At 63.1% G+C, this 56,162-nt stretch carries 55 protein-coding genes, 1 tRNA gene and 3 pseudogenes (1 of these 59 running past the window's edge); 32 read left to right on the top strand and 27 right to left on the bottom strand.

The window, feature by feature from the left end:
- A protein-coding gene (locus F6X42_RS27360) for a bifunctional riboflavin kinase/FAD synthetase (RefSeq protein WP_187637184.1) crosses the window boundary here: on the bottom strand, positions 1–425 show its 5' end (the start). Its footprint begins 571 nt before the window's first position; the window shows 425 of its 996 coding nt (coding positions 1–425); the start codon lies at positions 423–425; its stop codon lies off the left edge, out of view.
- Between the two features lie 138 nt (positions 426–563).
- Between F6X42_RS27360 and purN the strand changes: the two genes are divergently transcribed.
- The 6 genes from purN (at position 564) to nadC (ending at position 7,524) form a co-directional block, all read left to right on the top strand.
- Positions 564–1,217 carry a phosphoribosylglycinamide formyltransferase gene (gene purN, locus F6X42_RS27355; RefSeq protein ID WP_187637183.1) on the top strand — a complete coding sequence of 218 codons (654 nt, stop codon included), beginning with the start codon at positions 564–566 and terminating at the stop codon, positions 1,215–1,217.
- The gene (locus tag F6X42_RS27350; RefSeq protein ID WP_187637182.1) at positions 1,214–2,473 is read left to right on the top strand and encodes an RsmB/NOP family class I SAM-dependent RNA methyltransferase; all 1,260 of its coding nucleotides are present in this window, start codon (positions 1,214–1,216) and stop codon (positions 2,471–2,473) included. The genes purN and F6X42_RS27350 overlap by 4 nt, the downstream gene beginning before the upstream one ends.
- Before the next feature lie 72 nt (positions 2,474–2,545).
- Positions 2,546–3,934 (top strand): mechanosensitive ion channel family protein, encoded by a 1,389-nt coding sequence (locus F6X42_RS27345; protein ID WP_246530234.1) that lies wholly within the window; start codon positions 2,546–2,548, stop codon positions 3,932–3,934.
- A 200-nt stretch (positions 3,935–4,134) separates the two neighbouring features.
- Positions 4,135–5,331 (top strand): DesA family fatty acid desaturase, encoded by a 1,197-nt coding sequence (locus tag F6X42_RS27340; RefSeq protein WP_184058173.1) that lies wholly within the window; start codon positions 4,135–4,137, stop codon positions 5,329–5,331.
- A 130-nt stretch (positions 5,332–5,461) separates the two neighbouring features.
- A complete protein-coding gene (nadA, locus tag F6X42_RS27335) occupies positions 5,462–6,601 on the top strand; it encodes a quinolinate synthase NadA (RefSeq protein WP_187637202.1) in 1,140 nt (379 codons plus the stop codon).
- The gene (nadC, locus tag F6X42_RS27330) at positions 6,601–7,524 is read left to right on the top strand and encodes a carboxylating nicotinate-nucleotide diphosphorylase (protein ID WP_187637181.1); all 924 of its coding nucleotides are present in this window, start codon (positions 6,601–6,603) and stop codon (positions 7,522–7,524) included. The genes nadA and nadC overlap by 1 nt, the downstream gene beginning before the upstream one ends.
- 124 nt (positions 7,525–7,648) lie before the next feature.
- On the opposite strand, the gene nadB is transcribed toward nadC, so the two are convergent.
- From nadB to radC, 4 genes are all read right to left on the bottom strand, one after another.
- A complete protein-coding gene (nadB, locus tag F6X42_RS27325; RefSeq protein WP_187637180.1) occupies positions 7,649–9,247 on the bottom strand; it encodes an L-aspartate oxidase in 1,599 nt (532 codons plus the stop codon).
- 227 nt (positions 9,248–9,474) lie between these two features.
- A complete protein-coding gene (rpmG, locus tag F6X42_RS27320) occupies positions 9,475–9,642 on the bottom strand; it encodes a 50S ribosomal protein L33 (RefSeq protein ID WP_008919555.1) in 168 nt (55 codons plus the stop codon).
- 10 nt (positions 9,643–9,652) lie between these two features.
- Positions 9,653–9,886 (bottom strand): 50S ribosomal protein L28, encoded by a 234-nt coding sequence (gene rpmB / locus F6X42_RS27315; RefSeq protein ID WP_187637179.1) that lies wholly within the window; start codon positions 9,884–9,886, stop codon positions 9,653–9,655.
- A gap of 206 nt (positions 9,887–10,092) precedes the next feature.
- Entirely contained in the window at positions 10,093–10,998 is a 906-nt protein-coding gene (radC, locus tag F6X42_RS27310; protein WP_187637178.1) for a RadC family protein, read from the bottom strand.
- 209 nt (positions 10,999–11,207) lie between these two features.
- Between radC and F6X42_RS27305 the strand changes: the two genes are divergently transcribed.
- The 7 genes from F6X42_RS27305 to F6X42_RS27275 all read left to right on the top strand — a co-directional run bounded on the left by F6X42_RS27305 (position 11,208) and on the right by F6X42_RS27275 (position 18,282).
- Positions 11,208–11,663, top strand: a complete 456-nt coding sequence (locus F6X42_RS27305; RefSeq protein WP_187637177.1) for an FKBP-type peptidyl-prolyl cis-trans isomerase — start codon at positions 11,208–11,210, stop codon at positions 11,661–11,663.
- Positions 11,664–11,665: 2 nt separating this feature from the next.
- Positions 11,666–12,625 (top strand): 4-hydroxy-3-methylbut-2-enyl diphosphate reductase, encoded by a 960-nt coding sequence (gene ispH / locus F6X42_RS27300; RefSeq protein WP_187637176.1) that lies wholly within the window; start codon positions 11,666–11,668, stop codon positions 12,623–12,625.
- A gap of 545 nt (positions 12,626–13,170) precedes the next feature.
- A complete protein-coding gene (locus F6X42_RS27295) occupies positions 13,171–14,373 on the top strand; it encodes a branched-chain amino acid ABC transporter substrate-binding protein (RefSeq protein WP_187637175.1) in 1,203 nt (400 codons plus the stop codon).
- 228 nt (positions 14,374–14,601) lie between these two features.
- Positions 14,602–15,552: a branched-chain amino acid ABC transporter permease gene (locus F6X42_RS27290; RefSeq protein WP_187637174.1), complete on the top strand. Its 951-nt coding sequence runs from the start codon at positions 14,602–14,604 to the stop codon at positions 15,550–15,552.
- Between the two features lie 26 nt (positions 15,553–15,578).
- Positions 15,579–16,748 (top strand): ABC transporter permease subunit, encoded by a 1,170-nt coding sequence (locus F6X42_RS27285; protein WP_187637173.1) that lies wholly within the window; start codon positions 15,579–15,581, stop codon positions 16,746–16,748.
- Between the two features lie 20 nt (positions 16,749–16,768).
- Positions 16,769–17,560: an ABC transporter ATP-binding protein gene (locus F6X42_RS27280; protein WP_187637172.1), complete on the top strand. Its 792-nt coding sequence runs from the start codon at positions 16,769–16,771 to the stop codon at positions 17,558–17,560.
- A gap of 17 nt (positions 17,561–17,577) precedes the next feature.
- On the top strand, positions 17,578–18,282 hold the full coding sequence (locus F6X42_RS27275; RefSeq protein ID WP_376776435.1) for an ABC transporter ATP-binding protein: 705 nt from the start codon (positions 17,578–17,580) through the stop codon (positions 18,280–18,282).
- A 120-nt stretch (positions 18,283–18,402) separates the two neighbouring features.
- Here the strand turns inward: F6X42_RS27275 and F6X42_RS27270 are convergent, their stop codons facing one another.
- From F6X42_RS27270 to F6X42_RS27255, 4 genes are all read right to left on the bottom strand, one after another.
- Positions 18,403–18,696, bottom strand: a complete 294-nt coding sequence (locus tag F6X42_RS27270; protein ID WP_187637170.1) for a GYD domain-containing protein — start codon at positions 18,694–18,696, stop codon at positions 18,403–18,405.
- Positions 18,697–18,951: 255 nt separating this feature from the next.
- Positions 18,952–19,425, bottom strand: coding sequence for a GNAT family acetyltransferase (locus F6X42_RS27265; protein ID WP_187637169.1), 474 nt, complete (start codon positions 19,423–19,425; stop codon positions 18,952–18,954).
- Between the two features lie 19 nt (positions 19,426–19,444).
- A complete protein-coding gene (locus F6X42_RS27260) occupies positions 19,445–20,629 on the bottom strand; it encodes an acetylornithine transaminase (protein ID WP_187637168.1) in 1,185 nt (394 codons plus the stop codon).
- Between the two features lie 392 nt (positions 20,630–21,021).
- Positions 21,022–22,053 carry a CDP-6-deoxy-delta-3,4-glucoseen reductase gene (locus F6X42_RS27255; RefSeq protein ID WP_187637167.1) on the bottom strand — a complete coding sequence of 344 codons (1,032 nt, stop codon included), beginning with the start codon at positions 22,051–22,053 and terminating at the stop codon, positions 21,022–21,024.
- Between the two features lie 94 nt (positions 22,054–22,147).
- Between F6X42_RS27255 and F6X42_RS27250 the strand changes: the two genes are divergently transcribed.
- Positions 22,148–23,194 carry an NAD-dependent epimerase/dehydratase family protein gene (locus tag F6X42_RS27250; RefSeq protein ID WP_187637166.1) on the top strand — a complete coding sequence of 349 codons (1,047 nt, stop codon included), beginning with the start codon at positions 22,148–22,150 and terminating at the stop codon, positions 23,192–23,194.
- Positions 23,195–23,231: 37 nt separating this feature from the next.
- Here the strand turns inward: F6X42_RS27250 and F6X42_RS27245 are convergent, their stop codons facing one another.
- Positions 23,232–23,420, bottom strand: coding sequence for a hypothetical protein (locus F6X42_RS27245; protein WP_187637165.1), 189 nt, complete (start codon positions 23,418–23,420; stop codon positions 23,232–23,234).
- Positions 23,421–23,588: 168 nt separating this feature from the next.
- A complete protein-coding gene (locus tag F6X42_RS27240; RefSeq protein WP_187637164.1) occupies positions 23,589–24,299 on the bottom strand; it encodes a pseudouridine synthase in 711 nt (236 codons plus the stop codon).
- Positions 24,300–24,392: 93 nt separating this feature from the next.
- On the opposite strand from F6X42_RS27240, the gene F6X42_RS27235 reads away from it, so the two are divergent.
- The 9 genes from F6X42_RS27235 (at position 24,393) to F6X42_RS27195 (ending at position 35,287) form a co-directional block, all read left to right on the top strand.
- Positions 24,393–25,661, top strand: a complete 1,269-nt coding sequence (locus F6X42_RS27235; RefSeq protein ID WP_187637163.1) for an MFS transporter — start codon at positions 24,393–24,395, stop codon at positions 25,659–25,661.
- A 108-nt stretch (positions 25,662–25,769) separates the two neighbouring features.
- Complete coding sequence (locus F6X42_RS27230; protein ID WP_187637162.1) at positions 25,770–26,801, top strand: MurR/RpiR family transcriptional regulator; 1,032 nt, start codon at positions 25,770–25,772, stop codon at positions 26,799–26,801.
- Complete coding sequence (locus F6X42_RS27225; RefSeq protein WP_187637161.1) at positions 26,798–27,787, top strand: isoaspartyl peptidase/L-asparaginase family protein; 990 nt, start codon at positions 26,798–26,800, stop codon at positions 27,785–27,787. The genes F6X42_RS27230 and F6X42_RS27225 overlap by 4 nt, the downstream gene beginning before the upstream one ends.
- An 80-nt stretch (positions 27,788–27,867) precedes the next feature.
- Positions 27,868–29,790, top strand: a complete 1,923-nt coding sequence (locus F6X42_RS27220; RefSeq protein ID WP_187637160.1) for a dipeptide ABC transporter ATP-binding protein — start codon at positions 27,868–27,870, stop codon at positions 29,788–29,790.
- Between the two features lie 60 nt (positions 29,791–29,850).
- Positions 29,851–31,413 (top strand): glutathione ABC transporter substrate-binding protein GsiB, encoded by a 1,563-nt coding sequence (gene gsiB / locus F6X42_RS27215; protein ID WP_187637159.1) that lies wholly within the window; start codon positions 29,851–29,853, stop codon positions 31,411–31,413.
- A 110-nt stretch (positions 31,414–31,523) separates the two neighbouring features.
- On the top strand, positions 31,524–32,444 hold the full coding sequence (gsiC, locus tag F6X42_RS27210) for a glutathione ABC transporter permease GsiC (RefSeq protein WP_187637158.1): 921 nt from the start codon (positions 31,524–31,526) through the stop codon (positions 32,442–32,444).
- 7 nt (positions 32,445–32,451) lie between these two features.
- Positions 32,452–33,357 (top strand): glutathione ABC transporter permease GsiD, encoded by a 906-nt coding sequence (gene gsiD / locus F6X42_RS27205; protein ID WP_187637157.1) that lies wholly within the window; start codon positions 32,452–32,454, stop codon positions 33,355–33,357.
- Positions 33,354–34,457 carry a DmpA family aminopeptidase gene (locus tag F6X42_RS27200; protein ID WP_187637156.1) on the top strand — a complete coding sequence of 368 codons (1,104 nt, stop codon included), beginning with the start codon at positions 33,354–33,356 and terminating at the stop codon, positions 34,455–34,457. The genes gsiD and F6X42_RS27200 overlap by 4 nt, the downstream gene beginning before the upstream one ends.
- A complete protein-coding gene (locus tag F6X42_RS27195; protein WP_187637155.1) occupies positions 34,454–35,287 on the top strand; it encodes a M55 family metallopeptidase in 834 nt (277 codons plus the stop codon). Before F6X42_RS27200 ends, F6X42_RS27195 begins: the two co-directional genes overlap by 4 nt.
- A 27-nt stretch (positions 35,288–35,314) precedes the next feature.
- Here the strand turns inward: F6X42_RS27195 and F6X42_RS27190 are convergent, their stop codons facing one another.
- Positions 35,315–36,184: an alpha/beta fold hydrolase gene (locus F6X42_RS27190; RefSeq protein WP_187637154.1), complete on the bottom strand. Its 870-nt coding sequence runs from the start codon at positions 36,182–36,184 to the stop codon at positions 35,315–35,317.
- A gap of 662 nt (positions 36,185–36,846) precedes the next feature.
- Between F6X42_RS27190 and F6X42_RS27185 the strand changes: the two genes are divergently transcribed.
- Entirely contained in the window at positions 36,847–38,115 is a 1,269-nt protein-coding gene (locus F6X42_RS27185; protein WP_187637153.1) for a glycosyltransferase family 87 protein, read from the top strand.
- A gap of 66 nt (positions 38,116–38,181) precedes the next feature.
- Here the strand turns inward: F6X42_RS27185 and F6X42_RS44245 are convergent, their stop codons facing one another.
- The 3 genes and pseudogenes from F6X42_RS44245 to F6X42_RS45625 form a co-directional block, all read right to left on the bottom strand.
- Positions 38,182–38,832, bottom strand: a complete 651-nt coding sequence (locus F6X42_RS44245) for a hypothetical protein (RefSeq protein WP_246530233.1) — start codon at positions 38,830–38,832, stop codon at positions 38,182–38,184.
- A complete protein-coding gene (locus F6X42_RS44240; RefSeq protein WP_246530232.1) occupies positions 38,826–39,185 on the bottom strand; it encodes a hypothetical protein in 360 nt (119 codons plus the stop codon). The genes F6X42_RS44245 and F6X42_RS44240 overlap by 7 nt, the downstream gene beginning before the upstream one ends.
- A gap of 327 nt (positions 39,186–39,512) precedes the next feature.
- A pseudogene (locus F6X42_RS45625) lies at positions 39,513–39,734 on the bottom strand (DUF1269 domain-containing protein); the annotation flags it as partial.
- 302 nt (positions 39,735–40,036) lie between these two features.
- Between F6X42_RS45625 and F6X42_RS27170 the strand changes: the two are divergent.
- From F6X42_RS27170 to F6X42_RS27150, 5 genes are read left to right on the top strand one after another with little or no spacing between them, the layout of a single operon-like run.
- Positions 40,037–41,185 carry a cytochrome c oxidase subunit II gene (locus F6X42_RS27170; RefSeq protein ID WP_187637152.1) on the top strand — a complete coding sequence of 383 codons (1,149 nt, stop codon included), beginning with the start codon at positions 40,037–40,039 and terminating at the stop codon, positions 41,183–41,185.
- A 13-nt stretch (positions 41,186–41,198) separates the two neighbouring features.
- Positions 41,199–42,956, top strand: coding sequence for a cytochrome c oxidase subunit I (gene ctaD / locus F6X42_RS27165; protein WP_187637151.1), 1,758 nt, complete (start codon positions 41,199–41,201; stop codon positions 42,954–42,956).
- Entirely contained in the window at positions 42,953–43,564 is a 612-nt protein-coding gene (locus tag F6X42_RS27160; protein WP_187637150.1) for a cytochrome c oxidase subunit 3, read from the top strand. Before ctaD ends, F6X42_RS27160 begins: the two co-directional genes overlap by 4 nt.
- Positions 43,561–44,268: a heme-copper oxidase subunit III family protein gene (locus F6X42_RS27155; RefSeq protein ID WP_128585146.1), complete on the top strand. Its 708-nt coding sequence runs from the start codon at positions 43,561–43,563 to the stop codon at positions 44,266–44,268. The genes F6X42_RS27160 and F6X42_RS27155 overlap by 4 nt, the downstream gene beginning before the upstream one ends.
- An 8-nt stretch (positions 44,269–44,276) precedes the next feature.
- Positions 44,277–44,618, top strand: a complete 342-nt coding sequence (locus F6X42_RS27150) for a cytochrome C oxidase subunit IV family protein (protein ID WP_184011180.1) — start codon at positions 44,277–44,279, stop codon at positions 44,616–44,618.
- 128 nt (positions 44,619–44,746) lie between these two features.
- Here F6X42_RS27150 and F6X42_RS27145 read toward each other — a convergent pair whose 3' ends face one another.
- Complete coding sequence (locus F6X42_RS27145; protein WP_187637149.1) at positions 44,747–45,304, bottom strand: hypothetical protein; 558 nt, start codon at positions 45,302–45,304, stop codon at positions 44,747–44,749.
- Between the two features lie 95 nt (positions 45,305–45,399).
- Positions 45,400–45,649, bottom strand: a pseudogene (locus F6X42_RS27140) (DUF1488 family protein).
- Positions 45,650–45,871: 222 nt separating this feature from the next.
- Here F6X42_RS27140 and F6X42_RS27135 point away from each other — a divergent pair.
- Positions 45,872–46,393 (top strand): hypothetical protein, encoded by a 522-nt coding sequence (locus F6X42_RS27135; RefSeq protein ID WP_222945735.1) that lies wholly within the window; start codon positions 45,872–45,874, stop codon positions 46,391–46,393.
- Between the two features lie 358 nt (positions 46,394–46,751).
- A complete protein-coding gene (locus tag F6X42_RS27130) occupies positions 46,752–47,195 on the top strand; it encodes a DUF2244 domain-containing protein (protein ID WP_187637147.1) in 444 nt (147 codons plus the stop codon).
- Positions 47,196–47,368: 173 nt separating this feature from the next.
- Here F6X42_RS27130 and F6X42_RS27125 read toward each other — a convergent pair whose 3' ends face one another.
- The 3 genes and pseudogenes from F6X42_RS27125 to F6X42_RS27115 all read right to left on the bottom strand — a co-directional run bounded on the left by F6X42_RS27125 (position 47,369) and on the right by F6X42_RS27115 (position 48,424).
- The gene (locus F6X42_RS27125; protein WP_187637146.1) at positions 47,369–47,512 is read right to left on the bottom strand and encodes a hypothetical protein; all 144 of its coding nucleotides are present in this window, start codon (positions 47,510–47,512) and stop codon (positions 47,369–47,371) included.
- A gap of 436 nt (positions 47,513–47,948) precedes the next feature.
- A pseudogene (locus F6X42_RS27120) lies at positions 47,949–48,131 on the bottom strand (phage integrase central domain-containing protein); the annotation flags it as partial.
- 172 nt (positions 48,132–48,303) lie between these two features.
- Positions 48,304–48,424 (bottom strand) — tRNA-Leu (locus F6X42_RS27115).
- Between the two features lie 90 nt (positions 48,425–48,514).
- On the opposite strand from F6X42_RS27115, the gene F6X42_RS45620 reads away from it, so the two are divergent.
- Complete coding sequence (locus F6X42_RS45620) at positions 48,515–49,963, top strand: tyrosine-type recombinase/integrase (RefSeq protein ID WP_187637145.1); 1,449 nt, start codon at positions 48,515–48,517, stop codon at positions 49,961–49,963.
- Positions 49,964–50,569: 606 nt separating this feature from the next.
- On the opposite strand, the gene F6X42_RS44230 is transcribed toward F6X42_RS45620, so the two are convergent.
- The 7 genes from F6X42_RS44230 to F6X42_RS27070 all read right to left on the bottom strand — a co-directional run bounded on the left by F6X42_RS44230 (position 50,570) and on the right by F6X42_RS27070 (position 55,597).
- Positions 50,570–51,151, bottom strand: coding sequence for a DUF2442 domain-containing protein (locus F6X42_RS44230; RefSeq protein ID WP_246530231.1), 582 nt, complete (start codon positions 51,149–51,151; stop codon positions 50,570–50,572).
- 933 nt (positions 51,152–52,084) lie between these two features.
- Complete coding sequence (locus F6X42_RS27095) at positions 52,085–52,378, bottom strand: hypothetical protein (protein ID WP_187637144.1); 294 nt, start codon at positions 52,376–52,378, stop codon at positions 52,085–52,087.
- The gene (locus tag F6X42_RS27090) at positions 52,375–52,809 is read right to left on the bottom strand and encodes a DUF6088 family protein (RefSeq protein ID WP_246530230.1); all 435 of its coding nucleotides are present in this window, start codon (positions 52,807–52,809) and stop codon (positions 52,375–52,377) included. The genes F6X42_RS27095 and F6X42_RS27090 overlap by 4 nt, the downstream gene beginning before the upstream one ends.
- A 164-nt stretch (positions 52,810–52,973) precedes the next feature.
- A complete protein-coding gene (locus tag F6X42_RS27085) occupies positions 52,974–53,300 on the bottom strand; it encodes a hypothetical protein (RefSeq protein WP_187637143.1) in 327 nt (108 codons plus the stop codon).
- Between the two features lie 389 nt (positions 53,301–53,689).
- Positions 53,690–54,241: an HAD domain-containing protein gene (locus tag F6X42_RS27080; RefSeq protein WP_187637142.1), complete on the bottom strand. Its 552-nt coding sequence runs from the start codon at positions 54,239–54,241 to the stop codon at positions 53,690–53,692.
- A 253-nt stretch (positions 54,242–54,494) separates the two neighbouring features.
- Positions 54,495–54,959 carry a hypothetical protein gene (locus F6X42_RS27075; RefSeq protein ID WP_187637141.1) on the bottom strand — a complete coding sequence of 155 codons (465 nt, stop codon included), beginning with the start codon at positions 54,957–54,959 and terminating at the stop codon, positions 54,495–54,497.
- Between the two features lie 326 nt (positions 54,960–55,285).
- Positions 55,286–55,597, bottom strand: a complete 312-nt coding sequence (locus F6X42_RS27070) for a hypothetical protein (protein WP_187637140.1) — start codon at positions 55,595–55,597, stop codon at positions 55,286–55,288.
- Between the last annotated feature and the right edge of the window lie 565 nt (positions 55,598–56,162).

Raw genomic sequence — 56,162 nt, 5'->3', positions numbered from 1 at the left:
CCGGCCGCCTGCAGCGACGCGAAGTCGCCGGCGCGTTTCGCGCCGTAGCGGAAGTCGTCGCCGATCATGACCCAGCGCGCGTGCAATCCGTTGACGATGATCCGCTCGACGAACGCGTCTGGCGACTGGCTCGCGAACGTGTGATTGAAATGCTCGACGACGACCCGGTCGACCCCATTGGTGCGCAGCGCCTCGAGCTTGTCGCGCAGCATCGCGATGCGTGGCGGCGCGCCGGCCGGGTTGAAGAACTCGCGCGGGTGCGGCTCGAAGGTCATCACGCAGACGGGCAGGCCACGCGCGTTCGCGGCCGCGCGCACGTGCGCGAGCAGAGCCTGGTGGCCGCGGTGGACACCGTCGAAATTGCCGATGGTCAGCGCGCACGGCGCGCGGCTCTCGGCATTGGGAAGACCGCGGAAGACTCTCACGATAGCGGGTTGCAGCGGTTGCTGCGGTTGCAATAGGGGCGCGGGCGGGGTGCCGCAAAACAATCGATTATAAACGCTTGGCGCAACAGACGGCTGCGCGGTCGCGGTCCGGCGACTGCCGAATGATAAAATCCGCGCATGAAAAAACTCGTCATCCTGATTTCCGGACGGGGCAGCAACATGGAAGCCATCGTGCGCGCCTGTGCCAGCGAGCACTGGCCGGCGCGGGTCGCTGCCGTGATTGCCAACCGTCCCGATGCCGCGGGGCTCGCATTCGCGGCGTCGCGTGGCGTCGCCACGGCAGTGGTGGATCATCGCCAGTTTCTGGATCGCGACAACTTCGACGCGGCACTCGCCGAGCAGATCGACGCGTTCGCCCCAGACCTCGTCGTACTCGCGGGCTTCATGCGCGTGCTGACCGAGCGCTTCGTCGACCATTACGCTGGGCGCATGCTGAACGTACACCCGTCGCTGCTGCCGAGCTTTCCGGGCCTGAAGACCCACCAGCAGGCGCTCGATGCCGGCGTACGGCTGCACGGCGCGTCGGTGCATTTTGTCACATCAAAGCTCGATCACGGGCCGATCGTCGCGCAGTCGGCCGTACCTGTCGAGGCGGGCGATACTGCGCAGACGCTCGCCGCACGCGTGCTCGCTACCGAGCACGTCATTTATCCACGCGCGGTGCGCTGGTTCGTCGAAGGGCGTCTCGCTCTGGACGGCTCGCGCGTCACGCTAACGCCGTCGGAGCCGCAATGGCTCTTTGCCGGTCACACCGCCGGAGAGGGCGTATGAGATTGCATGGTTTCCTGATTGGACAAACTGAAACGCTGCTGGCCGAAGTGCTGCGGCTGAACGGCCCCGCCGACGCCGCCACGAGCCGCTTTTTTCGCGCGCATCCGAAGCTCGGTCACGCCGAGCGCGGCGTGATCGCCGAGGCGGTGTTCGCGGTGCTGCGCCGCCGGATGGAGTTCGCGCATCTGGCCGAAAGCGGCACCGGTAGCCCGGCGCGCCGCATGGCGCTGCTGGGCCTGATGCAGACGGCCGGACGCTCGGCGCTGAAGCCGTTCGTCACCGAGGCGGAGGCGACGTGGCTCGAACACGTGGCGAAGATCGACCCGGAAAGCCTGCCACTGCGAATTCGCCTGAATCTGCCCGACTGGATCAGCCAGGCGCTCAGCACGCGCTTCGAGGCCGCCGAGCTCGCGCAACTGGCCGCCGCGCTGAACTACCCGGCGCCGCTCGATCTGCGCGCAAACCCGATCAAGGCGAGCCGCGACGACGTGCTCGGTGCGCTGTCGAAGGCCGGCATCGAGGCGGGCGCGACGCCGTTCGCGCCGCTCGGGGTGCGCGTGGTCGGCAAGCCGGCGCTGACCAGGCTCGACGCGTTCCAGCAGGGCTGGCTCGAAGTGCAGGACGAGGGTAGCCAGTTGCTGTGCTCGGTGGTCGCGCCGCGCCGCGGCGAGATGATCGTCGATTTTTGCGCGGGCGCGGGCGGCAAGACGCTGGCGCTCGGCGCGGCGATGCGCTCGACCGGCCGGCTCTACGCGTTCGACATCTCCGAGCGGCGTCTTGCGAAGCTGAAGCCGCGTCTCGCGCGCAGCGGCCTGTCGAACGTGAACCCGGTGCTGATCGACAGCGAACACGACGCGAAGATCAAACGCCTGGCTGGCAAGATCGACCGCGTGCTCGTCGATGCACCGTGCAGCGGCCTCGGCACGCTGCGCCGCAACCCGGACCTGAAGTGGCGCCAGTCGCCGGAGTCGATCGCCGAGCTGGCGCCGAAGCAGGCGTCGATTCTCGCGAGCGCGGCGCGTCTCGTGAAGAAGGGCGGGCGGCTCGTCTATGCTACGTGCTCGATTCTCGAAGCGGAAAACGAGGCGGTCGTGCAGCAGTTCCTCGCGGATCACCCTGATTTCGCGCTGGTGCCGGTGCGCGACGTCCTTGCCGAGCAGCGCATCGAGCTGGAGATGGGCGACTACCTGTCGCTGTGGCCGCACCGCCACGCGACCGACGGCTTTTTCGCCGCCGTGCTCGAGCGCCAGAGTTAGGCAACCGGCTGCAGACCGACGCGCGCGGATTGACTGACGAGTCCGCACGCGCCGGCGATTTCGGCGACATCCATGCATACGACTTTTCCACACATGTTCAGCGACATCGCGCGCGACTTCGGTCAGCCGGTGATGCTGTGGCAGGTCGCGATCCTGCTCGCGACGCTGGTCGTCGCGTGGCTACTCGCGCGGACGCTGCGCCGCCGGATCGCGCGGCCGCAGCTGCCGCGTTACCAGAGCCTGCGTTTCGGCATGGAAAGCCTCGACCGCGCGGCTTTTCCGCTGATCGGCGCGGCGCTCGTGTGGCTCGCGCGGGCGACCGCCGACGAGTTCATGGACACTGCGCTGCTCGATCTGGCGCTGGTGCCGCTCGCCGGCATCGGACTGATCTACATCGTGTTCTTCTTCGCGCGACGGGTGTTCAACCGCGACGGCGGTCAGCATCCGTGGCTGTTTCTCGTCGAGAAGATCGTGTCGGTGGTCGTGTGGATCGGCATGGTGCTCACGCTGTTGGGCATTCAGAACGCCGTGATCGCATGGATGGACAGCGTGAGCTTTCGCGTCGGCAATGCGCACATGACGATACTGTCGCTGATCACGGGGCTGTTGTGGGTCGGCGTCACGATGATCGTCGCAATGTGGCTCGGCTCGTCGTTCGAAGATCGTCTGATGCGCTCGAAGACGCTCGACGCGAACCTGAAGGTGGTGGTCGCACGCGTCGGCCGCGCCGCCTTCGTTCTGGCGGCAATCCTGATCAGCCTGTCGATCGTCGGCATCGACATCACGGTGCTCGGCGTGTTCGGCGGCGCGCTCGGCGTCGGGCTCGGCTTCGGCATGCAGAAGATCGCGAGCAACTACGTGTCGGGCTTCATCATCCTGCTCGACCGCTCTTTGCGGATCGGCGACACGATCAACGTGAGCGGCCTGCAGGGCCGCGTCACGCAGATCCGCACGCGCTATACCGTCGTGCGCGGGCTGGACGGCATCGAGACGCTGATTCCGAACGAAAAGCTGATCACCGACGTCGTGCAGAACCAGTCGTCGTATCTGACTCGTGGCTACGCCAGGGCGGCCGTGCAGATCGCCTACACATCCGACGTCGAGCAGGTGATGACGCTGCTTGCCCAGGCCGCCGCCGACGTGCCGCGCGTGCTGCGCGAGCCGGCGCCGACGCCATTTCTGGTCGGCTTCGGCCCGGATGGCATCAATCTCGAGCTGGGCTTCTGGATCGAGGATGCGGCGAACGGCACGGGGGGCGTACGCTCGACGGTCAATCGCAACATCTGGCGTCTCTTTTCCGAGCACGGCATCACGATTCCGCTCGCGCAACGCGAGGTGCGCATCGTTGGTCCGGCGGGCGGCGCGATGCCGCACCCGATAGCAATGTCCGAGCCGGTTCCCGACGCCACGGCCGATACGTCGCTCAGGCCCGCCGACGGGGCCGCCAACGACGGTCGTTAAGCCCCGGTTCGTGTCCAGGCGAGGCATGCGCTGGTGCCCTGGCAATCGCTATCGACTTGATGGCGCACAAAAAATCCCTATTTGTTACAAACACTTGGAACGCTTCAAGTAGAATATCGTCCTATCCCGCTGTATGCTTTCACTTTCATGACACACGCGCCGCGTGTGGTCCGTACCTCTCGTTCCGCAGGTAACTTACCTTGTTGAATTCTTTGCTCGATTTCCTTGCCCACGGGCTGCTGCATTTGTCGTGGTGGCAACTCGTCGTGTACACGCTGATTGCGACGCACATCACGATTATCGGCGTGACTGTCTATCTGCATCGCTGCCAGGCGCATCGCGCGCTGGATCTGCACCCGATCGCCAGTCATTTTTTCCGCTTCTGGCTGTGGATGACCACCGGCATGCTGACCGGCCAGTGGGCCGCAATTCACCGCAAGCACCACGCGAAGTGCGAAACCGAAGAAGATCCGCATAGCCCACAGACGCGCGGCATCTGGAAGGTGCTGCTCGAAGGCGCCGAGCTCTATCGCACCGAAGCGAAAAACGAAGAAACGATGCGCAAGTTCAGTCACGGTACGCCGAACGACTGGATGGAGCGCAACGTCTACACGAAGTACCCGATTCTCGGTGTGAGCCTGATGATGGTGATCAACGTCGCGCTGTTCGGCGTCGTCGGCCTGACCATCTGGGCCGTGCAGATGGTGTGGATTCCCTTCTGGGCCGCGGGCGTGGTCAACGGCCTCGCGCACTTCTGGGGCTATCGCAACTTCAATTCGTCGGATGCGAGCACCAACATTTTCCCGTGGGGCATCATCATCGGCGGTGAGGAACTGCATAACAATCACCACACGTATGCGACGTCGGCGAAACTGTCGAACAAGTGGTACGAGTTCGACATCGGCTGGATGTACATCCGCATCATGCAGGCGTTTCGTCTGGCCAAGGTGAAGAAGGTCGCGCCGACGCCGCGCCTGACCACTGGCAAGCTCGTGCTCGATCAGGACACGTTGCAGGCCGTGCTCGCGAACCGCTACGAGGTGATGGCGCGTTACGCGAAGGCGATCAAGCGCGCGTACCGCCAGGAGCTCGCGCATCTGAAGGAAGTCGGCGCGCGCGAAAAGTATCAGGTGATGCGCGGCGCGCGTAGCTGGTTCCACAAGGAAGAGGCGGGCCTGAACGAGCCGCAGAAGCTCCAACTGCCGCAGATTTTCGCCAACAGCCAGAAGCTGAAGACCTACATCGACATGCGCAACGAACTTGCGGCGATGTGGGAACGCTCCAACGCGTCGCGCGAGCAACTGCTGGTGCAATTGCAGGACTGGTGTCATCGCGCCGAGCAGAGTGGTATCAAGGCGCTGCAAGACTTCGCAATGCGATTGCGTCGCTATGCCTGAAATCCATTAAAATTTAAGGACGTCACAATACCCCGCGCTGGCGGGGTTTTGCATTTTTGGGCCGTGGAAAAGCATCGCGTGTGTAGCGCGAGTGGCAAGCCGCGGCGGCCAGGTGAGGGCACAGGAGATGATGGAGCAGCAGGCGATCAAGGCCGTCGAATACGATCGGCCTCAGGCGCAAGGCACAACCTGCGGGATCGGTCAGGCATGGGCGAAGGTGCCCGAGACGCCGTCCGCGGAAGAGAAGCGCGCGCTGAAGGCGCGCATACGCGCGTTACTCGAGCGCGAGAAAGCGGTGCTGGTCGCGCATTATTATGTCGACGCCGAATTGCAGGCGCTCGCCGACGAAACCGGCGGCTGCGTGGCCGATTCATTGGAAATGGCGCGCTTCGGGCGCGATCACGAAGCGCAGACGCTGGTGGTCGCGGGCGTGCGCTTCATGGGCGAGACCGCAAAGATTCTCAGTCCAGACAAGCGCATTCTGATGCCGGATCTGGATGCGACCTGTTCGCTCGACCTCGGCTGTCCGGTCGACGAGTTTTCGGCGTTCTGCGACGCACACCCGGACCGCACGGTGGTCGTGTACGCGAACACGAGCGCGGCCGTGAAGGCGCGCGCGGACTGGATGGTGACGTCGTCGATCGGGCTGGAGATCGTTGCCGATCTGCATGCGCGCGGCGAGAAGATCATCTGGGCGCCGGACCGTCATCTCGGCAGCTACATCCAGGGCAAGACCGGCGCGGACATGCTGATGTGGCAGGGTTCGTGTCTCGTGCACGACGAATTCAAGGGCATCGAGCTCGATCTGCTGCGCACCGATTATCCGCACGCGAAGGTGCTCGTGCATCCGGAGTCGCCGGCCAACGTGGTCGCGCAGGCGGACGTGGTCGGCTCGACCACGCAGCTGATCGACGCCGCGCAGAAGCTCGACGCGACGCATTTCATCGTTGCGACCGACCTCGGCATCTTGCACAAGATGCAACTCGCCGCGCCCGGCAAGACGCTGATTGCCGCGCCGACGGCCGGCAACAGCGCGACCTGCAAGAGCTGCGCGCATTGCCCGTGGATGGCGATGAACGGCCTCGCCAACCTGGCCGATGTGCTCGAGCGCGGCCACAACGAAATTTTCGTCGATCGGGCGATTGGCGAGCGCGCGCGTCTGCCGATCGACCGCATGCTCGATTTCGCGGCGCGTCGCAAGAAGCGCGTGCAAGCGAGCGGCGATCTCGCGTGCGACGCGCAACTGTATTCGAATGTGGGGGCAGCGTAATGACGCTGGTGGGAAAGGCGCCTAAGCAGGCTGTGGCGCGTGAAGAGGTCAACGCGGTGTCGCCGCTTTTCGCGGAGATTCACGCGCAATACGGAGCGGCGTTCGACGCGGCGCTCGTGCGCATTGTCGCCGATGCGCTCGCCGAAGACATTGGCAGCGGCGATCAGACCGGCCGCCTCGTGCCAGCCGATGACGTCCGCAACGCGCGCATCATCGTGCGCGAGGATGCGGTGCTGTGCGGCGTGCCATGGTTCGACGCGGTGATGCGCTCGGTCGATCCGCGCATCGAAGTGCAATGGCGGTACCGCGAGGGCGAGCGCATGAGCGCCGACACGACGGTCTGCGATCTGCGCGGGCCGGTGCGTGCGTTATTGACCGCCGAGCGCAACGCGATGAATTTTCTACAGCTGCTGTCGGGCGTGGCGAGCGCGACGCGCCGCTATGTCGACGCTATTGCGCACACACGCACGCGCATTCTCGATACGCGCAAGACACTGCCAGGCTTGCGGCTCGCGCAGAAGTACGCGGTGCGCATCGGCGGCGGTGCGAACCAGCGGCTCGCGCTGTACGACGGCATTCTGATCAAGGAAAACCATATTGCCGCGGCCGGCGGCGTGGGTGCGGCGATGGACGCGGCGCTCGCGTTGGATGCGGGCGTGCCGATCCAGATCGAAGTCGAAACGCTTGAACAACTGGAAACCGCGCTCGCGCATCGCGCGCAGTCCATCCTGCTCGACAACTTCTCGTTCGACATGATGCGTGACGCAGTTCGTATCACGGCGGGACGCGCGGTCCTCGAGGTGTCCGGCGGCGTCAATTTCGACACCGTGCGTACGATCGCTGAGACGGGCGTCGACCGCGTGTCGATCGGCGCGCTGACCAAGGACGTGCGCGCGACCGACTACTCGATGCGGATCGTTTGAGCGCCGCGCGTTTTGGCGCAGCAACCAACGCTCAAGACGACTGAACAAGGCCGTTGCAGGAGCATCTCGGCAACGGCCTTGTCGTTTACGGCGCCGTTTCAGCGCATGTTTCGACGCAATGCCATCAGGCATTCGGCCTGCGCACATACTCCGGCGACAGCACCGTCGGTAGCGCCTTGGGCAATGCGGCCGGCCAGTCGCGGCTGAAATGCAGGCCGCGGCTTTCGCGCCGCGAGCGCGCGCCGTCGACGATCAGCGACGCCACGTCGACCAGATTGCGCAACTCCAGCAGATCGCGGCTCACCTTGAAGTTTGTGTAGTACTCGTGGATCTCATCGCGCAGCAGCGCGAGCCGATGCTTCGCGCGCTCGAGCCGCTTGTCGGTACGCACGATGCCGACGTAGTTCCACATCAGCCGGCGCAGTTCATCCCAGTTGTGCGCGACCACGACCTCCTCGTCCGGATCGGACACGCGGCTTTCGTCCCAGTCCGGCAGCGGCGCGTGGACGGCGGCAGCAAAACCTTCCGCTTCGATCGCCTCGGCGGCCGAACGGCCGATTACGAGGCATTCGAGCAGCGAATTGCTGGCGAGCCGGTTCGCGCCGTGCAGGCCAGTGCACGACGTTTCGCCGACCGCATAGAGACCCGCGAGATCAGTGCGTCCAGCCAGATCGGTGACGACGCCGCCGCACGTGTAATGCGCAGCCGGCACCACTGGAATCGGCTCTTTTGTGATGTCGATGCCGAACTCGAGGCAGCGGGCAAGGATTGTCGGGAAATGCTGGTGAAGGAACTCGGCCGGCTGGTGGCTGATGTCGAGGTACACGCAATCGATGCCCCGTTTCTTGATCTCGAAGTCGATCGCTCGCGCGACGATATCGCGCGGCGCAAGCTCCGCGCGCTCGTCGTGATTGGGCATGAAGCGCGTGCCATCCGGCAGCTTCAGGATGCCGCCTTCGCCGCGTACGGCTTCCGAAATCAGGAACGACTTCGCGTATGGGTGGAACAGGCACGTCGGGTGGAACTGGATGAATTCCATGTTCGACACGCGGCAGCCGGCGCGCCATGCCATCGCGATGCCGTCGCCGGTCGCGGTGTCGGGGTTGGTCGTGTACAGATAGACCTTGCCGGCGCCGCCGGTCGCGAGCACCGTATGTGGCGCTTCGATCGTGACGGTGCGGCCGCTTTGCAGATTGAGTGCATACAGGCCGTGGCAGCGGCGGCCGGGCAGGCCGAGGCGCTCGGAGGTGATCAAGTCGATCGCGTGATGGTCTTCGAACAGCTTGATGTTCGGATGCTGGCGCACCTGTTCGCTGAGCGTGGCGACGACCGCGTGGCCGGTCGCATCGGCCGCGTGAATGATCCGGCGGTGGCTATGACCGCCTTCGCGCGTCAGATGAAAGCCTAGCTCTGCGGCGTCGTCTTTCGTGAACGGCACGCCCTGTTTGATCAGCCATTCGATCGCGGCGCGCCCATGCTCGACGATAAAGCGCGTCGCCGCCTCGTCGCACAGGCCGCCACCTGCGCTCAGCGTGTCGCGCACGTGATTCTCGACGCTGTCCGCGGAATCGAGCACCGCGGCGATGCCGCCTTGCGCCCAGTCGCTCGCGCCCTCGGTCAGCGATCGCTTGGCGATCACAGCGACGCGCCGTGTCTGCGCGAGATTGAGCGCGACGCTCAAACCAGCCAGACCGCTACCGACAATCGCCACATCGAATTCCATTGCCCACATCTCCGTCTTTCGTTTTGCGATGACGGCGCGCCAGTCGCGCGCCGCGAAAACGTCAAAGGATACGCGCCGCGACGCACTAGCGAAAGCTGGCCAAACGGAATAGGGCGATTCCGCGCGCGCATTGCGACGCTATCAAGAGGTCCGCGCAAAAACAAAAAAGCCTCGCACGTATGCGAGGCTTTTCATGTTTTTGCCTTCGTCAGGCTGGAGAGTCAAGATTACTTGATCTTGGTTTCCTTGTAGTCAACGTGCTTGCGGATGACCGGATCAAATTTCTTGATCAGCATCTTTTCCGGCATGTTGCGTTTGTTCTTCGTGGTCGTGTAGAAGTGACCCGTGCCTGCGGTCGATTCCAGCTTGATCTTGTCGCGTGCGCCTTTGGCCATGATTTACTCCTTAGGCTTCACCGCGTGCGCGCAGGTCTGCGAGCACAGCGTCGATACCGTTCTTGTCGATCAGGCGCAGGCCGGCGTTCGAGAGGCGCAGACGCACCCAACGGTTTTCGCTTTCTACCCAGATACGGCGGTTTTGCAGGTTCGGCAGGAACCGGCGCTTGGTCTTGTTGTTCGCGTGGGAAACGTTGTTGCCGCTCATCGGCGCTTTCCCAGTTACTTGGCATACGCGTGCCATGAGAGCACTCCTAATACGCTAATTCTGAGTTCGAACGCCGTGAAAGTTTCCCGAAAAGAGCCGTGCTGAGGGCGTGCGAAGTTGCATAGAGGCACTTCGTTACCACAGCCGCCCGACCTTTGCGGAACGCCTTAATGGCTTCGGAACAGGGGGTTGGAAATAGGAAAACCGGAATTCTAGCAGAAAAAAAGCCGCAAAATCAAACCTTATTTGCGATGCGTGATACAGCTGCGGTGCAGCGGGCCTTCCGCTTCCCGCGCTCGAGCGGGCTTGCGCGCGAGCCCCGGCCAGCCAGCTCGGGCAAACGAATATACACTGTCCGCGCCGATCACCAAGTGATCAATCAGCTGCACATCGACGAGCGCGAGCGCATCGCGCAGCGTCTGCGTGAGGCGGCAGTCGCTGGCGCTCGGCTCAACGGCGCCGGACGGATGATTGTGCGCGACGATCAGGCTGGCCGCGTTGGCGGCGAGCGCCCGCCGCACGATCTCGCGCGGATAGACGGCCATGCGCGTCAGCGAGCCGCGCGCGCTTTCCTCGCAGCGAATGAGCTGATGCCGCGCGTCGAGAAACAGCGAGACAAACACTTCCTGCGGCTGTCCGCCGACCAGAAGGCGCAGATAGCTTTCGACCGCTTCGGGGGAATTCATCAGCGGGCGCTTGCGCATCTTGTCGACGAGCGAGCGGCGCGCCATTTCCATGATGGCGAGCAATTGCGCCTTTTTCGCGGGGCCGATACCGCGGATGCCGTCGAACTCCGCATAAGTTGCGTCGAGCATCGCGCGCAGTGAACCGAAGCGATCGAGCAGCGCCCGCGCGACGCTGAAGACGTCGTGGCCGGGCAGGCCGGAGCCGAGCACGAGCGCGATCATTTCGGTGTCCGACAGCACGTGGGGGCCCTGGTCGATCAGCCGTTCGCGCGGCATATCGCGCCGGTGCCATTTGCCGCGGAACAGTTGCGGCCGGCTGCGAGCGGTCGAGCCGGCGGCTTCCGAAGCAGCACCGGCCGACCCATTCGCCGCGGCTGTCGCGCCGGCTCTCGCGCGTGCCCGCGACTTCGGCCGCACCGTTGCCGCAGGTGTTTCGTCGATTGTGCTGGCGAAATCAGCCATATATATAGAGTCCTCCGCGTAGGGTTGATGGCGCGCGCGGCGCAACGCGCCGCCGGGCCGTGCCGCCGTCGCGCGCGACGGACTCAAGCCGGCGCCCGCTAGGTGGCTTACAATAGACGCTTTGCGCACGTCACCCCGACGGTTAGCCACACGCGTCGACTGCGCCCGCGGCGCACGCGTGCAGCGCGCTTCGACTGAGCGAGCATTGCATGAGCATCATCGATATTTCCGAGGTGAAACCCGGTTCACACGTCACGCTGCATTACCGGCTTTCCCTTGCCGATGGCGCCGAAGTGATCAACACGTTCAACGACAAGCCGGCCACGCTGCTGCTCGGCGCCGGTCAACTTGCACCGCCGCTGGAAGATATTTTGCTGGGTTTGAAGGTGGGCCACCATTCGACCTTTCAGCTAGCGCCGGGGCAGGCGTTCGGTCCGCGCAATCCGGATCTGATCCAGCGCGTGTCCCTCGCCACGCTGCGGGAGAACAGCATGATCGGCGAGGATTTTTCCCCGGGTGACCTGGTCGAATTCAACGCGCCGGCGGGCGGCCGCTATGCCGGCGTGCTGAAGGAAGTCGGCGAAACGTCGGCCCTGTTCGATTTCAATCACCCGCTTGCCGGCCAGGCGCTGGCGTTTGAAGTGAAAATCATCGGGATTCTGTAAACATGAGCATCACGGATACGACTCTTGCCGAAGCGGAGATCCTGCTGGCCCAGCCACGCGGGTTCTGCGCCGGCGTCGACCGGGCGATCGAGATCGTCGAGCGGGCCATCAAGCTGTATGGCTCGCCGATCTACGTGCGTCACGAAATCGTCCATAACGCCTATGTGGTCGAAGACCTGCGCAAGAAGGGCGCGATCTTCATCGAGAATCTGGACGAAGTGCCGGCGGGCAACACGGTGATCTTTAGCGCGCACGGCGTGTCGAAGGCCGTGCGCTCGGAGGCCGAGTCGCGCGGGCTGCGGGTATACGACGCCACCTGTCCGCTCGTGACCAAGGTGCATATCGAAGTCGCGAAGATGCGCCAGGACGGTTTCGACATCGTGATGATCGGCCACAAGGGCCACCCGGAAGTCGAAGGCACGATGGGCCAGGCGGCCGAGGGCATGCATCTCGTCGAGGACATCGAGGATGTGCAGGCGTTGCAGCTCGCCGATCCCGAGCGGATCGCGTTTGTCACGCAAACCACGCTGTCGGTCGACGACGCCGCCGAGATCATCGGCGCGCTAAAGGCCAAGTACCCGTCCATCCGTGAGCCAAAGAAGCAGGACATCTGCTACGCCACGCAGAATCGCCAGGACGCCGTGAAGTTCATGGCGCCGCAGTGCGACGTCGTGATCGTGGTCGGCAGTCCCAACAGCTCGAATTCGAACCGCTTGCGCGAGCTCGCCGAGAAGCTCGGCGTGCCAGCCTATATGGTCGATTCGCCCGATCAGATCGATCCGGTCTGGGTCGAGGGCAAGCACCGCATCGGCGTGACGGCTGGTGCGTCCGCGCCGGAGGTGCTGGCCCAAGCTGTAATCGCGCGTCTGCGCGAACTGGGTGTGCGCAACGTGCGCGCGCTCGAGGGCATCGAGGAGAACATCGCGTTCCCGCTGCCGCGCGGGCTCGGTCTGCCTGCCTGACAATCCGTTAGCATCGCTGAAAGGAAAGCGCGCCCCGAGGGCGCGCTTTTTTTATGGCTCAAGCCCGGTGATCGTCCAGGTAAATTAGGTGCCAGATCCGACGAATTTGTCCGGTTCGATGATCTCGCGCAGAAATTATTTTGAAACGTGATCAGGTCTTTTATTGATTTTCAAGCGATGCAGCCCCGTTTTAAGCTCACTACCGTGCCACGGCAAAATTAATCATGCACTGACTTAGTGCAAGCGAGCGAGCGCGCGCTCAAACGTCATACCGACGCAAAGCCCGCCCTATCCTGCATCCAGACCGATCGGCCGCAACACTTGATGCCATCGGGCTCTGTGACGGTGCAACTGGTGCGCGAAAACGGGTAGCAACCGGGTTGCGCTTTTTGCGTCATTTCAGTCTCCGATTCAGGTTGCAATGCAGGAAAACCCCACCGGTTCAACAATATTGCCACCCGCATAATTGGAGTTACAATGCGCGCGTTCTCAAGGCCTTCAGGTCCCGAACAATGGATTTTGCAAGGCGCAGGAGACCTTACTTGATGCGAGTCAAATTTGCTTACGCCGTGTCCATCGCGGCCGCGGTTGCGATGCTGACCGCGTGCGGCAAGAAACAGGATGGCGAAGCGGGAACGGGCGCATCGGCGGCTTCGGCCGCGGCGGTCGCCGCCGCGAGCGAAGCGACTATCGTGAAGATCGGTCATGCGGCCCCGTTGACGGGCGGCATCGCGCACCTGGGCAAGGACAACGAAAATGGGGCGCGCCTCGCGGTCGAGGAAATCAACGCGCAAGGTCTGACGATCGACGGTCGCAAGATCCAGTTGCAGCTAGACGCGCAGGACGATGCGGCGGACCCGAAAACCGGCACCGCCGTCGCGCAGAAGCTGGTCGACGATCACGTGGTCGCGGTGATCGGGCACCTGAACTCCGGCGTCTCGATTCCGGCGTCGAAGATCTATAGCGACGCGAACATCGTGGAGATCTCGCCGTCGTCGACGAATCCGGCCTACACACAGCAGGGGTTCAAGACGACCTACCGCGTGGTCGCGACCGACGCGCAGCAGGGTCCGGCGCTCGCCAATTACGCGACGAAGGCGATGGGCGCCAAACGCATCGCGGTCGTGGACGATGCGACCGCCTACGGCAAGGGTCTCGCGGACGAGTTCGCGAAGACCGCCGAGGCGAGCGGCGCGAAGATCGTCGCGCGCGAGGCGACGAACGACAAGGCCACGGATTTCCGGGCCATTCTCACGAAGATCAAGAGTGTTCAGCCGGACGCCATCATGTTCGGCGGCATGGACGCGACGGGCGGGCCGTTCACGAAGCAGGCGGCGGCGCTCGATATCAGGGCAAAAATCCTTGGCGGCGACGGTGTGTGTACCGACAAGGTAGGTGAGCTGGCGGGTACCGCCGTGCAAAACCTGGTCTGTTCGGAAGCAGGACTGGCGCTTTCGAAAATGGACAAGGGAGCGGACTTCGAAAAGAAGTACGAGGACCGTTTCCACACGCCGGTGCAGATTTACGCGCCGTTCACGTATGACGCTGTGTATGTGATCGTCGATGCAATGAAGCGCGCTAATTCTATCGAGGCGCCCAAGGTGCTGGCTGCGATGCCTTCGACCGATTACAACGGGGTAATCGGCCACATCGCGTTCGACGACAAGGGTGATTTGAAAGAGGGCGCCATTACGCTTTACGACTTCAAGGACGGCAAGAAAGCAGTGCTCGACGTCGTAAAGATGTGATGACGGGAAGTTCGGCCTGACGGCACCGACACCATCCAACGGTGCCGTTTTTGCATCCGCCCAAGGGGCGCTCGCGACCGCATCACGGTCGTCAGGGCAAGCCGGCAGCGGATAACCCTTACCGGTCTTTTACATCAGTACCCGCAGTGCCGTTGAGATTCGTAGCGCATCACCGCCCACCGGCAGATGAAAAACGCGAATCCAGTCGCACGGGCTAAGGAGCATTAAATGGATATCTTCATCCAGCAGATCCTGAATGGACTGGTGCTTGGCAGTGTCTACGCCATCATCGCACTGGGCTATACGATGGTTTACGGCATTCTGGGCATCATCAACTTCGCTCACGGCGACGTGTTGATGGTGGGCGCGATGGTTGCGCTCTCCGCCATAGGTGTGCTGCAGAACCACTTCCCCGGCCTCGGCAATGTGCTGACGCTCGTCATCGCGTTGATCATCGCGGCGGCGGTCTGCGCGGTGGTCGGCTACACGATCGAGCGGGTCGCCTACCGGCCGTTGCGGCGCGCACCGCGTCTCGCGCCGCTGATCACCGCGATCGGTGTGTCGATTCTGCTGCAGACGCTCGCGATGATGATCTGGTCGCGCAATCCGCTGCCGTTCCCGCAGCTGTTGCCCACCGACCCGATCAACGTGATCAAGGCGACCGACACGACGCCCGGCGCCGTGATCTCGATGACCGAAATCGTGATCATCGTGGTGGCGTTCCTCGTGATGGGCGGCCTGCTGCTGCTCGTGCACAAGACCAGGCTCGGCCGTGCAATGCGCGCGATCGCCGAAAACCCGAACGTCGCGAGCCTGATGGGTGTGAGCCCGAACTTCGTGATTTCGGCGACCTTCATGATCGGCTCGGCGCTGGCTGCGCTCGCCGGCGTGATGATCGCGTCCGAATACGGCAACGCGCACTTCTACATGGGCTTCATCCCTGGCCTGAAGGCCTTTACCGCGGCGGTGCTGGGCGGTATCGGCAATCTCGGCGGCGCGATGGTCGGCGGTGTGCTCCTCGGCCTGATCGAGCAGTTGGGCGCCGGCTATATCGGCAACCTCACGGGCGGCGTGTTCGGTAGTAACTACCAGGACGTGTTCGCGTTCATCGTGCTGATCGTCGTGCTCGTGTTCCGTCCGTCGGGTCTGCTCGGCGAACGTGTCGCGGATCGCGCCTGATCCCGGGCCACAAGGAGTCAACAATCATGACCTCAATTCAACCGATCGAGCCGTCCACGACGCTCATCCCCGAAAAGAACCGCACGAAGACGCTGACCATCGGCATCCTCACGGCGATCTTCGTGATCGCCGCGCCGATGATGATCGGCGCGGCGGGCGGCAACTACTGGGTCCGCGTGCTCGACTTCGCGATGCTGTACGTGATGCTCGCGCTGGGCCTGAACGTGGTGGTGGGCTTTGCCGGCCTGCTGGACCTGGGCTACATCGCGTTCTACGCGATCGGCGCCTACGTCGCGGCGCTGCTGAGCTCGCCGCACCTCGCGACGCAATTCGAGTGGATCGCGCATCTCGCGCCGAACGGCATCCACGTGCCGATCTGGATCATCGTGCCGATCGCGATGGCGATCGCCGCGATGTTCGGGATTCTGCTCGGTGCGCCGACGCTGCGACTGCGGGGCGACTACCTCGCGATCGTGACCCTCGGCTTCGGGGAAATCGTGCGGATCTTCATGAATAACCTCGACCGTCCGGTGAACATCACCAACGGCCCGAAGGGGATCACGGGGATCGACCCGGTGCAGGTCGGCGGCTTCAGCCTCGCGCAGACGCACACGCTGTTCGGCATGCAGTTCCCGTCGGTGTACCTGTACTACTACCTGTTCGTGCTGTGCGCGCTGCTCGTGATCTGGACGTGTACGCGTCTGCAGCATTCGCGTATAGGCCGCGCGTGGGCCGCGATCCGCGAAGACGAAATCGCCGCCAAGGCGATGGGCATCAATACCCGTAACGTCAAGCTGCTCGCGTTCGCGATGGGCGCGTCGTTCGGCGGCCTGTCGGGCGCGATGTTCGGCTCGTTCCAGGGCTTCGTGTCACCGGAATCGTTCACGTTCTGGGAGTCGGTCGTGGTGCTCGCCTGCGTGGTGCTCGGCGGCATGGGCCACATTCCGGGCGTGATCCTCGGCGCGGTGCTGCTGGCGGTGTTCCCCGAGTTTCTGCGCTCGACGATGGGTCCGCTGCAGAACATGATCTTCGGCCATGAAATCGTCGATACCGAAGTGATCCGTCAGTTGCTGTACGGTCTCGCGATGGTCGTGATCATGCTGTATCGCTCGGAAGGCCTGTGGCCCGCGCCGAAGCACGAAGACAAGATTGCGAAACTGGCGAAGCGTAGCGGCAAGAAGCCGGTGCGCGCATAAGGTCCGGTGGAGATAAAGACATGAGCGATAACGTAAGCAACAATGCGGCGATCCGTCTGTCGGTGAAGGGCGTCAACAAGCGCTTCGGCGGCCTGCAGGCGCTTTCCGAGGTCGGCCTGCAGATCCGCGCGGGCGAGATCTACGGTCTGATCGGCCCGAACGGCGCCGGCAAAACCACCTTCTTCAATGTGATCACGGGTCTGTACACGCCGGATTCAGGCGAGTTCAAGCTCGACGGCGAGAACTACACGCCGACCGCGGTCTATCAGGTCGCGAAGGCGGGCATCGCGCGCACGTTCCAGAACATCCGTCTGTTCGGCGGCATGACCGCGCTCGAAAACGTGATGGTCGGCCGTCATGTGCGCACGAAGCACGGTCTGCTCGGCGCGGTGTTCCAGACGCCGGCCGAACGCCAGGAAGAGCGCGAGATCAAGGAACGCGCGCTCGAACTGCTCGACTACGTCGGCATCACGCAGTACGCGGACTACACGTCGCGCAACCTGTCGTACGGCCACCAGCGTCGTCTGGAGATCGCGCGTGCATTGGCGACCGATCCGAAGCTGCTCGCGCTCGACGAACCGGCGGCCGGCATGAACGCCACCGAGAAGGTCGAGCTGACCAGGCTGCTCGACAAGATCCGCGCGGACGGCAGGACGATTCTGCTGATCGAACACGATGTGAAGCTCGTGATGGGCCTGTGCAACCAGATGACGGTGCTCGACTACGGCAAGGTGATTGCGCAGGGTCTGCCGCAGGACGTGCAGAAGGATGCGAAGGTGATCGAAGCTTATCTGGGTGCGGGGGTCCACTGATGTCCACGACGCAAGCAATGTTGAAAATCAAGGGCCTGCAGGTCAACTACGGTGGCATCCAGGCGGTCAAGGGTGTCGACCTCGAAGTCGGGCAGGGCGAACTCGTCACGCTGATCGGCGCGAACGGCGCGGGCAAGACCACGACGATGAAGGCGATCACGGGCCTGAAGGCGTATGCGGGCGGCGACATCGAGTACATGGGTCAGTCGATCAAGGGGCTGCCGGCGCACGAGTTGCTCAAGCGCGGTCTCGCGATGGTGCCGGAAGGGCGTGGCATTTTCGCGCGCATGTCGATCGTCGAGAACATGCAGATGGGCGCGTATCTGCGCAACGATGAGGATGGCATCAAGTCGGACGTCGAGCGCATGTTCGGCTTCTTTCCGCGTCTGAAGGAACGCGCGACGCAATACGCGGGCACGCTGTCGGGCGGCGAGCAGCAGATGCTCGCGATGGCGCGCGCGATCATCTCGCGTCCCAAACTGTTGCTGCTCGACGAACCGTCGATGGGTCTGTCGCCGATCATGGTCGAGAAGATCTTCGAAGTGGTGCGCCTGATTTCGGGCGAAGGCATGACCGTGCTGCTCGTCGAGCAGAACGCGCGTCTCGCGCTGCAGGCGGCGAATCGCGGTTACGTGATGGACTCCGGTCTGATCACGATGTCGGGCGACGCGAAACAGATGCTCGACGATCCGAAGGTTCGGGCCGCCTATCTGGGTGAATGAGTGGGCGAATAAAGTAGGTGATGAGCAGGGCGCGTGCCATTCGCGTACACGTCCTGCTTGCAACGCGCCTCACGATGCAACGTCGTGGGGCGCGTTTTATTTTTTCGGTTGGAGCGTGAATTAAGGGAGTCGCCCGATAACCGCGCTGATTTCGTCTTTTGTGAACGCACGCAGCGTTTGAGAGCGGACATTGCCGGCCGAGCCGAGCGCGAAACCGAAGGCGAGGAAGCTCTGCTCGTCTGCCGCTTCGACGATCGAGACAACGTCGTATTCCCCCAAGGTCCAGTAGATCTGCTTCATTTCGCAGCCGAAAGTTTTCGCCATCTCTGCCGCCTGCCCGGCTCGCTGTGCGCTGTTCTTGATCGTGCGGATACCCTGATCCGTAAATTGCAGGAGCACCACATAAGTCGCCATGAAGATTCCCCTTACGATTCCAACATGTTGGGACTCGGACGCATGAGCCGCCCCGGCGAGGGTCCCGAATCGCCGCAAACCTGTCTTTCCAGCCCCGGCGTCGTCTCGTGCGTAAACGAGTTTAGACAATCCACCTGCCCGCCATCCGATGTTTGTCCGAATCCGCCGATATCTGCCGCTCGTTGGAGAACCATTGAAAAGGCCGCATACGCCAATCAGCGCATGCGGCCTTTTTAATCAGGCGTGCGACGCGAATCAAGCCGCCGGAGCCGCGTCCGCGTATTCGCCGAGCCGCTTGCCGAGGCTGATCACCGCATCGGCGCGATAACCGAGCGCATCGTAGAACGCGCGCACCTCAGGCGTCGCCGACGATAGCACCTGCAGATTCAGCTTCGGACAACCCAGCTTCGTCAACTCGCTCTCGACGTGCGCGACGAGTCGCGTGCCGATGCCATGACGCCGCAGCGATGCGTCGACCGCTAGCGAATACAGCCAGCCGCGGTGTCCGTCATAGCCGCCCATCACGGTACCGACGATTCGGCCCTCGAGCACCGCGACGAAGAACAGCTCCGGCTGCGTCGCGAGCTTGTTCGCGATCGACAGACGCGGATTGCGCTGCGGTCTCGTCACATCCCGATACTCGGGAAAAACCGCCTGCCATAGCGCGATCACCGCCTCGGTATCGCTCGCGTCGAAGCGGCGGATCGACAGCGTCGTGTTCGTCGTCACCGGTGCGCTCCGTGGTTGATTACAGCGAGTCGAGAACCGAGCGCAGCATCGCCAGCATCTGGTCGATCTCTTCGGTCGTCACGTTAAGCGCCGGCATGAAGCGCAGCAGATTCGGACGTGCGGCGTTCAGCAGCACGCCGTCGGGTTGCATGTCGCGCGCCTTCTCGACGATCTGGTTGCCGATGTCCTTGCCGAGCAGCAGCGCGCGCAGCAGACCCTCGCCGCGCTCGCACTTGAAGCCGCGCTCTTCGGACAGCTCGAGCAGCTTCGTGCGCAGATATTCGCCACGCGAGCGCACGCCTTCGAGAAAGCCCGGCGCCGTCAGCTGCGAAATCACCGAGTAGCCGACCGCGGTCATCAGCGGATTGCCGTTGTAGGTGCCGCCCTGGTCGCCCGCTTCGAACACGGCGATTTCCGCCTTCGACAGCAGCGCCGCGAGCGGCACGCCGCCGCCGATGCCCTTGCCGAGCGTCATGATGTCCGGCTCGACGCCCGACAGCTGATACGCGAACAGCGTGCCGGCGCGACCGCAGCCGCTTTGCACTTCATCGACGATCAGCAGGATGTCGTGTCTTTTCGTCAGCTCGCGCAGTTGCTGCATGAACTCGCGGGACGCGGGGATCACGCCGCCTTCGCCCTGGATCGGCTCGAGCATCACTGCGACGGTCTTCGCGTTGATCAGCTTTTCCACCGACGCGATGTCGTTCAGGTCCGCCTTCGGGAAGCCCGGCACCTGCGGCGCATAGATCGTGTCCCAGCCGGGCTTGCCGCTGGCCGACATCGTCGCGAGCGTGCGGCCGTGGAAGCTGTGATCGAACGTGATGATCTCGAACGCGCCGTTCTTGAACTTTCTGCCCCACTTGCGCGCGAGCTTGATCGCGCCTTCGTTCGCCTCGGCGCCGCTGTTCGCGAAGAACACCTTGTCGAAGCAGCTGTGTTGCGTGAGCAGGTCCGCGAGCTTTGCCATCGGCTCGTTGTAGAACGCCGGCGACGGGTTGATCAGCAGCCTGGCCTGCTGGTTCAGCGCTTCGATCATGCCGTCGTTGCAGTGGCCGAGGCTGTTGACCGCCCAGCCCTGAATGAAATCCAGGTAGCGCTTGCCGTTGCTGTCGTAAATCCACGAGCCTTTGCCATGCGTGAAAACGATTTCGGGCCGGTTCGTGATGTACATCAGCGAATCGATTGGATACTCATTGAAATTCATGACGGCAGGCTCCAGGGCAAAAGGGTGAGAGCAAGGTGAAGAAACGGTGACGGTTTGGCCAACGAAACTCGGCCGGAAAAACAGAAAAGCCACGGCATGCCGTGGCTTTCATGATTCGAACAGCTTGCGCCCAGGTTTGTGTGTGGCGCGAGTCCGTGACGAAGCCAGCGGCGTCCCTAGGGGAGCGGCGAGCGGCGACGTCGGAGTTCGGACTGGATGCGGTTCATGCGCGAAAGAATACGATAAGAAAAGTGCTGGTGTAAACCATGAATTTGCCCTGGCGCCGCATCGAGGCGAATTTGCCGACACGTCGCGACATTGACATGTTCGGCGCGAACGGCCCACGCGAGCGCTCATTCAAGCGCGCGGGCGGGCCGTTTGCCGCGGTGCGATCAGACCGCGTTCGCGAGATCGGCCGCGCTCGTGAACGAGTCCGCGTAGAACTCGTCTTCCGGCAGCTTGTGATGCTGCGTGAAGTCGCGCAGCGCCGATTCAACCATCACCGGCGCGCCGCACGCATACATCTGGTAGGCCGACAGGTCGGGCAGATCTTCGATCACCGCGCGATGCACGAAGCCCGTGCGGCCCGTCCACGCGTCGCTTGCGTCGGGCTCGGAGAGCACCGGCACGAACTTGAAGTTCGGAATCTCGCGCGCCCACTGTTCGGCGAGTTCGAGCAGATACAGGTCTTTCTTGCGGCGCGCGCCCCAGTAGAGCGTCATGGGCCGCGTGATGTTCTTGAACACCGCATGCTCGACGATCGCCTTCAGCGGCGCGAAGCCGGTGCCCGACGCCAGCAGCACGATCGGCTTGTCCGAGTCTTCGCGCAGGAAGAATGTGCCGAGCGGCGCCTCGAAGCGCAGGATGTCGCGCTCCTTCATCGTGTTGAACACGTGATCGGTGAAGGCGCCGCCGGGCATGTGGCGAATGTGCAGCTCGATCGGGCCCTCGACGTGCGGCGCGTTCGCCATCGAATAGCTGCGGCGCTTGCCGTCCTTCAGGATGAATTCGAGGTACTGGCCGGCCAGATATTGCAGACGTTCGTTGGCGGGCAGTTGCAGCTTCACGACGATCACGTCGTCGGCCTTGCGCTCGATCGCGTTCACGCGGCATGGCAGCTTCTTGATCTGCACGTCACCGACGCCGGCCACTTCGCGGATGTCGACTTCGAGATCGGAGCACGCGGTCGTGCAGCACAGCAGCGCCATGCCGCGCGTCTTTTCGTCGTTCGACAACGCCGACGACGAGTGCGCGCGCTGCTCGACCTCGCCGCTCACGACCGTGCCCTTGCACGAACCGCACGCGCCGTTCTTGCACCCGTACGGCAGGCCGACGCCTTGACGCAGGGCCGCGGAGAGCACCGGTTCGTCCTGTTCTACCTGAAATTGCCGGCCGGTTTGCCGGAGCGTGACGTTAAATGCCATAAAGTGTTCGGAATCGAAAAGTCGGAATCGTAATCGGACCCGCCGGACCAACCGCGCGGTACCTGTTGCGTATGACCGCTACAATGCGTCCACCATGAAAGCGACACGACACTTGCGCCGGCCGCGCGTACTGATCGTAGGATGCGGCGACGTCGGCATGCGCTGCGTGCCTCTATTGCGGCCGCGCGCGCACGTCTTCGCGTTGACGAGCCATGCCGGGCGCTGCGACGAGTTGCGCGCCGCCGGCGTGACGCCGCTCGTCGGCGATCTCGACGCGCGCCGCAGCCTCAAACGGCTCGCGCGCCTCGCGCCGACAGTGCTGCATCTCGCGCCGCCACAGAAGTCCGGCGACGATGATCGACGCACTCGCGCACTGTTGGCGACGCTAGGTGCCGCGGGCCGCATTGGCGCTTGCGCGGCAAGGTCGTCCGTGGTGCCCATCGCGCGGCTGCGCCGTGCGCGCGCCTCAGTTCGGGACGCTGAAGCGCCCAATATTGTACCCGACGGGGTGCGCCGGGCCGGCGCTTCGCGCGCACCGGTGCGCATCGTTTACGCGAGCACGACGGGCGTCTACGGCGATTGCGGCGGCGCGTGGATCGACGAGACACGCGCGACGCGTCCCGCGAATGCGCGCGCCACGCGACGCGTGTCCGCCGAGCGGCAGTTGCGGCGCGCGACCGCGCGTGGCAGCGTCGCCGCGAGCATCGCGAGGATTCCGGGCATCTATGCGCGCAACCGGCTGCCGCTCGCGCGGCTCGAAAAAGGAACGCCGGCGCTCGTCGATGCCGACGACGTGTACACGAATCACATCCACGCCGACGACCTCGCCGCGATCCTCGTGCGTCTTGCCACGCATGGGCGACCCGGGCGCGCACTGCACGCCTCCGATGATTCGTCGCTGAAGATGGGGCAGTATTTCGACGCGGTCGCCGACGCGTTCGGGCTCGCGCGTGCGCCGCGCATCACGCGCGTGCAGGCGGAGCAGCAGATCGACCCGATGCTGCTGTCGTTCATGCGCGAGTCGCGCCGGCTCTTGAACCGGCGTCTGAAGGAAGAGTTGCGGATGCGTCTGCGCTATCCGAGCGTCGACGATTTTTTGCGCGAAACCGTGGGCAAGGGCGGCCAGGCCGCACCGCATTAAGCCGCCGCGCAAAACGCGCCAGGCGGTCCACCCGGCATCAGGTCAGCGACGGCAGCACTTCCAGCAACAGAAAACACAGCATGCCGCCGAGCAGCGCGCCGATCAGATTCGGATGGTACTTGTGCCGCAGCCGCATGATCACCAGCGATCCGCCAACCAGCAGCAGCGCAAACCAGATAAACGCAAACATCGCGTGCGAAAACGCCATCGTGCCGGCGATATGCATGGCGCGCCTCCTCGAAGCCTTTGTAGTCGTTTATTCAAGCAAGTATAGGGCGACATGCATGCCACGGCATGCTGCATCGCCACCGCCTATGTGCGCCGCACCGCAATGCGCGCGGGCTTTCTGCGGCGCATCAAGGGCTTAGACCGGCACTCGCTGCGCGGTAGTCGTTTACCCGGCCCGCAGCGCGGCGAGGCCCGCTTCGTCGAGCCATTGCCATGCGCCGGGCGCGAGTGCCGCGGGCAGCGCGAGCCCGCCGATCCGCTCGCGATGCAGCGCCTCGCAGCGGTTGCCCGAGGCCGCGATCATCCGTTTGACCTGGTGGTATTTGCCTTCGAGCACGGTGAGCGCGAGCGTGTGAGTGTCGCGCGCCTCGGCGTCGAGCGCGGCGCTCGGGCTGATCTCGCCGTGCAGCAGCACGCCGTCGCGCAGCGCGGCAAGCTGCGCGTCGTCGAGCGGATGGCGCATGGTCGCGATGTAGCGCTTCGGCACCTTGCGTTTCGGCGACGTGAACTGATGCACGAACTTGCCGTCGTCCGAGAGCAGCAAGAGGCCCGTGGTGTCCTGATCGAGACGGCCGACACACTGCACGCCGCGCTCGGCGAACTGCGGCGGCAGCAGGCTGAACACGCTCAGGTGATGCTGCGGATCGCGCGAGCATTCGTAGCCGACGGGCTTGTTCAGCAGCAGATACGCGTGCTCGCGATACGGCCATTCGACGCCGTCGACGCTAAAGCGCAACGCGCCGCTGTCAGTGGCGAAATCGGCATCGGCATCGGTGCGGATAGCGCCGTCTACGCAGACGCGGCCGGCGCCGATCAGCGCGCGGCATTGGCGACGCGAACCGAAACCTTGAGTAAAGAGAATACTTTCGAGATTCATGGCGAGCGAAGAATAACACCGCAAGAACCGGAGCGCCCCGCGGGCCCGTAGCGTCGACGATGGATGCGTCACGTCAACCTCGGGAGTGCCTCGATGTCCGCCACGTCTTCCGCTTCGCCGTTTTCATCTTCCACCGCGCAACGTCTGCCCCGCGCGTTCCAGCGCCTCGCCTGGTCGAACCTGTGCGCGCAATCGGCCGAGCAGATCAGCCTCGCCGCCGCGCCGCTCGTCGCGGTGTTCGCGCTCGGCGCCAACGCACGCGACACCGGACTGCTGCAAACCGTGCAGACGCTGCCGTTCCTGTTGCTGTCGATGCCGCTCGGCGTATGGGCCGACCGCCGCTCGCGCCGCGTGCTGATGACGCTGGCCGAAAGCGTGCGCGTCTGCGCGATGCTGTGCGTGCTGCTGCTCGTGCTCACGCATGCGCTGAATCTGCCGCTGCTCGGCGCGCTCGGCTTCGTCGCCGCGACCGGCACGGTCGCCTACAACGTCGCGGCGCCGTCGCTGGTGCCGTCGATCGTGTCGCGCGAGCTCTATGCGAACGCGAACGGCCGGCTCGAACTCGCGCGCAGCGTCGCGTACTCGGCCGGGCCGGCGCTGGGCGGCGCGCTGGTCGGCTGGATCGGCGCGGGTTGGGCGTATGGCGGCGCGGTGGTGTTGTCGGCGTTCGCGGTCGCGTTGCTGGCGGGATTGCGGGAGCCGCCGCGGGCGGCTACGCCGCGGCGGCACTTCATGCTGGAGCTGCGCGACGGCACGCGCTTTGTGCTGCGCGATCCGCTGCTGCTGCCGATGCTGCTCACCGCCGTGTTCTTCAATCTCGGCTTCTTCATCCTGCAGGCGGTCTATGTGCCGTATGCGGTGCATCGGCTGGGGCTCAATGCATCGGCGGTCGGCGTGACGCTCGGCGCGTACGGCGTCGGCATGGTGTGCGGCGCGCTCGCCGCGCCCGCGGTCGCGCGGCGTCTCGCGTTCGGCCGTCTGCTGATCGTCGGACCGTCGTGCGGCCTGCTGGCATCGCTCGTGATGGCAGCGACGCTCGTCGTTCCATCGTTCTGGCTCGCGCTCGCGAGCTTCTACCTGCTCGGCGCGGGACCGATCCTGTGGGTCGTCGGCTCGACGACGCTGCGTCAGGCGATCACGCCGGAACGGATGATCGGCCGCGTGTCCGCGCTGATCAGCACCGCCACCTACGGTGCGCGGCCGGTGGGCGCGCTGCTCGGCGCCGCGCTCAGCGCGCGCTGGAGCATCGACGTGTGCCTGATCGCGGCGGCGTTCGCGTTTGCCGTGCAGGCGCTGATCATCGTGATGTCGCCGGCGGCGCGGCTCATGGGCATCCCCGAGCAGAGCGCGGCGGCGTGCTGAGCACGGTGAAAACCCTCGAAACGATGAAAATGAATTTTTTTTGGCGTGGGTTTCATGTAAATATTCTTTCATCCGATACGCATTGAACAGCCACGCCGGTCCGTTCGCATGATCCATCACTCGTCCGCTGTGCCGAACCCCGCCGAGCAGGCCATTGCCACGCGCATCACCGCCGCGATGCCGACGCTCACGCCGATCCACCAGCGCATGGGCGAGTACGTGCTGGCCCATCTGTTCCGTGCGGCGACGATGCGTATCGACGAACTGGCGAGCGTGGTCGGCGCGTCGGTCGCGAGCGCGAACCGGTTTGCGCGCGCGCTCGGCTTCGACGGTTATCCGCAGTTTCGCGAGGCGCTCGTGCGTGGCTTCGAGGCGACGCTCGCGCCGGTCGAGCGGCTGCGCAGCGCGCAGGAAACGCTCGCGGCCGGTGACGATCTGATCGACGCGTCGCTCGAGCAGGCCGCCAACAATCTGCAGACGACGCGTACGTCGATCGATCGCGCGAGCGCCGACGCCGCCGTCGACGCGATCATCGCCGCGCGCCGCGTGTTCGTGATCGGCTTCGGCGCCAGCGCGTTTCTGGCGAGCCTGATGGAGCACGGCCTGAGCCCGTATCACGACAACGTGCATTCGCTGGCGCTGATCGGCGGGCCGTCGCATGCGGCGCGGCACCTGGTGCGCTCGGGTGCGGGCGATCTCGTGATCGGCATCGCGTTTCCGCGCTATGTCGAGGACACGATCGAGCTCGTGCGCCGCGCGTCCGAACGCGGCGCGCGCGTGCTGGCGCTCACCGACGGTCCACGCTCGCCGCTCGTGCAGTGCGCGGACCTGGCGCTGTATGTGCGCACCGACCGGCGTCTTGCGTCGAATGCCGATTCGGCCGTGCTCGCGGTCATCGAGGCGTTGTGCGACGCGGTTGCGTATCGCGCGCAACGCTCGGTCAAGGCGGCCGCGGAGGTCAGCGAGTTCGTGCTGCCGTGGCTGTTCGATCCGCAGTCCGGCGCGGCCGGCGCCGCGCAGGCCGACAACGCCAAAGCCAAAGCCAAAGCCAAAAGCATGAAAGCCAGCGATACCGAAGCAAAAGCCAGCACTGCAGCCCGCCCTGCCCGAACCAACCGCACTCCACGATCCAAACGATGAACTCCAACGCAGTCATTGCCATTCACGGCGGGGCAGGGACGATCCTGCGCGCGTCGATGTCGGCCAGCGCCGAAACCGAATATCACGCGGCGCTCAATGCGGTGCTGAGCGCCGGCCAGCGCGTGCTCGCCGATGGCGGCAGCGCGCTCGACGCGGTCAGCGAAGCGGTGCGGCTGCTTGAAGACTGCGCGCTGTTCAACGCGGGTCACGGCGCGGTCTACACGGCGGCCGGCACGCACGAGCTCGACGCCGCGATCATGGATGGCCGCACGCTCGACGCGGGCGCGGTCTGCTGCGTGAAGCGTGTGCGCAATCCGGTTCTTGCCGCGCGCCGCGTGCTCGAGCGCAGCGACCACGTGCTGTTCACCGGTGAAGGCGCAGAGGCGTTCGCGGCCGCGCAGGGTCTCGAACTCGTCGACAACGGCTACTTCGATACCGACGCGCGCTATCGCCAATGGCAGCTCGCGCGCGAGCTGCAGCGTCCGATGCTTGATCACGACGCCGCGACGCTCGCGTGCGCGGCTTCGAGCAACGACGAGCCGACGCCGCACGAGCCGATCGATCCGAACCGCAAGTTCGGCACCGTCGGAGCGGTCGCGCTCGACCGCCACGGGCATCTCGCCGCGGCGACCTCGACCGGCGGCGTGACTAACAAGCAGGTGGGCCGCGTCGGCGACACGCCGCTGATCGGCGCGGGTTGCTACGCGGACGACGCGACCTGCGCGGTGTCGACTACCGGCTCCGGCGAAATGTTCATGCGCATGGTCGCCGCCTATGACGTCGCCGCGCAGATGGCCTATCGCCAGGTCTCGCTCGAACAGGCCGCCCACGACGTCGTGATGAACCGCCTGCCGAAGATCGACGGACGGGGCGGACTCGTCGCCGTCGACGTGCAGGGCAACGTCACGCTGCCGTTCAATACCGAAGGCATGTACCGCGGTTTCGCGCGGTTGGGCGAAGCGCCCGTGACGGCGATCTATCGCTAGCCACCGGCGGGCGTCGCCACCTGGCCTGAAGCCCTTGAAGCCCTGTTAGCCGCGTTCGAATTCAAAGCAAAGGAATCACCGTGCCGACTTCCTCGCACACCGCCCGCCCGCTTATCGAAACCCTGCCGCCGCGTCGCGTGCTCGCGGTCGACGATCTGACGGTCGCGTTCCGCCACGGCGACGCAAGCTTCAACGCGGTGCGCAACCTGTCGTTCACGGTCGAGCGCGGCGAGACGCTCGCGATCGTCGGCGAATCGGGCTCGGGCAAGTCGGTCACGTCGCTCGCGCTGATGCGCCTGATCGAGCATGGCGGCGGGCGTGTTGCCGGCGGCAGCATCGCGTTCCGGCGGCGCGACGGCAGCGTGCTCGATCTCGCGAAGGCGTCGTCCGGCACGATGCGCACGGTTCGCGGCGCCGACATCGCGATGATTTTCCAGGAGCCGATGACCTCGCTCAATCCGGTCTTCACGGTCGGCGATCAGATCAGCGAGGCGATCGCGTTGCACCAGGGCAAGAGCCGCGAGGCCGCGCGGGCCGAAACCTTGCGTCTGCTCGCGCTGGTTCGGATTCCCGAGGCGAAGCGCGTGGCGGCGCGTTTCCCGCATCAGCTGTCGGGCGGTATGCGCCAGCGCGTGATGATCGCGATGGCGTTGTCGTGCAAGCCCGCGCTGCTGATCGCCGACGAGCCGACCACCGCGCTCGACGTGACGATCCAGGCGCAGATCCTGCAACTGATCCGCGGCCTGCAGGACGAGATGGACATGGGCGTGATCTTCATCACGCACGACATGGGCGTGGTCGCCGAAGTGGCCGACCGCGTGCTCGTGATGTATCGCGGCGACAAGGTCGAGGAGGGCGCGTCGAACACGCTGTTCGCCGCGCCATCGCATCCGTACACGAAGGCGCTGCTCGCGGCGGTGCCGCGGCTCGGCTCGATGCAGGGCACCGATCAGCCCGCGCGCTTCCCGATCCTGAGCGTCGAGCCGGCCGGTGCGAACGGCGCCGATGCCGCGGTGCAGCCCGCCGCGGCCGTCGCCGAAGTAGCGCAGCCTCCGGTGCGCGACGACACGCCGCCAATTCTGCGCGTGCGCGATCTGGTCACGCGCTTTCCGGTTCGCAGCGGCCTGTTCGGCCGCATGACGGGCCGCGTGCATGCGGTCGAAAAAGTCAGCTTCGACCTGCGCCCCGGCGAGACGCTCGCGCTGGTCGGCGAATCGGGCTGCGGCAAGTCGACCACGGGCCGCTCGCTGCTGCGGCTGGTCGAAAGTCAGAGCGGCCCGATCGAATTCGCTGGCAAGGAAATCAGTTCGCTGAGCGGGCCCGCGTTGCAGGCGCTGCGTCGCGATATCCAGTTTATTTTCCAGGACCCGTTCGCGTCGTTGAATCCGCGCTTGACCGTCGGCTTCTCGATCATGGAGCCGCTGCTCGTGCATGGTGTCGCGCAGGGTGCAGAGGCGCAGGCGCGCGTCGCGTGGCTGCTCGAGAAAGTCGGCTTGCCGGCCGAGGCCGCGCGCCGCTATCCGCACGAGTTTTCGGGCGGACAGCGTCAGCGTATCGCGATTGCCCGTGCGCTCGCGCTGAATCCCAAAGTCGTGATCGCCGACGAATCGGTGTCCGCGCTCGACGTCTCCGTGCAGGCGCAGATCGTCAATCTGATGCTCGATCTGCAGCGCGAGCTCGGCGTCGCGTATCTGTTCATTTCGCACGACATGGCGGTCGTCGAGCGCGTGTGTCATCGCGTCGCGGTGATGTATCTCGGCCAGATCGTCGAGATTGGGCCGCGCCGCGCGGTGTTCGAGGCGCCGCGGCATCCGTACACGAAGAAGCTGATGAGCGCGGTGCCGGTCGCCGATCCCGCGCGACGTCACGCGCAGCGCATGCTCGCCGCCGACGATATTCCGAGCCCGATTCGCGCGCTGCACGACGAGCCGGTCGTCGCGCCGCTCGTCGCGGTGGGACCGGATCACTTCGTCGCGCAGCATCGCGTCGGCGGCGCCTATTGAGCGAAGCACCCAACCATAACGACTTCGTCACACCCTCAACTCGCAGCCTGGAGCAACCTCATGAACCTGCTGTTCCCGTCCTCTTCGTTTCGTTTGCGCGCGCTCGTCAGCGGCGGCGCGGTGGTGTTCGCGATGCTCGCGGGCAATCTGGCGCACGCTGAAACCACGGCCGTGATGGCCGTCGCGTCGACCTTTACGTCGCTCGATCCGTACGACGCGAACGACACGCTGTCGCAGGCGGTCGCGAAGTCGTTCTATCAGGGGCTGTTCGGCTTCGACAAGGACATGAAGCTCGTCAACGTGCTCGCCGACAGCTATGAGGCGAGCCCCGACGCGCGCGTCTATACGATCAAGCTGCGCCATGGCGTGAAGTTCCAGGACGGCACCGACTTCAATGCGGCCGCGGTGAAGGCGAACTTCGACCGCGTGACCGATCCGGCCAACAAGCTGAAGCGCTACAACATGTTCAGCCGCATCGAGAAGACCGAGGTCGTCGATCCGTACACGGTGCGCATCACGCTGAAGACGCCCTTCTCGGCGTTCATCAACGTGCTCGCGCATCCGTCGGCGGTAATGATTTCGCCGGACGCACTGAAAAAGTACGGCAAGGACATCGCGTTTCATCCGGTCGGCACGGGTCCGTTCGAACTCGTGAAGTGGGACCCGGCCGGCGACCTGACCGTGAAGAAGTTCGCCGGCTACTGGAAGAAGGGTTATCCGAAGATCGATGCGATCGACTGGAAGCCGGTCGTCGACAACAACACGCGCGCCGCGCTGATGCGTACCGGCGAAGCGGACTTCGCGTTCCAGGTGCCGTTCGAACAGGCCGCGCAACTGCAGTCGAGCCCGAAGGTCGACCTGATCGCGGCGCCGTCGATCATCGAGCGCTACATCAGCATGAACATGAACCAGAAGCCGTTCGACAATCCGAAGGTGCGTGAAGCGCTGAACTACGCGGTCAACAAGGAAGCGCTGACCAAGGTCGCGTTCGCCGGTTACGCGACGCCGGCCGACGGCGTGGTGCCGCAGGGCGTCGACTATGCGGTCAAGCTCGGACCCTGGCCGTACGATCCGGCGAAGGCGCGCGAACTGCTGAAGGAAGCGGGCTACCCGAACGGTTTCGAAACCACGCTGTGGTCCGCGTATAACTACTCGACCGCGCAGAAGGTGATCCAGTTCGTGCAGCAGCAGCTCGCGCAGGTCGGCATCAAGGCGAGCGTCGAAGCGCTCGAAGCCGGTCAGCGCGTCGCCAAGGTCGAAAGCGCGCAGGACCCGGCGACCGCGCCGGTGCGCATGTACTACGCGGGCTGGTCGTCGTCGACCGGTGAAGCGGACTGGGCGATCAGCCCGCTGCTCGCGGGCTACTCGATCCCGCCGAAGATGGTCAACACGTCGTACTACAGGAGTGACGCGGTCGACAACGATCTGAAGCAGGCGCTCGAAACCACCGACCGCACCCAGAAGGCCGCGCTCTACGCCGACGCGCAGAAGCGCATCTGGGCCGACGCGCCGTGGATCTTCCTCGTCAAGGAGAAGGTCGTGTACGCGCGCAGCAAGCGTCTGTCGGGCGCTTACGTCGCGCCGGACGGCTCGTTCAACTTCGACGAGATCGCGATCAAGTGATGAGCTGACGAGGCGGCATGCGCAGACGGCGGTTCGCGCCGCCGCCTGTGCCGCCGCACACGATTCCTCGTTGCCCGCCTCATTTGCCGCTTATTTGCCGGATTGGTTTCATGCTGAACTTCCTCGTCAAACGTCTGCTAGGCCTGCTGCCGACGCTGTTCATCGTCGCCGTGCTGGTGTTCCTGTTCGTGCATCTGCTGCCGGGCGATCCGGCGCGGCTCGCCGCCGGCCCCGAAGCGGACGAGGCGACCGTCGCGCTCGTGCGCTCCGACCTCGGCCTCGACAGGCCGCTGCCGCAGCAGTTCGTCCGTTTCTTCTGGCGGATGGCGCATGGCGACTTCGGCATGTCGACGCGCAGCAAGCGGCCGGTGAGCCAGGAGATCGCGGAACGCTTCTTCCCGACGCTGTGGCTGACGATCGCGAGCATGGTGTGGGCGGTCGTGATCGGCATGGCGATCGGCATCGCGTCGGCGGTGTGGCGCAACCGCTGGCCGGACCGGCTCGGCATGACGCTCGCGGTGTCGGGCATTTCGTTTCCGGCATTCGCGCTCGGCATGCTGCTGATGGAGGTCTTCTCGGTGCAGCTCGTCTGGCTGCCGATCGTCGGCGATGGTTCGTGGCGCAGCTACGTGCTGCCGTCGCTGACGCTCGGCGCGGCGGTCGCGGCGGTGATGGCGCGCTTCACGCGGGCGTCGTTCGTCGAAGTGATGCACGAGGACTTCGTGCGCACCGCGCGTGCGAAGGGCGTGCCCGAGCGGCTCGTGATCATCAAGCACTGTCTGCGCAATGCGCTGATTCCCGTCGTTACGATGATGGGTTTGCAGTTCGGCTTTCTGCTCGGCGGCTCGATCGTCGTCGAAGTGGTGTTCAACTGGCCGGGCCTGGGCCGGTTGCTCGTCGATGCGGTGTCGATGCGCGACTATCCGATCATCCAGGCCGAGGTGCTGTTGTTCTCGCTCGAATTCATCATCATCAACCTGATCGTCGACGTGCTGTACGCGGTGATCAACCCGACCATCCGCTTCAAGTGAGGTCCGCATGAGCACCACTGCCACCGGGCCGAATGCGGCCAATCCCGCTGCCGCCGAACGCGCGATCCGCACGCCGTGGAGCGAGTTCTGGCGCAAGTTCCGCAAGCAGCATGTCGCGATGGCCGCCGGCGTGTTCGTGCTGCTGCTGATCGTGATCGCGATCATCGCGCCGCAAATCGTGCCGTACGACCCCGAGAATTTCTTCGACTACGACGCGCTGAACGCGGGGCCTTCGGCCGCGCACTGGTTCGGCGTCGACTCGCTGGGCCGCGATATTTTCAGCCGCATTCTCGTCGGTTCGCGTATTTCGCTCGAGGCGGGCTTTCTGTCCGTCGCGATCGGCGCGGTGATCGGCACGTTCTTCGGCCTGCTTGCCGGTTACTACGAGGGCTGGTGGGATCGCATCACGATGCGCGTGGCCGACGTGCTGTTCGCGTTCCCCGGCATTCTGCTCGCGATCGGCGTGGTCGCGATTCTCGGCAACGGCATGATCAACGTGATCTGCGCCGTGGCGATCTTCAGCATTCCGGCGTTCGCGCGGCTCGTGCGCGGCAATACGCTGATGCTCAAGCAGCTCACCTATATCGAGGCGGCGCGCAGCATCGGCGCGTCGGACTGGACGATCATCATGCGGCACATTCTGCCGGGCACGATTTCATCGGTCATCGTGTATCTGACGATGCGCATCGGCACATCGATTATCACGGCGGCGAGCCTGTCGTTTCTCGGCCTCGGCGCACAGCCGCCGACGCCCGAGTGGGGCGCGATGCTCAACGAGGCGCGCGCCGACATGGTGACCGCGCCACATATCGCGCTGTTTCCGAGCCTCGCTATTTTTCTGACCGTGCTCGCGTTCAACCTGCTCGGCGACGGCCTGCGCGACGCGCTCGATCCGAAGCTGGATCGGCCATGAGCATCAGCAACCATTCGGCCGAGCGAGCGCCGCATATTGGCACGTTGCCGGCTGGACCGCTCGGCACGATCGCCGACGTGGACGGCGTGAGCGTCGGACATTGCACGCTTGCCGAAGGCGCGCTGCAAACCGGTGTGACCGTGATCCGGCCGCATCGTGGTGATCCGTTCGTCGACAAGGTGCCGGCCGCCGCGTCGGTGATCAACGGTTTCGGCAAGAGCATCGGGCTCCTGCAACTCGACGAACTCGGCACGCTGGAGACGCCGATCGCGCTGACCAACACGTTCAGCGTCGGCGTGCTCGCGCAGGCGCAGATCCGCGCGGCGATTCGCGCGAATCCGCGCATCGGCCGCGACTGGCCGACGGTCAATCCGCTCGTGTTCGAATGCAACGACGGCTACCTGAACGATATTCAGGCGCTTGCCGTTGCCGAACAGCACTTCAACGACGCATTCGACGCGGCGAGCGCGGACGTCGGGAGCGGCGCGCTCGGTGCGGGGCGCGGCATGTCGTGCTTCGATCTGAAGGGCGGCATCGGCACCGCGTCGCGCGTGCTGAGTGCGGCGGGTCGTGACTACACCGTTGGCGCGCTCGTGCTTGCCAACTTCGGCCGCCTGCCGATGCTGACGATCGACGGCACGCCGCTCGGCCGCATGCTGGCCGAACGGGCGGGCGCGGCAGAGGCTGCGAACGCTGTTGCTAATGCCGCCTCCGACAAACCCGAGCAAGGCTCGATCATCATGATCGTCGCGACCGATGCGCCGCTCGACGCGCGCCAGTTGAAACGGCTGTCGTTGCGCGCGGCGGCCGGTCTTGCGCGTACCGGCTCGGTGTACGGCCACGGCAGCGGCGATATCGCGCTGGCGTTTTCGACCGCTTACACGGTGCCGCAGGGCGCGGACTTCGTCGCGCTGCCGCCGCTGGTCGCGGATCACTGTATGGACCCGCTGTTTCGCGCCTGCGCCGACAGCGTCGAACAGGCGATCGTCGGCGCGTTGTGGCGCGCCGAATCCGTCACGGGTCGCGACGGCCATCGACGGCTGTCGCTGCGCGACAGCGTGCCGGACCTTGCCCAACTACTGAGGAATGCCGCGCGATGAAAGTCCTGATCTCCACCGACATCGAAGGCATCGCCGGCGTCTTCCATGCCGAGCAGACGCGCGCGGGCAATGGCGAATACGAAGCCGCGCGACGCTGGATGACGCTCGAAGCCAACGCCGCAATCGAAGGCGCGTTCGCGGGCGGCGCGATCGACGTGTGGGTCAACGATTCGCACGGTGGCTTTCGCAACCTGCTGCCCGAGCTGCTCGATCCGCGCGCGCAAGTCGTGCTCGGCAAGCCGCGCACGCTCGGCATGATGGCCGGGCTCGAATACGGCGCGGCGCTCGTCTTCATGCTCGGCTATCACGCGAAGGCCCAAACGCGCGGCGTCCTCGCGCACACGATCAACAGCTTCGCGTTCGCGCGCGTCGCATTCGATGGCGTGGAGCTGGGCGAAGCCGGGCTGTACGGCGCGCTCGCTGAAGAATATGGCGCACGGGTAGTGCTTTTATCGGGTGACGACGTGTTCGCCGAGGAAACCGCGCCGCGTTTTCCAGGCGCGCGTTTCGTCGTGACGAAGACCGCGACCGGCCAGTCCAGCGGCGTCACGCAGTCGCCCGCGAGCGTGCGCGAGGCGCTGCGGGCCGCCGCGTCCGACGTGGTCCGTCAGCAGGTCGAAGCGGGCCGCGCGCCTGCCGCGACGCGCGCACAGCCACAAGCGGTCGACTGCGAACTGCGCGTGCAAACGAGCGGGCTCGCCGATCTGTTCTGCCAATGGCCGACGCTCACGCGCGTCGATGGCGTGACGCTGCGCTTCAGTGCGGCGTCGGCCGAGCATGCGGTGCGCATGCTGAACTGCCTGTCCGCGATGTCGTTCATGCTGCGCTGAGCCACGGGGCGTCGAGGCGCTGGCGGCTTACTGCTGCTGCCGACTCAACTCGCGCGCCGCGTGATCGATCGCCTCCGCCACCGCGCCGGCGTGCGACACCGGCACGAGATGGCTCGACGCGATCGGCACCACCTTCGCACCGATTCGCCCGGCGATCATTTTCTGCAGATCGGGCGACACCGCGCGGTCTTTCGTGGTCAGCACGTACCACGACGGTTTGTTTTTCCAGCCGACCTGATCCACCGGTTCGTCGAATGCATTCGCGGCGATCGGCACCTGCGCCGCCGCGAGCACGCGCGCGACGGTCTCGGACACGTCGGCGGCGAGGTCGGCGTGATAGAGCGCGCGGTCGACCCACAAAAAGCCGTTCGCGTCCTTGCTGATGCTCTGACCGGCCGGCATCGGGCCGCCGGCCTTCATTACGTCCATCGCCGATTCGTGCAGTTGCGGCGCGAGCGCGGCGACATACACGAGACCAGCGACGTTCGGCGCATTCGCGGCGACCTCGGTGATCACGACGCCGCCCCACGAGTGACCGACCAGCAGTACCGGACCGTTCTCGCGATCGAGCACGCGGCGGGTCGCGGCGACGTCGTCGGCGAGCGACGTCAGCGGGTTCTGCACCGCGCTTACGTGATAACCCTTTTGCTGCAGCTTCGCGACTACGCCGTTCCAGCTCGATCCGTCGACGAACGCGCCATGCACGAGCACGATGTTGCGCACCGGGCCGCCGAGCGAAGCATTGGCGGGCGACGGCGCTGGCTGGGCGCCTGGCTGCGAACTGGCGTCATCAGCCGGTTGTTGGGCGGCCGGCGCCGTCTGCGCGAGCGCGGACGGACTCACGCCCGCGAAACAGAGGCACAACACGGCGGCGCAAAGCAGACGTCTGGGCAACATGTTGAAGCTCCGCGGGTCGAGAAGTGGACTTCGGCAACATACCCAGGTGCCATCCCCCTGACAATCACAATCCGCGCGCTTAAGTGCGGCGCACAACGAAGGGGGCGGCTCCGTATGTCAGAGGAATACCGGTCGCGGTAAAATCGCCGGTTTGCCGGGCCGGACCGTGCTGTAGGGCCTGATTAATGCGGCCGCAACGCTGCCTTATGCAGCGGTCTTGGTCAAGCGGCGGCGGGAGGGGTGCGTGGTGGCATCGAGGCCGCGGGAAGATAAGCGACGATTTCGTATGACGCGGGTGGGGTGGCCTGGGCTTTGACGAGCGCGCTGTCTGAACGGCTCGAATGCCGGCTCGAATGCCCACGCGCGGTATTCCCGCGATAGGGCGAACGGATGTGCCCAAGCGCACAGATCGATTTTCGCGAATCGGTAATCTCTGTCCGATCGCCCGGTCAGAAGCCGGCACACGCCGACAAGCTCTACTGTCCCCGAATCTCTTCGCTGGACGGCACTGGACGTGAACCTATCCTCTCTCTTGCGATGCGTCGAAGCGACGTCGCCGCTGTCCTGAGCGGTGGCATGGCCGGGTGGCACGTCACCGCGGTATCACGGGTCCGAAGGTGCAACAACCGCACGTTCATTGACGTAACGCACAGGGGAACACCATGTTCAACGCGAGCGCCGGACGTACCAGGTTGGGGTCGAGTGTCGGCGTGGGTGCCGTGCTTCTTCTATTGATTGCGGCGACCTGCCTCGCGCTGCATTGCGTGCACATCGTCGCGAAGTTTCGCGCCAGTCCGCCCGACGCGTTTGGCGACTTCAATCTCTACCTGTACGCCTTCAACGTCGTTCTGCACGATCCGACGCGCCTTTACGATCACGACGGTCTCGTCGCGTTTCTGCAGCGGATCGGCGCGCGCTCGACCGGCGACGACATCTTCTTCGCCTATCCGCCGCAGTTCGCGCTGGTGTTTTCGCCGCTCGCGCTGCTGACGCCGCTCGCAGCGAAATTCATCTGGATGGCCGCATCGGTCACGATGTTCGCCGCGGGCGTGTACCTCATCGTGAAGATGGCGTATCGCGGCGCCGAGCGCAGCATGAACGTGCTGCTGGTGGCGCTCGCTCTGCTGAGCTTCCCGCTGGTCGAAGATACCTACGACGGCCAGTCGAACGAATTGCTGTTCTTTCTGCTGATCGCAACCTTCGCTCTGATCGAGCGTGGCGACCGCTATGCCGCGGGCCTTTTCCTCGGATTTGCGATGGCAATCAAGCTGACCCCCGTGGCTGTCGCCGGATTGCTGTTGCTGCGGCGTGAATGGTGGACCTTCATGGTCGCGGTCGTCGTCGCGGCCGTGCTGACGTTGCTCACCGCAGCACGCCTCGGCTTCGGTGTCGTATGGCACTACTTCACCGTGGACATGCCCCACCTGAACGGCATGGCGCTAGCGATGAGCGGCGGTGGCGCGCCGATGAACAACTCCGTGCAAGGTGCATTGCAGACACTGTCGGCGACCGTCGGCATGCCGCTGTCCGGCGCCGTGCTGTCGACGGTCTCGATGGCGTTGGTGCTGTCCGCGTGCCTGCTGTCCGCGTATCTGGTGTTTCGCCGGCATCAGGACAGCCGCATCGACTACGCGCTCGCCGCGATGACGATGCTGGTCGCCTATCCGGTGTTGGAGCCCATCCACATGATGCTGGCGCTGATTCCGCTGCTGATCCTGTTTGGCACGGCCTTCGAAGCACGCGACAGGCAGCTCTCCGCACTCGGCCCCAGGCTGGAGATGCTGCTCGGCGCATTCACCGTGCTATTGCTGTTTTTCTCAGCGAGGTTCGTGTCCTATACCGTCGCGGCGGCGATTATTTATGGGCTTTGCGTCGCGCGGTATTTTTCGCCGTCGACGGTGGTTCGACAGCGCGCGCAGCGGGCCGTATGAGTCATTCTCGCGAGGAGCCGGCCGGTCAAGCTGATCCACGGCGCCGCTGGCATGCCGTAATCGGTTCTACCGAGCAACGTCGATGGACCACCCTGGCGGAACAGTCACGTGATAGGACGTAGCGCCCGACCGAATTTCCCACTGCTGCAGAAGTTGCGCTTCGAATCGTTCGCCGGAAGCAAGCAGAATCACGAAAATCAGGACAGCCGCTATCGGCCTGAGCGACGTAATCCTCGTGTTGACGATTGACAGCGTCAATGTCCATAGCATGAAAATACCCCATGGATAGACGTAGCGCGCGCCGGTTCCGTACCAGGCAATCTGCACGGGCGGCGCCACTCTCGTGATACCCAGACCCCACAGAAGCACGCTGAAGTAAAGCAGCCATGCGAAAAGCAGCCGCGCACGCGACAGAACGCACACGCCTATCAGGAGCGCGGCGAACAGATAGCCGGCCATGGTGGTGGCTAGCACCGAGGGCAGGAAATCCGTAAACATCGCCTGAGTCATCCATGTGACCCAGGGGACATCGTGTACTCCTTTCGGGGCCTGCGGATGGCGCAGCATGACGACGGTCTGCACTGCAACGGCGACGAAGTATGTCACGACGATCGGCCAGTTTATCGTCCCAGCTGCTGGTCGCAGCCGGCGCAGCGCGATCGCTATCGCGACGGCCGGCATCAGCAGAACACCGAACGGGCCGGTCAGCGTCAACAATCCGACTGCAATGATGCGCGGCAGCGAGCGGCGCCGTGGCCTTCAAATATTGCTTCCCACAGCAGCACGAGCAGCGCGGGCAGCAGGACCCATTGCAGGTAGGTGATCGAGAGCAGCACCTCGCCGTTCTGAGGGGCGAGAACCGGCGCAAGACCCATGAATGCTGCCGTGACCGGTGTGACCTGCCGCAGAGCAAACGCGATGTATGCACATGCGCCTGACGTAAGCGCGGCGCTGCACCACACAAAAAAGTAGGGAGTCGCGTTGAATGGCACGATAGCGCGCTGGGTCTCGGCAATCAGCCGAGGTATCAGATGCAGATAGCCAGCATAGTTTGTCAGCACGGCGCGCAAGCCCAACTGATGCGCCTGCAGGATAAAGATGGGGGCGTCCTCGGCCCACAGGAATCCCTGCTAAAGCCGGGTTGTTGCACGAGACCAGATGATGAGAAAAGCGAGCAGAAAGACGAGCGCGGCCCGCGCGCGGTGATTGGAAATATTCATCGCGGCGAGAATATCAAAGGGCCTTTTTATAGTCTAGCGACGATACGTCGGCGCTTGCGGGTGCGGTCGTGCTTCGTAGTGAGCGTACCTGTGTGTACGAGGATAACTGCTGCGGAAGCGCGCTGGGGGAAGGGGACTGCGTAAAGCGGGTTAGAGAACAACGTGGTGCCAGCGGGAGAAGACCAGCGCCACGAGGCCGAGAAGCGCTCCGGTCGCACCGCCGAGCGCCACGCCGCATTCGAGCGAGTGCACGACGTCGCTGCTTTGCAGCAAGGATGCCTCGGGTAACTGTCCGAGTGCGACACTGTGATTCGCGAGGACACGGATATGTCGCGATGTGATCCGCGCCTGCAGCAAGTCGTCGTGCGCACGTCGCACACGTGAACAGACCCTAAACACCCGGCGCCCTTGGAAAACGGCCGCCTCCACCAATGCTGGAGGCGGCCGTTTTGCATTGCATCGCGGCAAGGGACTCCTCCATTCGCCCGATCCGTATAGGGGGCGCGCTTCCCCCCTTGGCGCTGTCTTGCACGATGCAGAGGAGAGGACTACCTTTGCTTTAGAGCCGCTTACAATGCGCAGCGAAGCGGTCCTGGCAGAAGTGCCGGCGCAGGCAGTACGAAGTACGGCAGGCGGCACAACGACGGCCAGGAGCCTTTTTTGTTAGCGGCTCCAGCGAGTGACGCGCAGCGAGGTGGACTATGGCGCTTGCGATTGCCCTGAGCCTGATCATCGCATTGGCGGTAGGGTTTCACTTTGCCAGTCCCTGGTGGATCACGCCGATCGCCTCGAACTGGGTGCGCATGGACGACATGCTGACGATCACACTCGTCATTACCGGCGCGCTCTTCATCGCGATCAACCTGTTCATCGTGGTCGCACTGGTGCGCTACCGCAACCGCAGGGGGCATCGCGCTGCTTACGAGCCGCACAACAAGCGGCTGGAATGGTGGCTGATCGGGCTGACCACTGTCGGCGTGGCAGCGTTGCTGGCACCGGGGCTCTTCGTCTACGCAGACTTCGTACGGCCGCCGCCCAACGTGCTGCAGATGGAAGTGTTCGGCCAGCAATGGCAATGGCGCTTCCGCTTTGCCGGCCCCGGAGGCAAGCTGGGCACGACGGACGTGCGCTACATCAGCAACGACAACCCTTTCGGCCTGAATCCCGCCGACCCCAACGGCCGTGACAACTACCTGATCGAGACGCCCGAGGTGCACCTGCCGCTCAACCAGCCGATCCAGGTCCTGACACGGTCGCGCGACGTGCTGCACGACTTCTACGTACCGGCGTTCCGGGCGCGCATGAACATGGTGCCCGGCATGGTGACCACCTTCTGGTTCACGCCGACCAAGGCAGGGCGTTACGACATCCTGTGCGCGCAGCTTTGCGGTATCGGGCACTCCAACATGCGCGGCGTGGTGGTGGTGGAAGACAAAGCATCGTTCTCGCGCTGGCTCGCGCAGCAGAGCACGTTCGCGCAGCGGCAGCAGGCCACGGTGCAGGCCGCATCCGCTGCTGCAGGCGGCAGCGCCAAGGCGCTTGCTGACCAGGGCAAGACGCTCGCAGAGGGCAAAGGCTGCTTCGCCTGCCATACCGTGGACGGCAGTCCGCGCGTGGGCCCCACCTGGAAGGGCCTCTACGGCAAGACCGAAACGATGGCCGACGGCAGCACCGCTAAGGTGGACGAAGCCTATCTGCGCGCCTTCATCCGCAACCCGAAGGCCCGCGTCGTGAAGGGCTTCGCACCCATCATGCCGACCTTCGACCTGAGCGAGCAGGAGCTGACCGCGCTGGTGGCCTACATCGAATCGCAAGGCGGCCCGGCCGCCAGCAACGCAACCAATCCCTAGCGGAGCAGACGCAATGCCTTACGCGCACACTGACCACGCCCCACAAAGCTTCTGGACCCGCTATGTCTGGAGCCAGGACCACAAGGTCATCGCCGTGCAGTATTCGCTGACGGCCATCGCCATCGGTCTGGTCGGCCTTGTGTTGTCGGACCTGATGCGGTTGCAGCTCGGCTTTCCGGGCAAGTTCAGTTTCATCGACGCCAACCACTACTACCAGTTCGTCACCATGCACGGGATGATCATGGTGATCTACCTGCTGACGGCGCTGTTTCTGGGCGGCTTCGGCAACTACCTGATCCCGCTGATGCTGGGTGCGCGCGACATGGTGTTCCCGTTTCTCAACATGCTGAGCTACTGGGTCTACCTGCTGGCCGTGCTCGTGCTGGTGGCGAGCTTCTTCGTGCCAGGCGGGCCGACCGGCGCGGGCTGGACGCTGTATCCACCACAGGCCATCCTGCCGGGCACGCCGGGCGTGGAATGGGGCATCGTGTTGATGCTGGTGTCGTTGGCGATCTTCATCGTCGCGGCAACGATGGGCGGCTTGAATTACGTCACCACCACGCTGCAGGCGCGCACGCGCGGCATGACGCTCATGCGCATGCCGCTCACGGTGTGGGGCATCTTCATCGCGACCATCATGGCACTGCTGGCGTTTCCAGCGCTGTTCGTGTCAGCGGTGATGATGCTACTTGACAGGGCACTCGGCACCAGTTTCTTCATACCGGCCGTGGTGTCGATGGGGCAGACGCTCAAGCATGCCGGCGGCAGCCCGCTGCTGTTCCAGCACCTGTTCTGGTTCTTCGGGCATCCGGAGGTCTACATCGTCGCGCTGCCGGCCTTTGGCATTGCGTCGGACCTCATCAGCACGCACGCGCGCAAGAGCATCTTCGGCTACAAGATGATGGTGTGGGCCATCGTCGTCATCGGTGCGCTGAGCTTCGTGGTCTGGGCGCACCACATGTTCATCGCCGGCATGAATCCGTACTTCGGCTTCTTCTTTGCCACCACCACGCTCATCATCGCCATCCCGACCGCCCTCAAGGTCTACAACTGGGTGCTGACGCTGTGGCGCGGCGATATCCACCTGACCGTGCCGATGCTGTTTGCCATCGGCTTCATCAGCACCTTCGTCCTGGGTGGGCTGACCGGGCTCTATCTCGGCAACGTGAGCGTGGACATTCCGCTGTCGAACACGTACTTCGTGGTGGCGCACTTCCATATGGTGATGGCCGTGTCGCCCATCCTGGTGGTGTTCGGCGGCATCTACCACTGGTATCCGAAGGTGACGGGCCGCATGCTCAACGACACGCTCGGGCGCGTGCACTTCTGGGTCACCTTCCTCGGCACCTATGCGATCTACTTCCCGATGCACTATCTCGGCATCCTGGGCATGCCGCGGCGGTATTACGCGTATGAGGGCTTCAGCTTCATTCCATCTTCGGCGCAGACGCTCAACACGTTCATCACCGTCATTGCGCTGATCGTTGCAGTGGCGCAGTTGCTGTTCCTGTACAACCTGGCGTGGAGCCTGGTGCGCGGCAAGCGTGCCGACAGCAACCCTTGGCGGGCCACCACGCTGGAATGGCAGACGCCGCAAACGCCGCCAGTGCATGGCAACTGGGGCGCCGCGCCGCCCGTCGTTTACCGCTGGGCGTACGAATACAGCCCGACGGGGCAGGAGGAAGACTTCGTCCCGCAAAACCAGCCGCCTGCGACGGCGCCTGAACCGGCCTCCCACCCGACGCTTCAACCCGGAGAGGCACGCGAATGACCACACTGCCCCGCTCCTTCGTTCCTGACGCGCCACCTGTCTCGCCGAATGCGAGCCGCATCGGCCTGATCGTCTTCATGGCGGTGGCAACGACATTGTTTTCACTGCTGCTGTTCGCCTATGCAATGCGTATGCGCGAGCCCGACTGGCAGCCGATCCCGCATCCAGCGCTGCTGTGGTGGAACACCGGCGCGCTGGTGCTGGCAAGCATTGCCATGCAGCGGGCCCGGCAGATTACCTTGCACCGCGCGGCGTGGCTGGTGTCGGGCGGTGTGCTGGCGGCAGTGTTCGTAATCGGACAACTGGCCGCCTGGCGCATGCTGTCGATGGCCGGGCAGACCGTCACCGCCAATCCTTCCAATAGCTTCCTCTACCTGCTCACCGGCCTGCACGGGTTGCATGTGCTGGGCGGGCTGGTGGCCTGGGCCGTGACGATCGCGCTTCTCCAGCGCGCGGACCCCTTCCGAACCCACCGCGCCATCGCGCTTTGCGCCATCTACTGGCATTTCCTGCTGGCTGTCTGGCTCGTGCTGCTGGCGGCGATGTGGTGGATCACCCCTGAGTTCGTCGCCGCCATCTGCGGGCCGCTGTATGGAGCCGCGCCATGACCACGCCCACGCTCCCCACCGAATCCGCTGCCACCACGCCCACCGACGCTGGACCTGACGGCTGGCGCGGCATCGTCACGGACTGGTCGGCCGACCGCGAAGCCTTCAAGGTGCCGTGGGGCAAGGCGATGATGTGGATCTTCCTGCTATCGGACACCTTCATCTTCAGCAGCTTCCTGATCGGTTACATGACGGTGCGGATGTCGACCACGGTGCCGTGGCCTGACACTTCCAAAGTGTTCGCGCTCACTGTGGGCGGCGTGGATGTGCCTTTGCTGCTGATCGCCATCATGACGTTCGTCCTGATCAGCAGCAGCGGCACCATGGCGATGGCCGTCAACTTTGGCTACCGGCGCAACGCAAAGCGCGCCGCCGCACTGTTGCTTGCGACCGCGCTGCTGGGCGCGACCTTCGTATCGATGCAGGCCTTCGAATGGACCAAGCTGATCGTCCATGAAGGTATCCGCCCCTGGGGCAACCCGATGGGCGCGGCGCAGTTTGGCGCGTGCTTCTTCATGATCACCGGGTTCCACGGCTTTCACGTGAGCTGCGGTGTGATCTACCTGCTGCTGATCGCACGCAAGATCCTGCAACCGGGGTTCACCGAGCACGGCAACTTCCAGATCGTGGAGATTGCCGGCTTGTACTGGCACTTCGTCGATCTGGTGTGGGTGTTCATCTTTGCGCTGTTCTATTTGTGGTGAGGCAGACCATGGACCACACCGATCCCGCCCATCGGCCCGACGCCGCGCACGGCCAGCAGCATCCGATCGGCATCTACCTGAAAATCTGGGGCCTGCTGTTCGTACTGAGCACGATGTCGTACATGGTGGATTACTTCCACGTGCAGGGCCTGCTGCGCTGGGCGCTGATCGTCGTGCTCATGATCGCCAAGGCCGGGCTGATCGTGTCGATTTTCATGCACATGATGTGGGAGCGGCTGGCGCTGGTGTACGCCATCCTGATGCCGCCCTTGGGCTTGCTGGTGCTGATGGTGCTGATGGCTGCCGAAGCGCATCACACCTTCGGCATGCGGGAACTCTTCTTCCACTGACCCCTGCGCCGACCGTTCCTCAGGCGAGTGCCTGGAACGCACCGCTCTGAATACAAAACGACCCGACAAATGCCGGGCCGTTTTTGTTTCTTGGCTCGCTGAAAATCTCAGCGAAAAACACCTTCAAATCAGGCGTGCTTCTCACTGAATTCGTTGAGCGGCTCAGGCTGCTTGAGCGGATCGAAGTCGGCCCACCGCCCTTGTTGCCAGCGTCCGGTCGCGCGTTCGATCGCCGCGCCTCCCGCATCGCGCAGCACCCGTGCGGCGTCCAACTGGCTGTCCGGCGACACGTGTACGGCCACCAGCACGCCGGAATCACGGGTTTCTTCGTTGCTGGATTCAAGCGTGCGCATCATCGCGCCGACCAATGAACCGACATACGCACTCACCCCGGCCGCGATCAGCGACATGATAAGCGGCGCCGAAAACGCCGCGAAGATCCCAACGCCGACCACGGCGCCAACCGCTGCGCCAATCGCGATGCCCATCTCGGCACCCTTCGGCGCCTCCCTCGCGTTTGCGTCGGCGCTGATATCGCCGCCGGGCCGAAAACGCGCGTGCTGGCCGATCGGATTGACGAAAAACAGTGTGACGTCCTCCTCGACAAAACCGGCATTGAAGAGCCGTTGCGCCGCGTTTTCAGCGGCGGGGAATGTCGTAAAGCGTGCTGCGACGATGAGTGACATGTGGCCTCCTTCCATCGTTGACTAGCGGTTGCAGACTATGCCGCCCCACCTCACCCGCGCCGAGACAGAGGTGCATGCGGTGGCACGCGCCGGGACTATGCCGTGATGCCGCGATCGGGTTCCATGCCGTCCACTCTGAACAGTCCGCTATGTAACACTACTCCTTTGCCGCCGTTCTGGTCGATCGATTCCGCGCAAACCGAGCGGATAGGATTGCGGCCGTTGTCGAAAGCAGCCATTAAGGCGGATTCCAGCGCGGAATGGGCGCCGAAATGATCTTCCAGCGCCTCGGCGGTAATTGCCGCACTCAACCGGCTCGCCGTCGACGGGCGCCGTAAAGCGCAGTGTCTGAAAAGACTAATTATCGATCCGCTGACAGGTCTGCCGCGGCCAACAGCTGACGTGCCTCAAGGGCCTCTTGCACGTACAGTTCATCACGCCACGTCGTCGCCAGAACGAGGATCATCCGTCGGGGTGTCGACAGCCATGCGAAGCTATCAGTCTCGCGAGTTGGAGGACTAGAATGAATTATTCGAATCAATCGGGAGACAAATTGTGCAACTTCACATGGATTCCCATCATTTCACACACGGCCAGCTCGACTGGCGGGCAGCCGTGCTGGCAGGCGTCATTGCGGGCGTTGTGTTCCTGGTGCTAGGGGTTATCCTGATGGCACTGACGACGGGCGGAAGTCTGCTGGAGCCCCCACACATGGTCGCCGCGATCATTCTGGGACGAGGTGCATTGCGATCGCCGCAAGCATTCTCAATTGGCATCGTGCTCGCGGCCTTTGTGGTGCATTTTGCCCTTGCCATCGTATTCGCGCTTATCCTCGGTCTGATCATGACGTCATTCAACCTTGACTCGAGCATGGGGATGGCTTCACTGACCGGTGGCGCTTTCGCTGTAGCCGTTTACCTGATTAATTTCTACGGCATGACACAGTTTTTTCCGTGGTTCGCAGAAGCGCGCAACTGGGCCAGCCTGTTCACTCACATCGTCTTGGGTATCGTGGCGGCGAACCTGTACATGAGACTCGAGCGCAACGCATCCCCTAGGGTCAAGGCGGACGCGGGCGGCCCTTCGTAGTCCGGTGCCGTGTTGATCGACCGGTTTCCAGAGCAGAAAAGGCTCGCCGCGCAACAACATGAGCGCCTCGTCGAGATCGTCATGCTCGGCCACTCCGGTGAAAGCGCCGTTCGACATGTGCGAGGATGATGCGCGATAGACGCGGCGAGCACCGCCAGCACCATCGCGACGAACGGCACGCAGATGAAGTGCCACAGGTAGATACCGTAGCGAGCGGAACGGTGACATTGCAAGCGGCGTGGACGCTGGCGGCACGCGCATTGCGCGTCACGAATGGCTCCATGATGCGGGACTTTCGATCATGTACGCATACTTCAGGCGGTCGTACGGGCCTGGCCCTTTTGACGGCGAGGGAGGTGTGCCGACCCGCGAGTGGCGCCTCAAGCGCAACTGCTCCCTCACGCCGCGGCAGTCGCTCGCCGCGACCGTGTTCCTCATGGCGCTCGTCCTCGCGATCGGCGTGGTAGCGGCATTCGCATTCGGCGTGTGGCTCGCGCTGCCCTTCTCGATGCTTTGCACCGTGGCCGTCGGCATCGCCTTTATCGCTTACTCCAGGCACGCGACGGACGGCGAGGTGCTGACGTTCGCGCCCCCGTTCGTGATCGTCGAAATACACGAGCGCGGACGCCGCACGATGCATCGGATGAATGCGGCCCGCTTGGCCGTGTCTGTCGGCGACAGCGATGGCGCCGTCTACCTTTGCGACGGCTGGCAGCGTATTCCCGTCGGACGGCAACTGCCTGCCGCCGCCCGCGCGGAGTTTGTGCGTCAATTGCGCCGCTTTATCGTGGCCGACTGTTGACATGCCGGCCGATGATCGCCCGGCATGTCTGATCGGCCTCACAGCAATACGCCGAGCGCCCCGACGATGCCGATGCGGCACGCGATGCTCACGCCAATGATCGGCGCCACGCGAAATGCGCCGCGCACTCGCTCTGCAGCGGGCAACACAGTGCCGCTCGCCAGCGCGATCAGCTATCCTGCAACCAACGGCAGCAGCAAAGCGTTGAGCACCTGCGCGACGATGTTGAGCGACAGAGGGTCCGGCACGCGCGCGACGAACACCACACTGCGGTCACCGTTGACCCCGTAGAACCATCGCGCCTCGAACAGATGCAAGGCCAGTGAACGGCGCTAGCCCGCGATTTCACCGAAGCCCCACGCGAGGGATCGAATCGCGTTGCATCCGGTTGCGAGATCTGTGAGGCGCCTTCCCCGATTCCAGCGTCATTGAAAGATGATAACGGGCATGGTGCCCATAACCGGCGCGAGCCTATCCTGCAGTTCCTATTTTCTTTGTTGTTTTTGACGTGCGATTTCAAATGCAATCAGAGCGCCGAAGGATGCTGTTGAATCGTTACTGAACGGACCGTTAGGTCGGTTGACATGATGCGCGTGCCGGTGCTCCTTCTGTCTTCAAACGCAAGACAAGTGCGAGCATACCGCGAAGCAATCGTCTCAGATCAAAAGCAAATGCGATGGAGACCGCTCACCACAGTCGAGGTTTTTTCGCCCAACTGAAAGTTGACTCAGTGGAGCAGGGCGTCTACGGTTGCACGGCCAGAATCTCGGGCGCGTCGATGTCGGAAATCGGGCGCTTGCCAAGCCACGGGAACACGTCGTTTTTCATGCGGGCCAGCGTCTTCGCATGCTGGGCGGGCGCGACGCCGCTCTTGCGCTCATCCATCCAGCCGCGCGCGACTGCCTCGAAAGAGTTGGCCGCTGCGAGCCTGCATGGTGGTATCTCCCGCCGGATAAAACCTGGTAACGAGCCAGATACCACCAAAAATACCACCACATACCAGCGGCAGTCGACAGGTCAACTCGGACCGTCGGAGAATAAAAAACCCCGTAAGACCTTGATCTTACGGGGTTTCTCGGAATACTTCGGCACTTGCCGGAACATCTTTTGGTGCCCAGGGCCGGAATCGAACCGGCACGCCTTGCGGCGGGGGATTTTGAGTCCCCTGCGTCATATGATGTAACGTACAACTACATGATTATTATATAAAAAATATGCGCAACTCAGGCGTAATGACTCTGTTTTCCCACAAAACCATCGAAAACGTATAAAGTTTGTGGGAAAATTGTGGGAAATATTCGACGCCTTTGGGGAAAACCGTGCCGAAAGAGAATCCAGACGAGGGTGGTCGTCGGAGCACAACTAAAGTGAACTTCGGGACGAAGTCGGCTCTCACAGCCGCACTGATGAAACCTGGCCGGAAGACAGATTCAAATCCGACCTCGTTACAGATACGTGTGTCGCCGCTCAAGAAGGCCGTTTGGTACTACAGATTCCGCGACAAGGATGGACTGCTCAGGGAAGGAACCCTTAAGTACGCGGCAGTCGCTGCAGACGGCGACGGTCGGGTAACGCTGGACTACGAGCAGGCGAAAGCAGAGGTCGCGAGGATTAAAGGCGACGCAGCGAAGTCCGAATCTGAGCGACGGGAAGAATCTGACCGTACGCATTTCGACACGCTGGAGGACGGATTCCGTTATTACCTCGCGAATCGGATAACTTTGAAGAACGAGCCGCTAGAAAAGGAGACCAAGACAAACTACGAGAAGGTGTTTAACCAATATCTCCGGAAGAACCTCTTGGCCGAGGAAGGGTTTAAAACCCCCCCTTCGCAATGGAATCTTGCAGATACGAAAGTCATGCAGTGGATGCAACTCTTGGTGCGGATTAAGGGCAAGAGTCTGTCGAAGGCGAGAAACTGCCAAAGTATTATTTCCGGTATTTACGGGATGGGCGTTGCACTGAGAGTGCTGGACTCCAATCCGATGAACAACGCTCGCTATCTTCGCGTGTTGCCAAAACCGCCGGAGAAGAAGCGGCACGTAGACACGGTCAACCTCCCGCATCTGTTTGACGCCATTGACGCCGGACTGAGCCGACAGAGTTCGAAAGATGCAGTCACGCTTGTCATGATGACGGGCACACGTTTGCTGGCTGGCTTGGGATTGCGGTGGGACCAGATTGATTTCGAAGGCTTCTATTTCGTTCAACCAAAACAGCCGGGCTGGAAGGGCTTCACGGGAATTCTGCCGCTCAGTGATTTCGTTCTCGAGCTTTTGAAGAGACGATTTGAGCAACGTAAACAGAGCGATGGCGACTATGTATTTCCGGCACACCATGGCAAGTCTTATCCGCATCAAAGCCGCATGCATGACGCGATGAAGGCCGTCTCCGAAGAGTTCAATTTTCGGTCGTGCCCACAAGACTTGCGTCGAACGTTTGCCACTGTCGCCAATCTATGCTTCGACTACAACACGCGCAAGGTAGGCGCTTTGCTCACGCATAGATGGGCGGTCTCTGCCGAGGGAATGGTTGTCACGCAAGATGCCATAACTCGTCGGTATATCGGAGAAAAGTTGAGCCACTTGCGAGCATTATCGAATACGGTCACGGATTTCATGCTGGAACTCGCTCGGCGCAAGCCCTTGTCTGAGCGGACTCGCTCCATCCTGACCCAGTATGACCCAGAGAACCTAAAACTCATCGACCTGCCCGCTAGCGGCGAAGAACTGGCTCTTCAGCGTTTGTTGCCGGCTACCAGCACCTGAGACACCTTGAGTATGCCCACCAGTTTCCAGCGTCAGTAGGCATGCGCTGGGCCCCTCATGGTCACTCGCTACACGTAGCGCGCAATATCGCGTCGATGTGCGGGGGAGAGCGTGCTTCTTGAGCCTGTTATTATTGACGGGGTTTGGGCGAGCATGGGTCGCATGATGCGACCATAGGAAGTGCGAGAAAGCCTGGCGGGCCGCCCGGCGGGGCGAAGGGTCGTTGGCGGCTGGCGCCTGTGCGGGAATGTGCTACGACAAATGGCTGACACGCTGGTCGCGAATCAAGGACAACTGCGTTATGCAGATGACCGTGTTCCAAGGAGCGTCGTCAGTAAATTGCGCCGTCTTCACGCAACAGATGAGTACCTTTCTGCATCGCTTCCTGCTGCCCATATGGAGTCGCTCACCAACGGACACGATTTTGCGGACGTAAAGCCATTGAGCCGACGTGGGAGTCCAGAGAGTGTCATCTGCGACCGCGAATGAGTCGGCCGATTGCGTGCCCGACGACTGCCGCGCACACCGGTATCGCGAGCAACAGCGAGTTCTCACGCCAAACCTGCCACAAGTCGATGTGCATATAAGTGTCCGTGTGAGGTTCTGCTACCAGCCGAGCAGGATGCCCAACCGTTCCATCAACCAATCCGTTTCGACGACGCTTGTCCACCCTTTGCGTTCAATCGCCCTCCTCATCCGCCGCAGTGTGACGTCGTGCGGATGATGCGGATATTTAGCTGCATCTTTTAGGGTTTTTTGAACAAGCTGCTGCGCGAGGTCCTCGCACAAATCCCAGCGTTCGAATCGTTCTGGCGCCGTTAGACCGACAACAAACCGTCCTGCAATTATCCGCCCGGCGAGTTTCGGCTGTGTGCCGGACAGTGATGCGGGCGTCGTGTCGCACGGAAAATCGTTGGGGACCTGAGAGCCCAACTGCTCCTCCAGTAGAAGTTGCTCGTAGTCACGCATCAGTCCGCTGGCGCTGATGTCCTCGTTAAGTTGGTCCCAGTGCAACTCTGCGCCGGATGCGGAGACTCGAACCTGGCTTCGCTGCTCGGGCGTCGCTGCCAGCAAGCGGGGAAACCATCGCCAGGGAACTCGAAATATGCGTCCATCCTTCAACGAGACCGCGAAATCTTTCTCACTTACAGTTACTCCGATTGCCACCGGTTCGTTAGGATTTTTCATTTTCCTATGCGCACTCACAGTCGATGGTCAGTGCTTGAAGAGATAGCCGATGACACGCTTAGCAATGTCGATGAAACTCTCGTGCTTGCCACCAGGTACCGTTTCTGAATGCAGCACAGTGCCCCGGGGCAGCGACGATGCGGACCCGGATGTCATCGCCGTCCACAACGATTTGCACGCAAGCCTCCTGCGTCGGCGTAGCATCTCCGGCTGTTTGTCGCTCAACAAAGAGGGTAAATTTTCGAACGTCAGGATATGGACCTACCGGCCGTTCGTATCCTCCCGCGTGTAGCGCCTCTGACGCACGTTCCCCAGCGGCCGGCGCGGGTCGATTTCCGCGCTTGCCGTGTACAACTGCGTGGCGCCATTCGGTTCAGTCTCGTGCATGCCTTCGTAGACTTTGACAGACGTGCGCGACCACTCGGCCGCCCACGCTGCAGCCACTTGTCGCAGTCGTTTGAAATCATCGTCGTCATCAAGCATCTGCACCGGGCTTCGTCCGCTCAGGCTGCCTCGTGTCGACGACAGAAAGTGGAGGCGACTCCCAGCAGGTGCGGGAACGAGGATGCGGCAGATTGCCTGCAATCTGTCGTGGTAAGCCTTCGCTCGGTCAGGCCGAGGCGTTCGCGGAATAGGTTTTTTGAAATCAGTTGACCATTTGCGACCATTTTGCGTCGAGCAGTTAGGACCTGCTGCCATAAGTGCTTACGCAAGACTTCGCCTCCAACGTCTTCACCGGCATCAAGGTATGCATCGCGAACGAGTCTTTCGATGCGCTCAATCACGTCGTCGGGCAACTGCTGAAACTTAACGCGGTCTGCCGCCGGTAGCCGGAAACCGTTCGCCGCGATTTTGCGCACAAGCGATTAGGCGACAAATTGAGCGAGGTCGTACTCCGCGTCGATGCGGCGCATCGCAATGTCCCAGCCACTGTCAGCCATGTTGACCTCGCTGCACTGATGACAGGATGACCACTTGTTCAAGCCATTGCTCATCGGTATTTTGGTCCCAGCCCAAAGAAAGGCCGCCGGTGGCGGGGTGATGTATATGCGAAAAACATCCGTCGCCACACCGGTGACGCTCGCATCTCCACGCGTCAGGCACAAGGACCACGTCGCAGATTTCTTCCGCTTCGCCGTCGTCGGCGTCGGCGTACGGCGCTAGGTAGAGGACCACGGCCTCGGGGTCTGCTTCCTGCAAGCGACACAGAATGTCTCGTACTTTCATGGTTGCTGCTCCTTACGCCGGTGTGCGCCGCTTCGCTCGTAGGTGATAAACCTGCTTCCCAGAGAAATTCGCCGCGTGATGCGACGTCGCCCCGTATCTACTATCGCAAGCATTGGCACCTGAGTCGTTTTGCTTGCGTTGTAGTCGCGAGCCAACTTGCCATGAGCGATATTGATTCCTGGCTTCCGGAAAACTTCTGCTGCTATTTCCTCAAACGTAGCGGCCGGCGCAAGCTCATGCGTGAATTTATTGAGCCGCGTTTTGGCGTAAATTCCCACGCTGACTCGCACCAGTTTTTTGGTCTTGACCAGATTGGATAAGACGCGGCTTAGTTGCGCAGGGCTCCCCAATTGCGCGAGCTCTGACCGCAGAATTACGACGCTGTGCCGCCTTGCAATGAAGCGCATGACGCGGTCTTCGAGTTTCATCATGCTTGGTTCCCATGCACACAAGAAGTGTGGCTAACAAATCTCGAGTGCCAGGCAGGCCTTTGCTTGCGCCGATAGCGTGGTTAGCATCGGCGTCATTGAACAAGGCTCGTTAGTACTTTGGTCACAATCGTCACGACGTCGTCGTTTGAGTCGTAAGCGACGCTTTATGTATCCTCGCATGGTCTGTTTTCACTCAGCACGCTTGCGCTGGCGCAGCCTTCGCGAGCCATAACATCGAGACGCATCAATGGCTTGACCTTGGCGTCAGTTCCGCGACCAATGAAAACGGTAAAGCACTCACTCACTGGATGGGGTGTGCTGTACCGCTCGGCGCACATCTCAAGCGCGCGCAGTGTTTCCTCCAGCTCTGAGTAAGGCGGAAGACCATCTGGCACGACGCTGCCTTCAATTTCGCAGAGCTTCGTGAGCAATGCCGCATCGCCTATGTACTCGCCGTCGTAAAACGATATTTCAAGCATCGGCAGCTTCAAGAACTTTGATGGCGACGGCCATGACGTCGTCCGTAGTCGAAATCGCAATGGAACCAACGTCGACCCTCGGTAGCGTGCTGTACACACGCATGCGCAGTACCGTCCGCGACCGCAATGTCAACGAGCCAGGTCGTTAGCGTGGGAGGCACAGTGAGCGCTCGCTGCCTGACAACTACAGCTATCGCGCTGGATACAGGAAACGGTCCCGCGACAGACCGCGAGCGCAGCGCAACAATGCACTGATGCCACGGGGGTACCCTCGAGCATAGTCGACCGCCCCTCACATACCGGGCGCGAGTGCGATTGCTGGCAAAGCGTGCTCATGCTTTCCGCGTAAATGCGCACCCGCGTGTCTACGAGCGGCTCCGGCACCTTATAGCTTGTAGTGCTCATGGTGACTCCCCATGCATCAGCGCGAGCTTCGCGCGCAGCTCTGCCAGCACGACCGGCGGGCTGATGCCACGTACTTCGTGCGTGCGGACAAGTTTGTCGCGGCACCATGTCGGCCAGTGCAGGTAGTCATCATCTACCGCTATCCAATCTGTCGGTTGGCGGCGCAGGACGTCTGACCAAATCTGTATGCCGCGCGGTGCTTGCTTAAACGACTCAGGGTCCATCGCCTCGTGATACGTAGCCCCCACTACTCGTGCCCGCAGTTCGGGTGTCAGTTTGCGTGCGACTCGCGCGACGCTTTTATACACACGCACCCAACTCGTACTCAGCACAATCTTGACGCCAGGATATGGCAGCAAAACTTTTTCGAGCAGCTCGCAGTGCTCAAACAGCTTATGTCCATCAGGCGACTCAATAAATGGTCCTTTTCCGGGCCGCATGAGGACATTTTCGGGGTGCAACACACCGTCAAAATCGAGATAAAGAATCAGACCGCCGGTAGTCACAGGCGGCGGCACTGCGGGAGGCGGAGTAGGAATCACGCTCATCTGACTATTTTTGTGTTGTCGTACAGCCCTGCTTCTTGCTGCATCCGCCCCAGTTCGCGTAGCGCCCTGCACGCAATTCTCCGCCGCTTGCGTCGGTACGCCTCGGCTCTTTCTCGCAGCACAAACTTGCGGCCACGGATGACCAAAACGGGGCGTAGGACATGCCTACGCATAAGCGTTTTGCGCACATAGTGGGGGCTAACAAAAAGTAGCCTCGCGACCTCCGACACTGACAGCAGGTCTGCGCGTCGCATTACCGGTAGCCATTCAGAAAGTCCTGCCAGTCATGCGACCACGCGCAGTCCCGTGGCTCGGGGTCATCGAGCACGAAAGGGCACCCAGAGCCGCGCAGATTGTTTTCGAAAAGTGTGCGAGACGGTTCGGGAATTTCGCGCAACCGCACGTACGCTCTGCCGTCCCGGCTGACATGCACCGGCACTTCGGGCAGCACAGGTCGCCCAGGCAGTTCCTCTTTGCCCCCGTTTAGTGCAGCGGCGATACATCTGCCTACAAGGTCCCACACCGAAGCAGACCACCGCGGATACGTGCGGACATGCGCAACTTCACCGACCCCGATGTCATCAAGCAGCGATTCGCGCAGCTCCACCTCGTAGTCCGCGAGTGCGCCATTTTTAACGCGCGCGATGTCCGCCGTTGCAATCACACGTTTGCCCGACTCGCGGCCGCCTGGCCAAAGTTCTATAGTGACCCTTAACATGCGTCCCTCTCGGCTTTGTGAACACGCTCGGTGAGTGCCACCGCTTCTTCTGGCGACATGGGCAGTGGCCCCAGCGGTGCCACATGCAGCACCCAGCCGGCCAGCTTGCTAACAAGCGCGGCGTCGCCGGCGCACAGTCGGGGTGTCGCCAATGCGTGCTCGATGGTTCCGTCTTGCGGTGGCCTGCAGCACGTATATACGGCGTCAAAAGCGGCGCGTACTCTCGTCGGTGCGGTCGGGGCATCATTGCGTGCATCGCGTAACAAGTCTTCGTATTTCATATGCGTGTCGTGAGGTGGCGTGGAAAGGTCAGGTCCTCGCAGCAACTAAAGGACGAAGACTGTTGAAACCAGCCTCGGCCAAGCCTTCCGCAGCCGTGCCGGCACGATGTAGGGCGCCTCTGGCAAAAATCCGTCTTCAATTTCTGTTTGCGTCGGTTCCGAGTGATGCCATAGGTCGCGCTCCAGTAGCACGTGTTCGTAAAGCAGGGCCCAGCGTCCATGCAGAACTTCGGGAGAACAGCTGGCCACCTGCGCAAAGAGGTCGGCAGACTGCGCCGACCATGGTGCCGCTCCGTCTGGATAGTCATCCGCGATAAGACTGGCAACCGCGCGGTCCAGCCACTCACGCAGGTTCAATCCGCACTACTTCTGGGCGGAGATGACGGCTGCCGTCATCATTGCCGGTGACATGTGAATAACAGTTCGAACTCCTTCCGATTTTGTGTCCAGGCAGGTTGTGCTCATTTGATGGCCCTTGTTTTGTGGCGTCCAGGTCGAAGGATGACGTACGTTTTCAGAACCTGCACGGACTTTCGGTTACGAAATTCTGCCTGGTCGCTACACGCAGTGAGCCCGCCTGTTGAAGGGGGCACTTTGTGAGAGGCCATGGATGAGAGGAAGAAGAGGTATTACGGCAGTCGACGTAGTGCGGGCTTGCGTGTCCCTGCGAAAGCAGCGCCGGCGAATTGGTCCAAAAAACGTTCGACTTGAGCTCGGAACAGGCAGCTACGGAACAATTGTCCGCCACCTGCGGTTGCTTGCATTCCGGGACAACCAGGGCCGTCGCTCTTGACAGGAGGCGGTTTCAAAGGTGAAGCGCAACAGCGGGTTAATGAACGGAAGCTGAAGTTATGGAAGCGGTTGCGAGCATACGTTCGAACACCTCGAATGGCGAATGAAATGCATGCGTAGCACGCGGTCG

Source organism: Paraburkholderia podalyriae, from assembly GCF_014397785.1.
Taxonomy (GTDB): Bacteria; Pseudomonadota; Gammaproteobacteria; order Burkholderiales; family Burkholderiaceae; genus Paraburkholderia; species Paraburkholderia podalyriae.
Note: the sequence above shows the minus strand (reverse complement) of the source record. Positions and strands in the feature narration are given on the sequence as shown.

Bases quoted from the DNA above. Each gene is read 5' to 3' on its own strand.
- purN (WP_187637183.1), top strand. From the start codon at position 564: ATGAAAAAACTCGTCATCCTGATTTCCGGACGGGGCAGCAACATGGAA.
- F6X42_RS27350 (WP_187637182.1), top strand. From the start codon at position 1,214: ATGAGATTGCATGGTTTCCTGATTGGACAAACTGAAACGCTGCTGGCC.
- F6X42_RS27345 (WP_246530234.1), top strand. From the start codon at position 2,546: ATGCATACGACTTTTCCACACATGTTCAGCGACATCGCGCGCGACTTC.
- nadA (WP_187637202.1), top strand. From the start codon at position 5,462: ATGGAGCAGCAGGCGATCAAGGCCGTCGAATACGATCGGCCTCAGGCG.
- nadC (WP_187637181.1), top strand. From the start codon at position 6,601: ATGACGCTGGTGGGAAAGGCGCCTAAGCAGGCTGTGGCGCGTGAAGAG.
- nadB (WP_187637180.1), bottom strand. From the start codon at position 9,247: ATGGAATTCGATGTGGCGATTGTCGGTAGCGGTCTGGCTGGTTTGAGC.
- rpmG (WP_008919555.1), bottom strand. From the start codon at position 9,642: ATGGCCAAAGGCGCACGCGACAAGATCAAGCTGGAATCGACCGCAGGC.
- rpmB (WP_187637179.1), bottom strand. From the start codon at position 9,886: ATGGCACGCGTATGCCAAGTAACTGGGAAAGCGCCGATGAGCGGCAAC.
- radC (WP_187637178.1), bottom strand. From the start codon at position 10,998: ATGGCTGATTTCGCCAGCACAATCGACGAAACACCTGCGGCAACGGTG.
- F6X42_RS27305 (WP_187637177.1), top strand. From the start codon at position 11,208: ATGAGCATCATCGATATTTCCGAGGTGAAACCCGGTTCACACGTCACG.
- ispH (WP_187637176.1), top strand. From the start codon at position 11,666: ATGAGCATCACGGATACGACTCTTGCCGAAGCGGAGATCCTGCTGGCC.
- F6X42_RS27295 (WP_187637175.1), top strand. From the start codon at position 13,171: ATGCGAGTCAAATTTGCTTACGCCGTGTCCATCGCGGCCGCGGTTGCG.
- F6X42_RS27290 (WP_187637174.1), top strand. From the start codon at position 14,602: ATGGATATCTTCATCCAGCAGATCCTGAATGGACTGGTGCTTGGCAGT.
- F6X42_RS27285 (WP_187637173.1), top strand. From the start codon at position 15,579: ATGACCTCAATTCAACCGATCGAGCCGTCCACGACGCTCATCCCCGAA.
- F6X42_RS27280 (WP_187637172.1), top strand. From the start codon at position 16,769: ATGAGCGATAACGTAAGCAACAATGCGGCGATCCGTCTGTCGGTGAAG.
- F6X42_RS27275 (WP_376776435.1), top strand. From the start codon at position 17,578: ATGTTGAAAATCAAGGGCCTGCAGGTCAACTACGGTGGCATCCAGGCG.
- F6X42_RS27270 (WP_187637170.1), bottom strand. From the start codon at position 18,696: ATGGCGACTTATGTGGTGCTCCTGCAATTTACGGATCAGGGTATCCGC.
- F6X42_RS27260 (WP_187637168.1), bottom strand. From the start codon at position 20,629: ATGAATTTCAATGAGTATCCAATCGATTCGCTGATGTACATCACGAAC.
- F6X42_RS27255 (WP_187637167.1), bottom strand. From the start codon at position 22,053: ATGGCATTTAACGTCACGCTCCGGCAAACCGGCCGGCAATTTCAGGTA.
- F6X42_RS27250 (WP_187637166.1), top strand. From the start codon at position 22,148: ATGAAAGCGACACGACACTTGCGCCGGCCGCGCGTACTGATCGTAGGA.
- F6X42_RS27245 (WP_187637165.1), bottom strand. From the start codon at position 23,420: ATGCATATCGCCGGCACGATGGCGTTTTCGCACGCGATGTTTGCGTTT.
- F6X42_RS27240 (WP_187637164.1), bottom strand. From the start codon at position 24,299: ATGAATCTCGAAAGTATTCTCTTTACTCAAGGTTTCGGTTCGCGTCGC.
- F6X42_RS27235 (WP_187637163.1), top strand. From the start codon at position 24,393: ATGTCCGCCACGTCTTCCGCTTCGCCGTTTTCATCTTCCACCGCGCAA.
- F6X42_RS27230 (WP_187637162.1), top strand. From the start codon at position 25,770: ATGATCCATCACTCGTCCGCTGTGCCGAACCCCGCCGAGCAGGCCATT.
- F6X42_RS27225 (WP_187637161.1), top strand. From the start codon at position 26,798: ATGAACTCCAACGCAGTCATTGCCATTCACGGCGGGGCAGGGACGATC.
- gsiB (WP_187637159.1), top strand. From the start codon at position 29,851: ATGAACCTGCTGTTCCCGTCCTCTTCGTTTCGTTTGCGCGCGCTCGTC.
- gsiC (WP_187637158.1), top strand. From the start codon at position 31,524: ATGCTGAACTTCCTCGTCAAACGTCTGCTAGGCCTGCTGCCGACGCTG.
- gsiD (WP_187637157.1), top strand. From the start codon at position 32,452: ATGAGCACCACTGCCACCGGGCCGAATGCGGCCAATCCCGCTGCCGCC.
- F6X42_RS27200 (WP_187637156.1), top strand. From the start codon at position 33,354: ATGAGCATCAGCAACCATTCGGCCGAGCGAGCGCCGCATATTGGCACG.
- F6X42_RS27195 (WP_187637155.1), top strand. From the start codon at position 34,454: ATGAAAGTCCTGATCTCCACCGACATCGAAGGCATCGCCGGCGTCTTC.
- F6X42_RS27190 (WP_187637154.1), bottom strand. From the start codon at position 36,184: ATGTTGCCCAGACGTCTGCTTTGCGCCGCCGTGTTGTGCCTCTGTTTC.
- F6X42_RS27185 (WP_187637153.1), top strand. From the start codon at position 36,847: ATGTTCAACGCGAGCGCCGGACGTACCAGGTTGGGGTCGAGTGTCGGC.
- F6X42_RS27170 (WP_187637152.1), top strand. From the start codon at position 40,037: ATGGCGCTTGCGATTGCCCTGAGCCTGATCATCGCATTGGCGGTAGGG.
- ctaD (WP_187637151.1), top strand. From the start codon at position 41,199: ATGCCTTACGCGCACACTGACCACGCCCCACAAAGCTTCTGGACCCGC.
- F6X42_RS27160 (WP_187637150.1), top strand. From the start codon at position 42,953: ATGACCACACTGCCCCGCTCCTTCGTTCCTGACGCGCCACCTGTCTCG.
- F6X42_RS27155 (WP_128585146.1), top strand. From the start codon at position 43,561: ATGACCACGCCCACGCTCCCCACCGAATCCGCTGCCACCACGCCCACC.
- F6X42_RS27150 (WP_184011180.1), top strand. From the start codon at position 44,277: ATGGACCACACCGATCCCGCCCATCGGCCCGACGCCGCGCACGGCCAG.
- F6X42_RS27145 (WP_187637149.1), bottom strand. From the start codon at position 45,304: ATGTCACTCATCGTCGCAGCACGCTTTACGACATTCCCCGCCGCTGAA.
- F6X42_RS27135 (WP_222945735.1), top strand. From the start codon at position 45,872: ATGGATTCCCATCATTTCACACACGGCCAGCTCGACTGGCGGGCAGCC.
- F6X42_RS44230 (WP_246530231.1), bottom strand. From the start codon at position 51,151: ATGAAAAATCCTAACGAACCGGTGGCAATCGGAGTAACTGTAAGTGAG.
- F6X42_RS27095 (WP_187637144.1), bottom strand. From the start codon at position 52,378: ATGAAAGTACGAGACATTCTGTGTCGCTTGCAGGAAGCAGACCCCGAG.
- F6X42_RS27090 (WP_246530230.1), bottom strand. From the start codon at position 52,809: ATGATGAAACTCGAAGACCGCGTCATGCGCTTCATTGCAAGGCGGCAC.
- F6X42_RS27080 (WP_187637142.1), bottom strand. From the start codon at position 54,241: ATGAGCGTGATTCCTACTCCGCCTCCCGCAGTGCCGCCGCCTGTGACT.
- F6X42_RS27075 (WP_187637141.1), bottom strand. From the start codon at position 54,959: ATGTTAAGGGTCACTATAGAACTTTGGCCAGGCGGCCGCGAGTCGGGC.